Annotated in this window: 44 protein-coding genes; 11 read left to right on the top strand and 33 right to left on the bottom strand. The window is 44.2% G+C overall.

The features are described from left to right. The 7 genes from M3180_RS21990 to M3180_RS21960 form a co-directional block, all read right to left on the bottom strand. Window positions 1-1,095 carry a LacI family DNA-binding transcriptional regulator gene (locus M3180_RS21990; protein WP_251671524.1) on the bottom strand — a complete coding sequence of 365 codons (1,095 nt, stop codon included), beginning with the start codon at window positions 1,093-1,095 and terminating at the stop codon, window positions 1-3. A gap of 15 nt (window positions 1,096-1,110) precedes the next feature. After that, window positions 1,111-2,397 carry an ABC transporter substrate-binding protein gene (locus M3180_RS21985; RefSeq protein WP_251671522.1) on the bottom strand — a complete coding sequence of 429 codons (1,287 nt, stop codon included), beginning with the start codon at window positions 2,395-2,397 and terminating at the stop codon, window positions 1,111-1,113. After that, on the bottom strand, window positions 2,390-4,243 hold the full coding sequence (locus M3180_RS21980; RefSeq protein WP_251671520.1) for a sensor histidine kinase: 1,854 nt from the start codon (window positions 4,241-4,243) through the stop codon (window positions 2,390-2,392). Before M3180_RS21980 ends, M3180_RS21985 begins: the two co-directional genes overlap by 8 nt. Window positions 4,244-4,277: 34 nt before the next feature. After that, entirely contained in the window at window positions 4,278-5,039 is a 762-nt protein-coding gene (locus M3180_RS21975) for an SDR family NAD(P)-dependent oxidoreductase (RefSeq protein WP_251671519.1), read from the bottom strand. 623 nt (window positions 5,040-5,662) lie between these two features. Then, window positions 5,663-6,595, bottom strand: a complete 933-nt coding sequence (locus M3180_RS21970) for an AEC family transporter (RefSeq protein ID WP_251671516.1) — start codon at window positions 6,593-6,595, stop codon at window positions 5,663-5,665. 13 nt (window positions 6,596-6,608) lie between these two features. Continuing rightward, window positions 6,609-7,211, bottom strand: a complete 603-nt coding sequence (locus tag M3180_RS21965) for a nitroreductase family protein (protein ID WP_251671515.1) — start codon at window positions 7,209-7,211, stop codon at window positions 6,609-6,611. Window positions 7,212-7,456: 245 nt separating this feature from the next. Further along, entirely contained in the window at window positions 7,457-8,311 is an 855-nt protein-coding gene (locus tag M3180_RS21960) for an EamA family transporter (protein WP_251671513.1), read from the bottom strand. A gap of 153 nt (window positions 8,312-8,464) precedes the next feature. Here M3180_RS21960 and M3180_RS21955 point away from each other — a divergent pair, with 153 nt between their 5' ends. Genes M3180_RS21955 through M3180_RS21945 form a run of 3 tightly spaced genes read left to right on the top strand, consistent with a single transcriptional unit; the run spans window position 8,465 to window position 11,385 of the window. After that, window positions 8,465-10,519 carry a beta-galactosidase gene (locus M3180_RS21955; RefSeq protein ID WP_251671512.1) on the top strand — a complete coding sequence of 685 codons (2,055 nt, stop codon included), beginning with the start codon at window positions 8,465-8,467 and terminating at the stop codon, window positions 10,517-10,519. Between the two features lie 15 nt (window positions 10,520-10,534). Continuing rightward, window positions 10,535-10,696 (top strand): hypothetical protein, encoded by a 162-nt coding sequence (locus M3180_RS21950; RefSeq protein WP_251671511.1) that lies wholly within the window; start codon window positions 10,535-10,537, stop codon window positions 10,694-10,696. A gap of 26 nt (window positions 10,697-10,722) precedes the next feature. Further along, window positions 10,723-11,385, top strand: a complete 663-nt coding sequence (locus tag M3180_RS21945) for a metal-dependent hydrolase (RefSeq protein ID WP_251671509.1) — start codon at window positions 10,723-10,725, stop codon at window positions 11,383-11,385. Window positions 11,386-11,492: 107 nt separating this feature from the next. On the opposite strand, the gene M3180_RS21940 is transcribed toward M3180_RS21945, so the two are convergent. The 3 genes from M3180_RS21940 to M3180_RS21930 form a co-directional block, all read right to left on the bottom strand. Next, window positions 11,493-12,425, bottom strand: coding sequence for a manganese-dependent inorganic pyrophosphatase (locus M3180_RS21940; protein WP_251671507.1), 933 nt, complete (start codon window positions 12,423-12,425; stop codon window positions 11,493-11,495). A 173-nt stretch (window positions 12,426-12,598) separates the two neighbouring features. Further along, entirely contained in the window at window positions 12,599-13,999 is a 1,401-nt protein-coding gene (thrC, locus tag M3180_RS21935) for a threonine synthase (protein ID WP_251671506.1), read from the bottom strand. Between the two features lie 352 nt (window positions 14,000-14,351). Beyond that, entirely contained in the window at window positions 14,352-14,771 is a 420-nt protein-coding gene (locus tag M3180_RS21930) for a helix-turn-helix domain-containing protein (RefSeq protein WP_349774504.1), read from the bottom strand. 222 nt (window positions 14,772-14,993) lie between these two features. On the opposite strand from M3180_RS21930, the gene M3180_RS21925 reads away from it, so the two are divergent. From M3180_RS21925 to cheB, 5 genes are read left to right on the top strand one after another with little or no spacing between them, the layout of a single operon-like run. Continuing rightward, window positions 14,994-17,108 carry a chemotaxis protein CheA gene (locus M3180_RS21925; protein ID WP_251671503.1) on the top strand — a complete coding sequence of 705 codons (2,115 nt, stop codon included), beginning with the start codon at window positions 14,994-14,996 and terminating at the stop codon, window positions 17,106-17,108. Window positions 17,109-17,129: 21 nt separating this feature from the next. Next, window positions 17,130-17,621, top strand: a complete 492-nt coding sequence (locus M3180_RS21920) for a chemotaxis protein CheW (RefSeq protein WP_251671501.1) — start codon at window positions 17,130-17,132, stop codon at window positions 17,619-17,621. A 17-nt stretch (window positions 17,622-17,638) separates the two neighbouring features. Next, window positions 17,639-19,345: a methyl-accepting chemotaxis protein gene (locus M3180_RS21915; protein WP_251671499.1), complete on the top strand. Its 1,707-nt coding sequence runs from the start codon at window positions 17,639-17,641 to the stop codon at window positions 19,343-19,345. Continuing rightward, window positions 19,342-20,163: a CheR family methyltransferase gene (locus tag M3180_RS21910; protein WP_251671498.1), complete on the top strand. Its 822-nt coding sequence runs from the start codon at window positions 19,342-19,344 to the stop codon at window positions 20,161-20,163. Before M3180_RS21915 ends, M3180_RS21910 begins: the two co-directional genes overlap by 4 nt. Before the next feature lie 2 nt (window positions 20,164-20,165). After that, window positions 20,166-21,179, top strand: coding sequence for a chemotaxis-specific protein-glutamate methyltransferase CheB (cheB, locus tag M3180_RS21905; protein WP_251671495.1), 1,014 nt, complete (start codon window positions 20,166-20,168; stop codon window positions 21,177-21,179). A 134-nt stretch (window positions 21,180-21,313) separates the two neighbouring features. Here cheB and M3180_RS21900 read toward each other — a convergent pair whose 3' ends face one another. The 3 genes from M3180_RS21900 to M3180_RS21890 form a co-directional block, all read right to left on the bottom strand. Then, window positions 21,314-22,192 (bottom strand): DUF72 domain-containing protein, encoded by an 879-nt coding sequence (locus tag M3180_RS21900; protein WP_251671528.1) that lies wholly within the window; start codon window positions 22,190-22,192, stop codon window positions 21,314-21,316. A gap of 15 nt (window positions 22,193-22,207) precedes the next feature. After that, window positions 22,208-22,651, bottom strand: a complete 444-nt coding sequence (locus tag M3180_RS21895; RefSeq protein WP_251671494.1) for an MEKHLA domain-containing protein — start codon at window positions 22,649-22,651, stop codon at window positions 22,208-22,210. Between the two features lie 78 nt (window positions 22,652-22,729). Beyond that, entirely contained in the window at window positions 22,730-23,512 is a 783-nt protein-coding gene (locus tag M3180_RS21890) for a TerC family protein (RefSeq protein WP_251671493.1), read from the bottom strand. Window positions 23,513-23,795: 283 nt separating this feature from the next. Here M3180_RS21890 and M3180_RS21885 point away from each other — a divergent pair, with 283 nt between their 5' ends. Next, window positions 23,796-24,119, top strand: coding sequence for a thioredoxin family protein (locus M3180_RS21885; protein ID WP_251671491.1), 324 nt, complete (start codon window positions 23,796-23,798; stop codon window positions 24,117-24,119). Window positions 24,120-24,269: 150 nt separating this feature from the next. On the opposite strand, the gene M3180_RS21880 is transcribed toward M3180_RS21885, so the two are convergent. Further along, on the bottom strand, window positions 24,270-25,562 hold the full coding sequence (locus M3180_RS21880; protein ID WP_251671490.1) for a TraB/GumN family protein: 1,293 nt from the start codon (window positions 25,560-25,562) through the stop codon (window positions 24,270-24,272). A gap of 87 nt (window positions 25,563-25,649) precedes the next feature. Continuing rightward, entirely contained in the window at window positions 25,650-26,645 is a 996-nt protein-coding gene (locus M3180_RS21875) for an LLM class flavin-dependent oxidoreductase (RefSeq protein WP_251671488.1), read from the bottom strand. Between the two features lie 123 nt (window positions 26,646-26,768). Here M3180_RS21875 and M3180_RS21870 point away from each other — a divergent pair, with 123 nt between their 5' ends. Next, a complete protein-coding gene (locus M3180_RS21870; protein ID WP_251671486.1) occupies window positions 26,769-29,666 on the top strand; it encodes a DEAD/DEAH box helicase in 2,898 nt (965 codons plus the stop codon). A gap of 186 nt (window positions 29,667-29,852) precedes the next feature. On the opposite strand, the gene M3180_RS21865 is transcribed toward M3180_RS21870, so the two are convergent. The 15 genes from M3180_RS21865 to M3180_RS21795 all read right to left on the bottom strand — a co-directional run bounded on the left by M3180_RS21865 (window position 29,853) and on the right by M3180_RS21795 (window position 51,732). After that, the gene (locus tag M3180_RS21865; protein ID WP_251671484.1) at window positions 29,853-30,866 is read right to left on the bottom strand and encodes an HD domain-containing phosphohydrolase; all 1,014 of its coding nucleotides are present in this window, start codon (window positions 30,864-30,866) and stop codon (window positions 29,853-29,855) included. A 54-nt stretch (window positions 30,867-30,920) separates the two neighbouring features. Continuing rightward, on the bottom strand, window positions 30,921-31,628 hold the full coding sequence (locus tag M3180_RS21860) for an HAD family hydrolase (protein ID WP_251671483.1): 708 nt from the start codon (window positions 31,626-31,628) through the stop codon (window positions 30,921-30,923). Window positions 31,629-32,174: 546 nt separating this feature from the next. After that, on the bottom strand, window positions 32,175-34,748 hold the full coding sequence (locus tag M3180_RS21855; protein ID WP_251671481.1) for a beta-mannosidase: 2,574 nt from the start codon (window positions 34,746-34,748) through the stop codon (window positions 32,175-32,177). A gap of 27 nt (window positions 34,749-34,775) precedes the next feature. After that, a complete protein-coding gene (locus tag M3180_RS21850) occupies window positions 34,776-36,407 on the bottom strand; it encodes a glycosyl hydrolase (protein ID WP_251671479.1) in 1,632 nt (543 codons plus the stop codon). Beyond that, the gene (locus M3180_RS21845) at window positions 36,404-37,621 is read right to left on the bottom strand and encodes an SGNH/GDSL hydrolase family protein (RefSeq protein WP_251671477.1); all 1,218 of its coding nucleotides are present in this window, start codon (window positions 37,619-37,621) and stop codon (window positions 36,404-36,406) included. The genes M3180_RS21850 and M3180_RS21845 overlap by 4 nt, the downstream gene beginning before the upstream one ends. Then, window positions 37,572-38,756, bottom strand: a complete 1,185-nt coding sequence (locus M3180_RS21840) for a glycosyl hydrolase (RefSeq protein ID WP_251671475.1) — start codon at window positions 38,754-38,756, stop codon at window positions 37,572-37,574. Before M3180_RS21840 ends, M3180_RS21845 begins: the two co-directional genes overlap by 50 nt. A gap of 36 nt (window positions 38,757-38,792) precedes the next feature. Beyond that, complete coding sequence (locus M3180_RS21835; RefSeq protein WP_251671526.1) at window positions 38,793-39,770, bottom strand: carbohydrate ABC transporter permease; 978 nt, start codon at window positions 39,768-39,770, stop codon at window positions 38,793-38,795. 40 nt (window positions 39,771-39,810) lie between these two features. Then, a complete protein-coding gene (locus M3180_RS21830; protein ID WP_251671474.1) occupies window positions 39,811-40,710 on the bottom strand; it encodes a carbohydrate ABC transporter permease in 900 nt (299 codons plus the stop codon). Further along, window positions 40,710-43,277, bottom strand: a complete 2,568-nt coding sequence (locus tag M3180_RS21825; RefSeq protein ID WP_251671472.1) for a DUF5696 domain-containing protein — start codon at window positions 43,275-43,277, stop codon at window positions 40,710-40,712. Before M3180_RS21825 ends, M3180_RS21830 begins: the two co-directional genes overlap by 1 nt. Before the next feature lie 18 nt (window positions 43,278-43,295). Beyond that, window positions 43,296-43,916, bottom strand: coding sequence for a Yip1 family protein (locus M3180_RS21820; protein WP_251671470.1), 621 nt, complete (start codon window positions 43,914-43,916; stop codon window positions 43,296-43,298). After that, the gene (locus M3180_RS21815) at window positions 43,913-45,385 is read right to left on the bottom strand and encodes an NHL repeat-containing protein (RefSeq protein WP_251671467.1); all 1,473 of its coding nucleotides are present in this window, start codon (window positions 45,383-45,385) and stop codon (window positions 43,913-43,915) included. Before M3180_RS21815 ends, M3180_RS21820 begins: the two co-directional genes overlap by 4 nt. 10 nt (window positions 45,386-45,395) lie before the next feature. Continuing rightward, window positions 45,396-46,268 carry a carbohydrate ABC transporter permease gene (locus tag M3180_RS21810; RefSeq protein ID WP_251671465.1) on the bottom strand — a complete coding sequence of 291 codons (873 nt, stop codon included), beginning with the start codon at window positions 46,266-46,268 and terminating at the stop codon, window positions 45,396-45,398. After that, window positions 46,265-47,170 carry a carbohydrate ABC transporter permease gene (locus tag M3180_RS21805; protein ID WP_251671463.1) on the bottom strand — a complete coding sequence of 302 codons (906 nt, stop codon included), beginning with the start codon at window positions 47,168-47,170 and terminating at the stop codon, window positions 46,265-46,267. The genes M3180_RS21810 and M3180_RS21805 overlap by 4 nt, the downstream gene beginning before the upstream one ends. 15 nt (window positions 47,171-47,185) lie before the next feature. Then, a complete protein-coding gene (locus M3180_RS21800; protein WP_251671461.1) occupies window positions 47,186-50,104 on the bottom strand; it encodes an extracellular solute-binding protein in 2,919 nt (972 codons plus the stop codon). A gap of 263 nt (window positions 50,105-50,367) precedes the next feature. Continuing rightward, the gene (locus tag M3180_RS21795; protein ID WP_251671459.1) at window positions 50,368-51,732 is read right to left on the bottom strand and encodes an ABC transporter substrate-binding protein; all 1,365 of its coding nucleotides are present in this window, start codon (window positions 51,730-51,732) and stop codon (window positions 50,368-50,370) included. 309 nt (window positions 51,733-52,041) lie between these two features. On the opposite strand from M3180_RS21795, the gene M3180_RS21790 reads away from it, so the two are divergent. Then, window positions 52,042-53,067, top strand: coding sequence for a LacI family DNA-binding transcriptional regulator (locus tag M3180_RS21790; protein ID WP_251671457.1), 1,026 nt, complete (start codon window positions 52,042-52,044; stop codon window positions 53,065-53,067). Between the two features lie 71 nt (window positions 53,068-53,138). Here M3180_RS21790 and htpG read toward each other — a convergent pair whose 3' ends face one another. The 3 genes from htpG to M3180_RS21775 all read right to left on the bottom strand — a co-directional run. Continuing rightward, a complete protein-coding gene (gene htpG / locus M3180_RS21785) occupies window positions 53,139-55,019 on the bottom strand; it encodes a molecular chaperone HtpG (RefSeq protein WP_251671456.1) in 1,881 nt (626 codons plus the stop codon). 96 nt (window positions 55,020-55,115) lie between these two features. Further along, the gene (locus M3180_RS21780; RefSeq protein ID WP_251671454.1) at window positions 55,116-56,294 is read right to left on the bottom strand and encodes a sn-glycerol-1-phosphate dehydrogenase; all 1,179 of its coding nucleotides are present in this window, start codon (window positions 56,292-56,294) and stop codon (window positions 55,116-55,118) included. A gap of 115 nt (window positions 56,295-56,409) precedes the next feature. Beyond that, window positions 56,410-57,671 (bottom strand): hypothetical protein (locus tag M3180_RS21775; protein ID WP_251671451.1); only part of this gene is annotated, 1,262 nt, incomplete at its 5' end.

Below are 57,671 nucleotides of genomic sequence, written 5' to 3'. Positions count from 1 at the left end.
TTACTGATGCATTTTAGCTGTATCGAGCTTAAGCGAGGTCGATTCGCGGTAAATGATTTCACTTTTAACAAGCAGCTTCACGATGGGCTCATCCTGATGCTGCAGACGATTAAGTAGACGCTCAACTGCTTTTTTACCGAGCATTTCCTTCGGGACGTGCACGGTCGTTAGCGGCAGCTCATTTGTGTAGGAGTCTTCAATATTATCAAAGCCGGTTATTGAGAGCTGCTCAGGCACGTCAATGCCCCGCTCCTTCAATACGTCCATTAAGCTCAGCGCAATCGTATCGTTAGCACATATGATTGCCGTTGGCAGCTGTTTAAGCTGAATCAGCCATTGCTTAATTTGCTCTGTAAAATGAGCCCGTTCATAGCCCTCCAGCGTCAGTAAACTACGTTCAAGCCAAGGATAGATTTGAGCACGATGCTCGGGCTTCGCGTAATAATGCGCTTCGACTGCTGCCCGATAGCCAAGGTACCGATCATAAAAGCTGCGAGAAAAGTGAATATTGCCGAGAAACGCAATATCCTCCCTTCCCGTTGTAAGCAGCTGCTTTGTTAAACGATGCACTGCCTCGAAATTGTCTACGAAGATGCTGTCGAGCGGAATAAGATCATCCTCATGATCGACAAGCACCATTGATATGCCTAATCTGCGAATATCGAGCAGCATGGCTGATGATATCTCCCCAACGCCAATCATCCCCATAATTCCATCTGGGTTAATTAAGCCGGTGAGACGTTCTGCATTCTGTTCTGACAGTATCGCCATTCCGATATCACGCTTTTGCAGCTCTGCCGAGATGCCATCGAGTATTCTCCCCCAGTAGAGCGATTCCTTCGTTTGGAAGCGAATATTCGGCATAAGCACGAGCACCGATTGCTTCGAGGAGCTTGAATCCGTGCGTCTTGGATCCGACTTTATCTGTTTTGATACAGGACGTTGTGCAAAGTACCCTAGCTGAGCTGCTGCGTCAAGCACTCGCTCCTTCGTCGCTTCACTAACGCCTCCTTTACCGGACAACGCCTTTGATACAACAAATTTTGAAACACCTAAATAATTCGCAATTTGCTGCATCGTAACCTTTTTAGCCATCTGTAACATACCACCTTAATGCTGTTGTAGCTCTCTAGCTTCCTTCCAGCGTGCATTATATTCCTCGAAAATTTCTTCTAAGCTCGGTGCGGCTATCCATTCCTGAATGTAGAGCCCCGACCAAAACGTAATACGAGCTGTAGATGCGATCTCGAGCAGCTCATCACTTGGAACCTGTCGCTCGACAGGGATACTGCCATAGGATAGAAATTCCTTATATTGCTCTAGTGACGGCTGCTTCGTCGTATCAATAGGCAGAAAGCCTGAATCATCAACAAACCCCGACTCGTGAATAAAGTAATCTACCCATTTCACAGCCAAGTCCTTGTGCTCACTGTACCTGCTGACCGCTACGAACCAATCTGGATTCATCGGAGAATAGATCGGCTTTTCATTACGATACGGAAATGGGAAAAATCCAATCGTGTCTGGATCTGCTCCGAGCGAGATGAGCTGAGTAATAACCCAGTTACCGAGCAGATACATGCCTGCTCGACCTTCTACGAATTCAAGCTTCGACGCTTCCCATTGATTGGAAATTAACGAGCGCTCAACAAAGCCCTTATCGATTAGAGTCTTCACAATCGAAATGCTCATTCCCCATTCGTTGTCGATCTGCCACGGCTCATCAGAATTTACAAGCGAATTTAGATAACCTGGGTCACCATTCATAATACTAACGAGCTCTTCTCCCCAATTCATAAGCGGCCACTGGGCTCCATAATTCAAGTAAAGTGGTGTAATTCCTGCGTCCTTCAGCTTCTGACATACTTCATAAAACTCATCAAGCGTCGTCGGCAGTTTATCAATCCCCGCTCGCTCGAACGCTCTCTTGTTATAGACAATTCCTGTCGAGGAAGCCCCTGCAGCAATGCCATAGCGCTTGCCTTTATATGATTTATAATCGGCAAATCGTATGTTTTCAAACAGTGTTTCGGGTAATGGTTCGAAATATTGCGGTAAATCCTCATTTTTCATATGATTAGGAATCAGCAGTACGTCCCCATAATCCTGCGTTGATAGCCGCGCCGATATATCTGACACATAGTTGGTTAACCCCTCGAAGCTTAGCTTCACATTAGGGTGCACCTGCTCAAATTGTTGTGCATATAGCCCAAAGCCCCCATTATCGATAAGATCCACTCGGTTAGTAAGAATGTGAAGCGTTATAGGCTTTGCTGTGGTCTCCTCTTCCTTTATTAGCTCAATTGGAGCCTCTCGAGGCGTCTCCTGCTTTAGGCAGCCGTTCAGCAGAGCTAACAACAGCAATATGAGCAGCATAGAGGAGATTACTTTACGCATAGCTTATCGCTCTCCTTTCTACAGGAAGCAATATCACAACCTCAGTACCACACCCTGCAGTGCTGTTAACATACAAGCCATAACGCTGTCCATACTGAAGCTTTATTCGCTCATTTACGTTTTTCAAGCCGATCCCACCTGCATCTTTTCTGTCCCCATCATCCGAGGAGCTATTAGCACGCAAGCCAACATTGAGCTCAGCTAGCCTTTGCTCGTCAATGCCTATACCATTATCGGAAATGATGAGCGCAAGCTGCTGCTGCCTAAGCTCAGAACGGATCGTTATAACCATTGTTTCATTCAAATCATCTAGACCATGATAGATCGCATTTTCCACAATAGGCTGTAACATGAGCTTCATGACTGTTTTGTTTAACAGCTCCACGTCTACTTTACAGATCAGCTCAAACCGATCGGGGTAACGATAATTAAGCAGCTCAACATAATGCTGTACATGTAGCAGTTCATCCTTCAGCACCGTGTGCCCATCCAAATCGCCTATGCTGTACCGAAGCAGCTTACCTAAGGTTGCGATCATATCTGCGGTTAAACTATCGTCATTCATCTCGGCGCTCATTCGAATGGTTTCTAGTGTGTTATACATAAAATGTGGATTAATCTGATTTTGCAGCGCCTGCAGCTCAGCTTTATTTTTCTTCGTCTCCATGTCATAAATATCTTGAATTAGCTGATCCAGTCGTACCGTCATTCGGTTAAATTGACTTCCTAGCATCCCAACCTCATCACGATATTTAACTGGGAACTTGACTTGGAAATTCCCCTCCTGCACTCGCTTCATTAAACGGGCCATCGTGCGCAGAGGTCGAGTAATCGCAAGCGATAGAAAGATAGCAACGATGATAGAAATGACAACCGCTATCGCTGTTGTAATCCAGATCACCCGCTTCACCGCAGTCGTCTCACTCGTTAACTCTCGTACAGGAATTGAAGTAATGACCTTCCAGCCTGTGCTCTCTGAGGTGGAATAGATGTTCAGCCACTCATCATCGTTCTCAGCACGATAAAAGCTTCCGTGCTCAAGTCTCGCTTCTCTAATCAGTTCCTGATCGCTCCGGTTGCTCGCGATCCATTGCTTTTGACTGTCGTAGATCACATTCCCCTGCTCATCAACAATTAACGAGGTCCCCTTTGTCACCTGATCGAGCTCTATCATCTGATCATCAACGACACTGATCGCTGCATCAATCGCAATTAGACCAATAGGCTGCAGGCTCCGGTCCATAATTTTACGAACGACGGTGAAGGCGTATTTCTCCGATTGCAAATTACTTATGTATTTTTCAGTATGCAGCAGAAGCGCTTCTCCTCTTGAATGCTCCAGCTCAGACATCCAATTAAGATAGCTTTGCTCGAGATTGTTACGAATGCCTCCTGAAACGATAGAATAATAGCTGTTGCCATAGGAATCAAACAAATATACCGAATTAGCGCCTCGTTTAATCGAGTTAATAAAGCTAAGCTCGCCCTCTATCGCACGCTGAATCGAGAGCAGCTGAGAGAAATTGTTTGGCATCACCTGCTTCTCTCCCTCGTGCTGACGTTCAGCGTAATAAGCATTGGAGCGAATGAGATTCTCTTTTATATCATCCATATAGACAGGAATCGAGGAGATGCTAACCATATCCTCAATATAATCATCGATACGAACCATCATACTATCCTGCATCTTCATTGAGTAAGCAATCGTCTTCTGCTCGATCGATTGCGTATACTTTTCAGAGGAATAATAGCCAATAATAAACAACGGAATCGACACAAGCACAATGAACGAAAGCATGAGCTTGCGATCCATTTTCATGTCACCTACACGCTGCTTAACACTCACGATGATATCCCCCTATACGTATACCTTATTACTGCTAGATAGCTGGCATCACATTGCCGCCATTTACAGGAATATATGCCCCTGTTATAAAGCTTGATAAATCTGATGCAAGGAATGCCACTACATTAGCGATTTCTTGATCTGTGCCTCTACGCTTCAACGGTACGGATGAGCTATAGCCTTCATTGACCTCTGTCCCTGTCGCTCGATCACGTTCACTGATCGTCCAGCCAGGTGCAATCTGATTTACTGTAATCGCGTGTGCTCCAACCTCTTTGGCCAACACGCGATATACTCCGTCCATCCCTCGCTTTCCAGCTACATATGCTGATTGCGTAGGTGCGTTCTGCATGGCGCATTCCGTATTTATGCCGATGAACCGTCCTTCACCCTTCACGATCATATCTGGGATAAAGCTTTTAGCCAAATAAACGCTTTGCATAACACAGGAATCAAATTGTCCTTGGTAATCCTCTGGAGCTTGCTCTAGGATCGAAGTCCATTGATACTGAATTACCGCATTAGCAACGACGATATCTACTGTGCCTAGCTGCTGAGTGATCGCAGCATGCATCGCTTGTATAGGCTCTTGCTTCGTAATATCAGCTTGTACCGTTATTGCCTTTACATTCAGTGCTTCCAGCTCTTCCTTCAATTCTTTCGCCTTAGCAGCATTTGAGTTGTAATGGATCACGATATTCGCGCCACACTTTGCGAGGGTACGTGCCATCACGCGGCCCAAATCCCCTGTAGCACCTGTAATTAATGCGGTTTTACCCGATAGGTTTATATTCATCGTCATTCCCCTAACTATTAGTTTTGTTAGCTTTTATGCTACCATAATCACTAACATTTATCATGCATTTTATTTTTATTAAAGCTTTTTGACCTCTACTATATATGTCCTAATCATTGCACAACAAAAAAGCTATCCTCACCTCGTATAAGTGAAGATAGCCTAAAATTATTATATATAATTGCTGGTTACTGTAGAAAATATAGCTAGAGCTTGAGAAGCGCAGCTAAACGTTTTCGAAGAAAACGACTTCGTACGCATATGCTTGTAGTTGGTACGTGAGCATCTACAATGTTTTCGTAGAAAACATGCTTCGGAAGCATAATCCCTCGGCTGAATTCAAGATTCGATGCCGAGTAACACATTGTATACACTTCATTATAAAATTCGAACTTTTTAGCTACCACTTTAAATATTGCTCAAAAGTTCGGGTTTCAGAACCAAAGCTTAAGCTTCCGATGTGCGTTTTTTCAAAACGCTGTAGTTGGATAAAGCTAGAGATTGAGAAGCGCAGCGTACGTAGTTGGTACGTGAGCATCGGAAAGCTCGGCTGAATTCAAGATTCGATGCCGAGTAACATCTTGTATTTACTTCGTTATAAAATTCGAATTTTTTAGCCACCTCTAAACGTGGATATTAAGAGCAAATATAACTATTGCCACAGTAACAATACTAATTAACGTTGAAACAAATACTGCCTGAGACGCAAATTCCTTCTCATTATCAAACTCGACTGCTAGCAGCACACTACTCAAAGAAGTCGGTACAGCAGATGATACGATGAGCGCTGCTGCCGTTATGCCCTCTATGCCAAGCAGCGTCACGACTGCCCATGCAAGCAGCGGACCTCCGATTAACCGAAGCACACCTGAAATACTTACATCAATCGCAAGAGAACGAGAGATCTTCCATTCCATCTGACCAAGCTGTACACCCAGCGTTAGCAGCGCAGTCCCGATAAAAGCATCCGACACATAATTAAGCGGTGTTTGAATCGGATCCGGAATTGGTACCTCAAACCCTCGAAGCAAAAATGCTAACGGAATGACGTAGATGACCGGCATCCCAATAATCGTCTTCCAAACATCCTTCATATTCGATTTATGTGAGTTCACACTATAGATTCCGTAGGTGTTAGGAATAAGCGATTGAAACATCATAATAATGATCTGTATGCCCAGCGTTTCCTTATTCCCAGCAAAAGCGAGCTGGTTAAGCGGTATGCCATAGTTGGCACTATTATAAAATAGAACACTATTGCGCATTGCACTTCGCATCGTTGGTCTATAGCGTCTTAAGCGAACGACGAGCTCCACGAGCAAGTACTGTAGTATCATAAAGCTAAAGAAGAATAACAGCACCTTGCCGATTAAATCCATAGCAATAGGTGTTTCATAGAGCAGGGTAAATATAACAGCAGGCGAAAAAAGATAGAAATTCAGCTTAGATAGTGTTTTGATATCTAGATGGAAAATCCTTTCCAGTAAAATGCCGATGGCAATCATAATTGACATCGGCATAACATTCGTTAATAAGATATGCAGAAATATACTCATTAACTTTTGCTCCCTACTTCACGCGATAAGGCATGATGAGCTCATCAAGCGGCTTGCGAGGAGTTGGTTTATTCGCTTCATGGAAGGATTCGTCTAGCTGCTCTAAACTGCCCGGTTTACCAACTGCAATAACGATTTGTGGATGAAGCGATGCTGGCATTGCAAGCTTCTCTTTCGCTGCTGCTTTATCAAAGCCGCCCATTGCTCTTGTTGACAAGCCTAGCATATTAGCCTGTAAGGCCATCGCCTGCCAAGCTGCTCCCGTATCAAAGGCATGCATGCCATATTCCTTACCCTCAGCGGTAAGGGAGTCTGAAGCAAGCAAAATATAAGCCGAAGCATGCTGGCTCCAAATCAGGTTGCGAGGCATGATGAATGACTGGAATAAAGATTTTTCTTCTTCAGTAGCTGCGATAAAGAAACGCCATGGCTGAAAATTATTCGCTGATGGTGCATATTGCCCTGCTTCAAGGATGGCATACAGCTCCTGCTGAGATAGCGTATAGGGCTGGAATGCACGTGTCGACCAGCGATTCACAAAAAGAGGATTTACTCCATGCTGCGGCTTGCGAGCCTGAAGCACATCCGCATTGTAGTTTCCGTTTTGGTTACTCATATAATTTCCTCCTTGTAAGTACGTGTTGAACAATCGGGCTTTCGGTCTAGTAATCAAAGCCCGCATTATCTTCCTGAATTAGTCGGGCTTTCAGTACCGAGAAGATGGGACGATACTAGAAAACGAGGAGCGCAGCGTACGGTTTTGGTACGTGAGCACCAGAGTTTTCGGTAGCGTTCCATATTCGACGTCGAGTAAACTACGAAGGTTTACCTCGTAATCAAAGCCCGACAAGCTATACTATATCACTTAAACAAATGAATCAACAACACTCCGATAAATGCAAGGCACATTCCGCCCAGCTCTAGCTTCGTAAATGGCACTTTCACGATAAAACGAGAATAAAGTAAAATAACGACCACATTCATCGCAATAATAGCAGATACAAGTCCCGTCATACCGATGCCAAAAGCCTGCATACTTAAGATCATGCCCACTGAATTTGATATACCGACAGCAAGACCGATACTGAAGGTACGCTTGTTGCTATGCTTCGCCGGCTTAGCAGCTGGCTTACGTGCATTCAGGAGGAACATTAGTGCAAAGCAGCTTGCTCCCGTTACAAACATCGTCGTAAGCGTAGGGAACATGCTAGCCCCTTCCATCGTAGCCCACTTCGTCGTCAGGTCATTACCTGCAAAAAATAGCATGGTCAATATGCCCCAATGCGCCCCTTGAAGATTGCGCAGTGACAGATCATTCGAGTAACGGATGACGAGTATCCCGCCAACAAGGATAGCAAAGGCAACCCATTGCATAGCGTGCAGCTTTTCTCCCCATAGCAGATAAGCGACGAGTACAACGACAACTGGTGGCAAAGCCGTTAATATCGCAATCAATGACGCCTTGCCCACAACAAACCCTTGATACATACATGTGCTTGCCAGGAAAGAGAACAGTCCCATCTGCAAGCCAATCCACGTAGCAGCATTCCACTCAGCTCCAGTTACGGCAGCAGCAACACCGTTAATAATTGCCCCTGATGCGAAAACTCCGCATAGCATTAAATTACGGTTTAGCCCAAGATTACTAGTCCAGTGATAGAGGCTTCCCCGTACCCCAAAAGCAATTGCTGAAAATAAAGCAAATAACAACCACATATTGTATTCCTTTCTATGATGGCAATGATGACAGACATATGGCTCTATTCTATCGCTGACTGCGGAATGTTTCAATGAATTGTTGTATTTGCCAACTGTGACACGATACAATCTATCTAAACGGTTGTTAATGCTAGAGAGGAGTTTTAATAGATGAAAGCTTTTAATATTAACGAGCAGCTTATGCTCGGTGTGTGCTATTATCCAGAGCAATGGCCAGAAGAAATGTGGGAAGATGATATGATCCGTATGAAGGAAACGGGCATATCACTTATTCGAGTGGGAGAATTTGCTTGGTCAATATTTGAACCTACGGAAGGCAACTACCAGTTTAAAGATTTTGATTATATGCTTAGACTCGCTCATAAGCACGGGTTAAAGGTTATTATCGGTACGCCAACGGCAACTCCACCTGCATGGCTAACTGAGAAATACCCAGAGGTATTGAATGCAACAGTAGAAGGTCATCTACTGCATCACGGACTGCGTCGTCATACGAACTATACAAGCACGACCTATCATCGCCTCAGCGCTGCGATAACGGAAGCGCTTGTGCTGCATTATAAGGACAACCCTGCAGTTGTTGGCTGGCAGCTTGATAATGAATTTAACTGTGAAATTGGCGAATTTTACAGCGAGACTGATCATGAGGCTTTCCGCGAATGGGTGAAGCAGCGTTATGGCACGCTGGAGAAGCTGAATGATGCCTGGGGTACTGTATTTTGGAGCCAAACGTACTCGAGCTGGAGTCAGGTTCATCTGCCAAGGCTTGTGCCCGGAGGTAAGCAACCGAATCCGCATCTTGCTTTAGATGAGAAGCGCTTCATATCTGACAGTGTGATTGCTTATGCAAAAATCCAAGCTGATATTATTGCTGAGCATGCACCTCATCATTTTATTACAACGAACGGCTTGTTCGGTCACCTTAACAGCCATCAGCTTACAAAGGAGCTGCTTGATTTTTTCAGCTATGACTCCTATCCTCAATTCTCGACTATAAATACCGATCCTAAGGAAAAACGACCATTATATGATCGCTCCTGGAGCTTGACGTTAAGCACGGTTCGCTCGATATCTCCTCAGTTTTGCATTATGGAGCAACAGGCTGGGCCAGGCGGATGGGTGAACAAAATGGATATGCCGTCTCCAAAACCAGGTCAGCTGCGTCTATGGAGCTATCAATCCATTGCGCATGGCGCTAATCTTGTCGTTTATTTCCGTTGGAGAACGGCGACCTTCGGTCAAGAAATATACTGGCATGGCCTAAATGATTATGGGAATACACCCAATCGAAGAGTGGCAGAGGCTGCTAAGGTCGGTAAAGAGCTTCAGCTGCTTAGCGATCAGCTTGCAGCGACGACCTATCAAGCCGACGTTGCGATTGTAAGAGATTATAATAATGAGTGGGATGGCGAATACGATGTATGGCACGGACCTTTTGGCTGGAAAAGCGGTAAAGAATGGTTTAAGGCGCTAACCCGTAAGCATATTCCTAGTGATGTATTGTATATGAATGAAGAAACGACACTCGCAGAGCTGCAGCGCTATAAGCTGCTCGTCTACCCGCATCCTGCGATTATGTCAAAGGCAACTGCTCAGCTGCTTGAAGCTTATGTGGTTGCAGGCGGGCATATTGTATTTGGCTGTCGCTCAGGTTATAAGGATCAACGCGGACATTGTTATATGCTGCCATTCCCTGGTGTTCTCAGTACGCTTACTGGAATAACGCTTGAGGAATATACAGTATTAAAGGGTACTCGACCAGCTACAACGTTGACCTGCAGCGATCAAAGCACACTGGAAGCCGCTCATTTCAATGAGATTATACAGCCGGTTTCAGCGACTGTTGATGTGCTTGCTGTATATGATCAGGATTATTATAAAGGAAAGCCAGCACTTACACAGAATCGCTTCGGTAAAGGTACTGCAACCTATTATGGCTCCGTGTTTTCAGAAGAAGCTGCACATTATATTTTGCAGCAGCTCGACGTAGTGAGTACTCCCGCTCCATGGCTTGAGCTGCCAGAGCAGGTTGAGCTTGCACTGCGAGGCAATGAAGAGGAGCAATACTACTTCTTGCTTAATTATAATGAGCAGCCAGCTGAGATTAGCCTTCATGAACCAGCTGTTGACATGATTACGAATCAAACGCTACAAGGGGATATTATTCTGGAAGGCTATGATGTACTCATCCTGCGCAAGGCGTAATGAGGGGGGAATCATATGTTTACACTACTTGAAAAGGAATATTTACTTAAGCTGCTTAAGCGTAAAAAACGCTGGGGCTGGCTTAGGAATGAAAAAGCGGATCAGATGGACGTCATTCTAATTGAAAAGCTAGAACAAATGATTCGCAATGAACGCATTAATCATAAGCATTTATAGCGTTACGATGGACTTCTGGAGGATCTATGAACGGTAAAACACATTTGACCATTGGCGCTGTTATTGGAGGAATCTACGGCTTGGTACACGCACCAGCTGGGGAGCTCGACACGATCTTATTTTTTGCTGGTATCGGCGGCTTCTCGGGACTCGCGGCTGATCTAGACGGGCCTAGTGTACTTACGCGCAAGCTTACGAAGGTAAGTCGAATTCTTCATACAAGTCTCATTGTTGTCGGTTTATCCTCGCTTTTGTTGCTAGGCTGGCTAACCTATACCCAAGCGTCATTTCGTCCAGATTGGCTGCTTGCAGCCTTTGCAGCATCGATCGTCGCTACGCTTCTTGGCTTGCTTGTTTCACGAGGCTTCTGGAGAAATGCATTAGTTAGCCTCGTTGGAATAATGCTTGCAGTGTACGGCTTCGATCAAGGCTGGTATTGGTTAATAGGCCTAGGCGCATTTGTCATCATCGCTCCGTGGCTAAGCCATAGAGGGCTGACACATACGATCTGGATCGTCCCCATATGGGGCTGGATTGGCTTCGGACTAGAGCAGCAGCTAGGCATTGATGGAATAGGCATTGCTTCGATGCTTACGTATCTGTCACATATCGTAGCGGATATGTTTACACCTGCAGGTGTGAAGGTGCTCTACCCCATCACAAAAAAGAAATTTAAGCTTAAGCTGTAATAGAAAAGGCGTTCTGTCCTCCTACTGGAGAACAGAACGCCTTTTTCGTATTTACGTATAGTCTATATGACTGTAACGCATCTATTCGATTGCTAATGCTTCCTTTATTACATTGCACTCAATGTATCAGTTAGCACTGGAACGATTTGAGATTTACGAGATACGACGCCTTTTAATAGCGCTGTGTTGTTATCAAGCTTCACGTTATAAGCTTTTTCAACAGCTCCAGCTTTGCTGCCTAGAGCAAGCGCGATAGAGTCGTTGTTCAAGATATCAGTCGTAACTAACACGAACAGGTCAAGGCCTTTCGCTTCAATAATGCCGTTAAGAGCTGCTTCAAGCTCACCTTGGCGAGACAATACATCGTTCGTATCCACTGCATTCACTTGTGCGATTTCTACTTTATAGTTGCCCATAGAAAACTCTTTGGAATCTAGTGAAATAAGCTGCTCAATCGTTTTGTCGCTTAGATCTGCGCCTGCTTTTAGCATGTCAAGTCCATACACCTGTGCATCTACACCCGCGATTTCAGCAAGCTCTTTCGCTGCAGCAATATCTTGCTCTGTGCATGTTGGTGATTTGAATAGTAAGGAGTCAGAGATGATTGCTGACAGCATAAGTCCCGCTGCTTGCTTCGTAATCTCAACACCATTTTCCTTATAAAGCTTTTTCAGAATTGTAGCTGTGCAGCCAACAGGCTCAGCACGGAAATATAGAGGTGCGCTTGTCTCAAAATTCGCAATACGGTGGTGATCGATTACTTCAACAACGCGTACTTGATCGATATCATCAGCGCTTTGCTGGCGCTCATTATGGTCTACTAGAATCACTTCACTCGCTTCATTCGCTACAGTAGTAACAAGACGAGGAGCCTCTGCACCAAAATAGTCCAGTGCGAATTTTGTTTCGCCATTCACTTCGCCTAAGCGAACCGCTTCTACATCTGCGCCTAGCTTCGTTTTTAGATCAGCATACACTAATGCTGATGTAATCGTATCCGTGTCTGGATTTTTGTGTCCAAAGATCAACGTTTTTGCCATGTTTGATAACTCCTTATACCATTAGATAGATTTCTACTTGTTATTATACTCGGTTCAACCTACAATTCCCAGTCCTATGAACACTTCTCATACATTATAGCTTTACTGAATTAGCATTATAATAGAAAATGGCCGACACACCCGTCGCGTCGCGGTGTATCGGCCTCATTTTTCTATTTTTTACTGTTATAGAATTCCTCGATTGCAGCTGCAATCGCATCTTTATCTCCGGCAATGCGCGTTTGACGCTGTTCTTTGTCAAACAGCACTTTAATTTGCTCTGGATATTGCTGGTCGATACCACAACGCTCAATCGCTTCATTGAACTTTGCTGGATGAGCCGTAGCAAGTGATACAGTAATCTCTCCTGGAGCTGCACATTGCTTCGCAGCAGCAACGCCACATGCACTATGCGGATCAAGTAAGTAATCTACATCTGTTTTAACGCTTGAGATAGTAGCTAGGCATTCCGCACCTAATACACCATGTGCGCTAAACTCCTCTTGAACCTTCTCTAGCGCTTCACCTGTGATCGAGATTTCGCCCTCAACCTTGAATTGCTCCATGACCTTCGTAATCAGCTCTGCATCCTCACCTAGCACATAATACAAGTAACGCTCAAAGTTGCTTGCCACTTGAATGTCCATCGATGGGGAATAGGTCATGCGGAAATCACCTGGCATATAGACGCCTTCTTTAATAAAGCGCTCAAGTATATTGTTTTCGTTCGTTGCTAGAATTAGCTTGTTAACAGGAAGGCCCATACGCTTAGCCATATAGCCAGCAAAGATATCGCCAAAGTTTCCTGTTGGCACGCTGAAGTTTACTTTATCCACTCCGATATTGGCAGCGACTTTGAAGTAAGCATAGAAGTAGTACACAATTTGCGCAAGAATCCGAACAAAGTTGATTGAGTTAATTGCCGCTAGATCGTTAGCTGACTTAAACTCTAGATCAGCAAACAGCTCTTTAATGATGCGCTGGCAATCATCGAAGTTTCCATCGACAGAAAGATTCAGTACATTATCATCCTGAACCGTAGTCATTTGCAGCTCTTGCACCTTACTAACTTTGCCATGTGGATGGAGGATGCAAATATTGATGCCTTCCTTACCGCGAACACCTTCAATCGCTGATGCACCAGTATCCCCAGACGTCGCACCTAAAATATTGATGCGTACACCTTTTTTCTTCGCAACATAGGAATAGAACTGACCCATAAACTGCAGCGCAACATCCTTAAAGGCGAACGTAGGCCCATGGAATAGCTCTAGCAGATACAACTCGTCAGAGAGCTTCGTAACAGGTGTCACCTCAGTATGACGGAAGCTGCTATAGCTTGCTGTAACAAGCTCCTTAAGATCGTCCTTAGGGATTTCATCGTTTGTAAAATATGAGAAAATTTCAAGCACGAGATCAGTATAGCTTAGCTTGCTCCATGATTTTAATGTCTCAGTTGAAATTACCGGAATTTCCTTAGGGATTAGTAAACCACCGTCGTTAGCTAGACCCATCATAAATGCATCGATAAAGCCGATACTACCGACCTTGCCTCTTGTACTAATGTACTCCATTATTTTTCCTCCTGCTTCTACTGCACTTTCGTACACGTATATTATTAGCATTTTACCATCGTTTACTTGAAAAATGAATGTTGAATTGCAATATTCCTAAACAAGCCAGTTATACGATAGATTAGGGTGCATTAACATATATATCTACAATAAAGGATAATGACATATGAATGCAATTAACCGCCTGTTTTTTCTTTATGATTTTTGCGATTTTCTACAAATTTACTTTCTTGATCCTCATAAAAAAGCTGCACTATTACGGCTAGCTGTTAACCGCTCATAATGCAGCTTATTATGACACTCACTATAATCATGCAGCAAATCGCATATTTCTTTATATTAAAGAATTCATTTAATTAGCCTTATAGGATTGTTCCATAACATCCGATTGCTTCTTTTCTATCAAATGGAGGGCAATCATATTTAGCATCTGCAAATCAGAGCGCGGTAAAGCTACCGCTGCTTCCATCAGCTTGCGTATATCTTCATCTGAGGTAGCGGCAAGATAATGATCTAATGACTTCAATGGTGTTGAATCCGAAACTTCAGACCTAGACAAATCGTTATCATGATTCATTTTACCTAGTAACAACCAATCTAAAGAAACATTAAAAGTATTAGCAATGGCGACAAGCGTGCTTGCTCCAGGCACTGAAGTGCGTTTTTCACTTTCCCAATCCCCTACATTACCCACTGATACCTGAATTTTATCAGCGAACTGCTGCATCGTAAGTCCCTCTTTTTTACGAAGCTCTTTAAGACGCTGTTTTATCGATTTGATCTTCTATCCCCCCCTATTTACGCATATTTCAACAAATTTTCTTTCGTTATTACGAATAAATATGATTGTCATTTTTCGTAAATACGTATATAATGACCTACGTATTCTATTTTCTAATTATAGCCAGCATTCCACGATTTGGCAATTGATTAGGACTTTAGTATTAATGATAGTTAATAAGAACCACATCATGAGAGGATGATCCTTTGCATAATGAACGATTCTGATCCAATACTGGAAATGTACATATTTGAATCCAATCAAATGATCGAACAAACAGAAGCCGTTATTCTAGACTGTGAATTAGCGAATTGCTTCTCCGCTGAATCTATCAACCAAATTTTCCGCAACATGCACACATTAAAGGGCTCGTCCTCAATGATGCAATATATGCAAATTGCTGAAGCAGCACATGCTATTGAAGATTTGTTTCATCATTTGAGAGAAGACAAGCCAATTGCAGTTGATTTTAAGTCGTTATCCGATGTTGTTCTACAAAGCGTAGATTTCTTCAAGGATGAGATTGGGAAAATTTCCAACGGAGAACCTGCTGACGGTTCTGCTACCTCTCTCATACATCAGATTCAGCAATTTCTTGCCACCAGCCTAGATGCGCCAAGTGAGGCTACGACACCAATTATTCATCATGACAATGAACCGCTTTACGTCTATCACGCAATCATATATTTCTATAAGGATTGCGAGATGGAGAACATCCGAGCATTTCAACTAGTACACCAATTAGCAGAAGCATCAACACGCTGTTACCATGAACCAGTTGAATTGATTGAAGATTCTGAAAATAGTATTCAACTAATTAAAGACCGCGGCTTTCATCTTATGATAGAATCCACGCTCCAATATGAACAAATGCATGAGTTATTAATGAAAACCTCTTACTTGGACACTTTAGAGCTGCATGCCGTTGATGCTTGGTTAGGTGAACAGCTTGCCGATGAAGGCTTCATTGAAGAGTTTCCCGATATGTCAGTTGAGCTAAATGATGCACTGCTTGAGCCGGCTGCTACTGAAACGATTAACTCTAATCAGAGCTTAGCTTCCACTCAGCATAATAGTACGCAGACTGATGTCCAGAAGACATTATCAGCTAATAGCAAAAGCTCGTCACATTCCCAGATGATTAGTGTACATGTCGAAAAGCTAGATCGTCTTATGGATTTAGTAGGTGAGCTTGTTATCGCCGAAGCGATGTTCACTAGCTTAGATGATACACAGCATAACGGCGACTCACAGCTCTTCAAAGCATCCGGACAATTACGCAAAATAACGGGTGAGCTGCAAGACACCGTTATGTCTATTCGAATGATACCTTTAACAGCTACCTTCCTTAAAATGCGGCGTGTGTCGCGTGATATGTCTCGCAAGCTAAACAAGGATATAGAGTTTATATTAATAGGTGATGAGACAGAAATAGACAAAACCGTCATCGATCATATATCGGACCCACTCATGCATTTGGTGCGAAATGCTATAGACCATGGCATTGAATCGGCCCAAGAAAGACAAGCTAGCGGTAAATCGGCTAACGGAACCGTCACACTAGAAGCAAAAAATATCGGTAGTGACGTCCTTGTCATGGTGAAGGATGACGGAAAAGGGTTAAATCGTGACAAAATTATTGCAAAAGCTATCAGTAATGGACTGCTTACTGCAGAGGATAGCGAGATATCCGATCGAGATGCATATAATCTCATCTTTCATCCTGGTCTATCAACGAAGGAGCAGATCACTGAATTCAGTGGTAGAGGTGTCGGTATGGATGTTGTAGCAAGCAATATTGGAGAGGTCGGCGGTACCATTTACGTTGATAGCGTGCCTGGTGAGGGTACAACAGTAACGATGAAGATTCCTCTAACACTAGCCATCATTGACGGCATGAATGTACGTGTTGGCTCTGCACACTATACGCTGCCTACTACATCGATCAAGGAGTCCTTCCGTCCTCAGCCTAAGGATCTTATCACTGATCCAAGTGGCAATCGTATGGTGATGGTTCGTGGCGAGATTTACTCTATCGTATCATTACATGAGCGATTCCATCATGTTTCGGATAAGGATACTGACTATACGCAAGGTATTTTAATTATGATTGAGCAAGATGACAAAAGCCTTTGCCTGTTTGTCGATGAACTCATTGGGCAGCAGCAGGTCGTGATTAAGCCTTTACCCCCTTACTTCCGAAAGCTTAACCGCAACATCAACGACTTATCAGGCTGCACTCTGCTTGGTGATGGAAGCATTAGCCTTATTCTTAATATAGCTGAGGTGATGAGCTCAAGCCACGTATCAAGCATCAACAGCAATTGATAATGAATGGAGGATTACAGCATGGATCAAGCTTCATTGAACACGTTCAGCGAGGAAGAGGACGAACAAAAAGATAAATACCTTACTTTCACGCTGGGCAATGAATCGTATGGCATTGAGATTCGTTACGTCACCGAAATTATTGGAATTCAGCCCATAACCGACGTTCCTGAGTTGCCTGAATATATTCGCGGCATTATTAATTTGCGAGGAAAGATCATTCCTGTTATGGACGTCAGGCTGCGGTTCAAAAAACAATTTCGTGAATATAACGATAGAACCTGTATTATTGTAATCGCTGTTGAAGATACTGCGATCGGCCTCATTATCGATAGCGTATCTGAGGTGTTATCTATCCCTGATACAGAAATTGTACAACCGCCAGAATATACAAAAATGACGAATCGATACATACAAGGGATAGGTAAAGCAGGCGAAGAAGTAAAGCTGCTGCTTAATTGCAGAAAGCTAATTAATGAAGACGAGACTGAAAAGCTCGCAAACCTTAACTAACATCGGAGGAAACGAACATGAAATGGTTTTACAATATGAAGTTAAGCAAAAAGCTGATTAGCTCATTCGTCATCATTTCCATGCTGGCGGGAATTGTAGGCGTTATTGGTATAGTTAATTTGAATAATATCGACAAAAACTACACCGAAATGTACAAGAACTACGGATTACCACTTGAGGAAATCGGGATGGTCGGTAACTATTTCCACAAAAACCGTGCGCTATTAAGATCAATGATGCTAACTGATGACCGAGCATTGCAGGAAGAATATAAGCGAGAAATAGCAGCTAACGATGCGCTAATGAATGAAGACTTGGAAGTCTTTCAAAGTACGATTCAGTTCGATCATATGATGAAAAACTATACAGACTTAATTACTTATGTTGAGCAATATATTGCAGCACGTGACCAAGCTATTGAATTAACGATGAGTGGTCAGCTAGACAAAGCCATACAAGTCATGAATGATGCACAGGATATATCAGATAAAACCGATGTTGCAATCGAAACAGTATTCCGCGACAAGGTGACGAACGGTAAAAATATTGATAACGAGATGACTGAATTATCAAAAAATACAATGGTAATTATGGTTGTTATTATTATTGCTGCTATGCTTGCAGCTATCGCTCTAGGTATATTCATCTCACGCTCCATTAGTCGTCCGGTTAACCAACTGGTTGACACCGCAAATCGCATTGCTGACGGTAACCTAGATGTGAACGTAGCAGTTGAATCCCATGATGAAATCGGACAGCTAGCGGAAGCCTTCAGTAAAATGTCAGACAACCTCAACGAGATTATGTCCAATATTACTGCAGCTGCTGATCAAGTGACATCTGGTGCGAAGCAAATGTCTGAGTCTAGTGTATTGCTTTCACAGGGTGCTACCGAACAAGCAAGCTCGGTTGAGCAGCTTACTGTCTCGCTTGAAGAAATATCTACAAAAATTAAGCAGAATGCTGACAATGCAATGCATTCGACCGACACTACATTAAAAGCAAGAGACAATGCGCTTAAGGGCAATGAACGTATGAAGGAAATGCTTGTAGCGATGGATGATATTAATACTTCATCAGCAAGCATCTCTAAAATTATTAAGGTCATCGATGAAATAGCTTTCCAAACAAATATACTAGCGCTTAATGCAGCTGTCGAAGCCGCTAGAGCTGGTCAGCATGGCAAAGGCTTTGCTGTTGTTGCCGAGGAGGTTCGCAATCTGGCAGCCCGTTCTGCTAATGCCGCAAAGGAAACAACTGAGATGATCGAAGGCTCTATCCGTAAGGTCGATGGTGGTATGAAGATCGCTAATGAGACAGCCACCGCTCTCAATGAAATTGTTACAGATATTACAACGATCTCGGAGCTCGCAAGAGAGACAGCAGATTCTTCTTCTGAGCAATCTGTAGCAGTATCACAAATCAACCAAGGCCTGCTTCAGGTTTCTCAAGTTATACAGATGAACTCTGCTACCTCTGAAGAAAGTGCTGCTGCCAGCGAGGAGCTTACTGGACAAGCGCAAATGCTTAAGGATCAAGTGAGTCGCTTCAAGCTAAGACATAAGCTAACGTCATATAACGATAATTATTATAGCTCGAATGCGTATAACAGCCATGCTTCCAAAATTACGAATAAACCAAGCTCTGTCGACGATCAATTTGCAGAAGCTGCAGCTGGCCTAGATACTTCTGCTTTTAGCGATAAGGAGTTCGGAAAATATTGATTCCGTTAACGATTACAGAGCAAGAGTTTCAACAGCTTGCGGCATACATTCATCGAAACTACGGTATTCATCTGAAGGCGGAGAAGAAAGCGCTGCTAGTAGGTAGACTACAGCAGCAGCTACATGCACACCAGCTTCACAACTACTCTGAATATTACGAGTATTTGCTGGCTGATCGATCAGGCCAAGCAGCTACGGAGCTTATCAATAGCATTTCAACAAACCATACCTTTTTCATGCGCGAGGCCAATCACTTTCACTTTTTGCGTGATGTGGTTCTGCCAACATTAGTGAAGCAGCTTAACGATCGTGATTTGCGTATATGGTGTGCAGGCTGCTCGACTGGCGAAGAGCCTTATACCATCGCGATGATTATTGATGAATTTTTCGGAAGTCATAAGTTAGGCTGGGACACAAGCCTGCTAGCAACAGATATATCGACAAAGGCTCTACATAAGGCGATCACTGGGAGCTACCCTGCAGAATGGGTGGCTCCACTCCCTGCTGTGTGGAAGACGAAATACTTTAATGAATCGAGTGATGGGAGCTTTAGCTTGACCGATAAAATAAAAAAAGAAATTATTTTTCGGAAATTCAACCTTATGGAGCCTGTCTATCCGTTCAAACGAAGGTTTCATGCTATTTTTTGCAGAAATGTAATGATCTATTTTGACGGACCGACTAAGGATGCAATCATACGAAAGTTTTATGATGCTACTGAGCCCGGTGGATACCTGTTTATCGGACATTCAGAAGCACTTGATCGGAATCAATACGGCTATAAGTACGTAATGCCTTCCGTTTATCGAAAAGAATAAGTGTGGACGGAGGAGGACTAGACATCGTTTACAATCAAAAAATTAAAGTATTGATCATTGATGATTCTCTCGTCTTTCGCGAAGCGCTTGCAAGAGGGATTTCCTTTGATCCGTTAATTGAAGCGCTCCCGTCTGCACGAGATCCATATGACGCGTGGCAAAAGATGAAATTCGTTAATCCCGATGTGCTAACCTGTGATATGGAAATGCCTGGCATGAACGGTATCGATTTTATTGCTAAAGTCATGAGAGAAGCTCCCAGGCCAATTATTGCAGTATCGTCACGCGAGGATTTAGCCAAGCGTGCGCTGCAGGCAGGAGCTTTTGCCTTTCTAAGCAAGCCGAGGGCACCGACGAAGGGCGATGTGCAGCGATTTATACTTGAATTATCTAAACAAATTAGAAAGGCTGCACATAAAGCTGCCCACTCTCCGCAAATCAGTGGACGCAACCCTATTGACATTATTGCGATTGGAGCATCAACAGGGGGGACGGAAGCATTGCACGCGGTGTTAAGCTCATTGCCGCCAACACTACCAGGTATTGTTATTGTACAGCATATACCTGCGGTATTCTCCACGATGTTTGCTGATCGTCTTAATCAAGTGAGTACAATTAATGTACGCGAGGCCAAAAATGGTGATTTTATTGAGCCTGGTACTGCACTAATTGCGCCTGGCGATCAACAGATGACCGTTCATCGATACGGTCAGCGCTTCAGAGTTGAATGCAGATCAGGCGAGAAGATTAATGGACATTGTCCTTCGGTTGATGTGCTGTTCGATTCCGTTGCACATGCAGCAGGAAAGCATGCAGTAGGTATACTGCTAACTGGGATGGGAAACGATGGTGCGAAGGGATTGCTTAATATGCGGAAGGTCGGGGCGAGAACACTTGGTCAGGATGAAAAAAGCTCCGTCGTATATGGTATGCCGAAAGCTGCCTATGACATCGGTGCCGTCGAGAAGCAAGTCTCTCTCGATGCGATGAAAAGCGCACTATTAAACCTGTGTTAATTCGCTCTTATATACCATTAATAGTATGTTAAATGCCAGCAAAAAGGGCTGAATGCAATTCATGCATTCAGCCCTTTTCTATGTGTGGATTCAAACTTACTTAAGGTACTACAACAGTGACTATCCATGCATTACTAAAACAGCTCTAGCTGCTCTAGCTTATCTGGCATTGCCTCAATTGGATGCCTTCCATCCGGCGTTTGCTGTCTAAGCATGACCATCAGCTGCTTTGCATTTTTAGCAGCATGTCCACCTGAATTATTGTTAAACACGATATAGATCTGTTCGCTTTCCGACTGGAGCTTACTAAGCAGTGGCATCCATTCCTTAAGCTCCTGCTCACTATAATTGTATAAATAACGAACCTCGCGCCAATTCTCGTGGCCAGTATCATTCCAGCCCTCTTCATTGCGTCCATGGAATCTGACCATCGTCAGCTTAGGGTGCGTTGCTTCAGCAACAGTAGGGATGCTTCCTTCTCCTGCTTGTGGTTCATCACACACACTGTGCATCCAGCCCTCATCGCGCATAAACTGCAGTGTTTTTTCACGCATCTCTTCCGTCCACCAGCTCTGATGACGGAATTCCAGTGCGCACGGAATATCACCCATTCGCTGCTTCGTTGCTCGCAGCACCATAACATGCTTCGTCATGCAATCAAACCAAGGTGGATATTGAAACAATACAGTAGCGAGTCGATCCTGCTCGATAAGCGGCCGCAGCATAGCAAGAAATGCCTCATACATTTCCTCACGTTTATTGCCTATGCCTAGGCTGCCTCGCTGATGACCAGTCATGCCTTGATAGGCTTTAACTATAAATTTAAATTCAGGCGGCGTGTCAGCTATCCATTTTTCCATACGCTCCGGTGATTGAATCGCATAAAACGTACTGTCAATCTCAACCATATGAAAATGCTTGCTGTAGTGTGCAAGTCGATCACTGCTTTTCAATCCTGTAGGATAGATCGCATCATGATCTCCCCATCCGCCAAGACCAATAGCAATACTCATCATGCATCCCTCACTTTAAGACTCAATTCGCTCAATCGTACGAAAGGCGGCTGCTTGTCCACAGTATTGCCCTTGCTCGTCGAGCACATTCCATACAGTAGCTTCCTTAATGTAAAACCTGCGCCCTGTAGCGGAGATACGAATACCTGTGTAATTGTCCACATAGCCGTTACTGGTCACGTTGCGAAAAAATTCAGCTCGCTGCTCACGCTCCATCGGCTCAGCTGTCAGTCTGGATGGAGTCTTTGTAAATTGCTCCTTGCTCATTTCCCATAGAGACAGAGCTTTGGCATTACCGTAATTCAAGATCGGATCAGGCTCTGTGCCATGAGATAGTATGACAACTGCCGACTCCTCTAGCTGCTCTAATAGCGGAAGCTTGGAATCAATAGGAATCAGCTCTTTCCCCGTCCAATGCTTGTAGCTATTAAGCAGCCTTCTCGCATGAGTCTCGTTCATGCCGCCTCCTCCTTGTTATTCATTTACATTTACTTTAACAAGTACGGAGCTACTTTACAATTGCTAACAACTCAACAACTAAGCAGACATCTTTTTCGTTTCGCTCACAGCTTCCTTCTTGCTTGATAAAAACCAACCGCATACTGCAATACCAATCAATACGATATAGAACGTAAGCTTCCAGCCTGTTGATTCAGCAAAATCATGGGAGATTACTCCAAGTGCCTCATGACTTAATGTATGAACTGCAAGCTTCACTCCTACCCATCCAACAATCATAAAGGCAGCAATTTCTAGTCCAGGACGGCTCTCCAGCAGCTTAACGAACATATTTGCTGCAAAGCGCATAATAACAACCCCGATTAATCCTCCAATGAATATGACGATAAAATGTCCGCCATCCATTCCGCCAATAGCCGGTAGATTCGTTTTTGGCAGCGATACCGCTAAAGCAATTGCGGCTAGGATAGAATCTATCGCAAAAGCAATATCAGCTAGCTCGACCTTCAATACGGTCATCCAGAAGCCGCTGCCTTTCTTTTCCTTCTTCGACGTCTCATCCTGCTTGCTATGGAACCACAGCTTTCTGACGATATGATTTATAGCGATAAACAGCAGGTAAAGGGCGCCAATCGCTTGCACTTGCCATATGTTGACAAGAAAAGAAATGGCGAACAACGAAGCAAATCTAAACACCAATGCACCGAATAACCCGTAGAATAGTGCCTTTTTACGCTCTGCTTCCGGCAGATGCTTTACCATAATGGCTAGCACTAGGGCATTGTCTGCTGCAAGCAAGCCTTCTAAAGCGACAAGAATGAGCAGCACTGAACCAAATTCAAAAAACATTGACCAATCCATGAAGATCCTCCTTTTTATGTACATCCTCTTTACTACGTCCACACAAAAAAGACCTTTACCTATAACAAAATAGGCAAAGGTCTTGCTAACAACGATTGTATCGCTGCCAATAAAGCCGGAGCTTTCACTCGTAATGACGACTTTATTGCTAGAGCTACTCCCCTTTGGAGGTATTTTCATATAAACGTTTTGCTTTGTGACTATCTATACGCATTCGCCTAACAATGGTTTCATTTTCTCAAAAAAAAGTTTATGCTTAATTTTATGAAGGAGAGATTCAATTATGAGTAAAAATATATCTAGCATAGATGAACTGAATGAACAGCAGCTGCTATCCATTGCAGAGATGGAGGTTGGTAAAGCAGCCATATTATTTACAACACCCTTATGCGGAACGTGCAAGGTCGCTTCAACAATGCTTGAGATTGTTGCCGAAACAGGTGTTCCTTACCGTCTATATCGTGCAAACATTAACTTCACACCGCACTTTCGTCAGCTTTGGCAAATTAAAAGCATACCCGCTCTTGCCATTATTGAACACGGACAGCTTGTTGACATGGTATATGCACTCCACTCTGTTTCTGCAATCTACGAGAAGCTTACATGAGCAATAAAAAAAGGGAGCGTGAAGAAGTCATTAATGAACTTCAATTGCTCCCTTGACAATTACTAAGCTATAATACCGACAGCTTAGAAGCAGTTGCATTCTTTCATAAGCCTGCTCACTCAAGCATCGCTTCAGCTAATGAGCTTCGTCTTATAGTCTTTCAACGGTATAGCCACGCTCTTCTAGCATTTTAATAATGCTATCCTCACCTGCAAAGTGCAGCGCTCCTGCAATGACGAAGTATGTGTTATAGCTGCCTTCATTCAAATATTGCTCGATTTTATCTGTCATACCAACATTACGTATTGTAAGCAAGCCATCGTAGTATTCAAGATTGGAGGACTTCATCTCGTTAGCAATTTCATCCAACGCTTCTAAGTTACCGTCAGCCCAAATCTCAAGCAGATAGTCTGTGCTCGTTGCTGGCAATTCCATGCCACTACTTAAATACTCATAATAGGTTATTGTCTCTTGCAATAGCTGCTCCTGCAGCTCTGAAGAAAAGCCAGAAAGCATATTATATTGAAGCATAAACGATTCTAGCTCGCCAGTTGGCAGCTCATCCTCGTCAGCTAGCAATAGGAAATGTAGATCAACGCCAAGTCCAGCACTAGCTTCACTTGCATCTGCTAAAGATGCAAACAGCATATTGACAAACCAAACCTGATACGTCTCAAACTCTTTCAAATCTTCGCCGTCCATACCAATCTCTTTAGCAATAGAAATAACAGAGTTATAGAGCTCCGGAGTCAGGTGATCCTTCAGCGTTGTGCCATCCTGATAATATAGTAGTTTTTCAATTTCAACCATCTCATCTTCAGATGGTTCACGTGAGATGTCCACCTCGGTTACAACGATATCTGATTCATCGTATGCCTCATAGATAGCATCACGCAGCGGATACATGGATACATCGCCTACATGAATTGAACCAAGCATATAAGCCGTTTTGTCGCCCTTTGCTACTTTCCATAGAAAGCCCTCAGGTGCAACATGGTCTTCCTCAACAACTGACGTATAGTCATCAATAATATATACGGTTTTCGCTGCTGAATCCCATTTCGTCGTTGTAATCGTTACAGGCTCCAGCTCACGAATAGGTGCGTAATATGTATGATTGCGATATACAAGATCAAGGTTTTCAATGATAACCTCATCGTATTCAGTAACCTTCATGGTATCTAAATGAATAATAGATTCATAGTTAGCCCAATCAAGAATAATTTCCTTTTGAGCGCCCTTATAGCTAACCTCATATTCTAATTCTTCAAAAAAGCTTCTAATCGGTACATACGTTTTACCTTTTTCAACAAATGCAGGCTCAGAAAATGCCAGCTTTTCACCGTTGTACACAACGGAAACACCGCTTGATTGCGCTTGTGTTGGTAGAGCGAATGCAAATACGAGTAAAAGCGCCATAAAGCTAGTTAACCACTTCTTCAAGTCTTTCATCCTCCTAAAAAGTCATAGTTAAACTAGTATAGCACTTTCACCTAAATGTTACCAATAGTATTTAACGTACTTAATTTATTATTTTTGTAAAATGGACGCCAGCATTTTGAAAGAATTTAATCTAGCTTCGTGATCAAATATGTAAGCCGTTGCCATAATCTCATCCACATCAGTCGCTTCAATAAGCTTTTGTAATTGCTCTTGTACCGTTTGCTTGCTGCCGATGATCGATGAGCCTACCTGCTGCTCCACCATAAACTTTTCCTGCTCACTCCATAGCTCGTCCATATTCTCAACAGGAGGCTGAAGTGGGGTTCGTTTGTTGCGGATAAAGCCTAGAAACATCTGATGCATCGATGTTGCCAAATATTGAGCCTCTTCATCCGTATCAGCGATGATGACGTTGACTGCAACCATGCTGTAGGGCTTTTCATAATCGCTAGATGGCTTAAAGGACTGTTTATACAGCTTTAACGCAGGCACGATATAGGTCGGAGAGAAATGACCGGCAAATGCAAACGGCAGCCCTTTTTCTGCAGCAAGTGCAGCACTGAAATCACTTGAGCCAAGAAGCCAAATGGGAACATCTGCACCCTCTCCTGGAATCGCGCGAATCGCATGCTGAACATGCCTTGCTGGATGCATAAAGCTTTGAAGCTCCTCCAGCTGCTCCGGGAAGTTCGCGCCATTCGTATGCCGCTCGCCACGCAATGCTCTAGCCGTAATTGGATCTGTTCCTGGAGCTCGACCTAGGCCAAGATCAATTCTTCCTGGGTGCAAAGCCTCTAATGTTCCGAACTGCTCTGCGATGGCTAGAGGGGCATGATTAGGCAGCATAACACCACCTGAGCCTACCCGAATTGTTTTGGTCTGGGATGCAACATGTGCTATAACAACAGCTGTCGCTGAGCTTGCAATATTCGGTGCATTATGGTGCTCAGCGAGCCAAAATCTTGTATAGCCTTGCTGCTCTGCCATCTGAGCAAGCTCAACCGAACGCTGCAATGCGTCGGCCACTCCGCCGCCTTCAATAATGGGTGCTACATCTAATATAGAAAAAGGAATTTTTTTCATTATTCTCTTACCCTCCTTGCGATGTCTAATTCTATAGTACCAATTGAACCTTCTAGAAGCAAAGTTGCGCTCGAACAGGTATACTTATGATACAGGCTATAAGCGAACGGGAGGTTATTATTTTTGAAGGATCAAAGCAAATCGATGCAGCTGCTGCAAATTTTTGAGCAGTCTGCTAAGCCGGGTCAGAACCGCATACCCTTGCATTTTTCATACTTATGCTTACTTCAGCAGGAGCAGGACGGCTCGTATTCGATTGCACTCGAGCTAGCTGCTGGAACGAAAAAGCACCACATTATTACACAGCCTTATCGGTTTTTAGATGCTGTGCTCCATCATAAAACATACGCCATGTCGCGTGGCTTTCGATATGAACCGGAGCTATATTCGATCGATAGCAATGCTCTTACCATTTGTCAGCTGCTTTGGAAGCAGCTTCAGCTCTTTTCTGAGTATGAAGCAGTGAAGATGAAGTTAATTCCTGTGCAAGGAAGCCTATGGCATCGACTTGAACCTCTTCTCGAGCAGGAGCCACGCGTTCAGCTTCAATATTATCTGGATAGCTTGCCACTAGATGAACAGCTGCAGGTCTTCGATCAGCTGCAATTCTCTTCGGATAAATTGCCCATTACGCTGTCCATCATGCATACTGACAGCTATTATCATATCAATGGTGAGCAGCTGCAGTCGTTAGTTCTGCTGCCAAACTATGAGCTTGCTTGCTGGAAGGGCATGCTGTATCGCATATCATGGGAGCAAGGCAAGCAGCTGCTGCAGCTTGCTAATCTGCTGCAAGAGGAGGCGGGGCAGCTGCTGCTAGAGCAGGATGCACTTAGCCAGTTTATCGACCAAGCTGTGCCGCAGCTCCAACGAATCATAACGATTCACATTGCCGATGATATCGCTGGAAAGCTGACTTCAACGCCTCTGCAGGCTGCGATATACTTAGACAGAATCCGTGAACGGCTGCTCATCGGGGTAGAATTTCATTATGGCAGCTTATCGATTCAGCCCTTTCAGCCCGCTGGCACTGCAACCCATCACGACTTTATCGTGCTGCGGGAAAGAGATAAAGAGGATGCAATATTAAATTTACTGTTAGAGCTGCCCGGCCTCCAGACAGAAGGTGGCATGATCATTGAAGGTGATGATGATGAATACACATTTTTCCGAACGATTCTGCCTCAATTAAAGCAGCTCGCCCAGATCCATGCAACGACAGCTGTTAAGCTTCGATATGTGACCGAAGAGGTTTATCCGCAGCTCAAGCTTTCTTGGGAGGAAAAAAGCAACTGGCTTCAATATTCATTCTCGATGAAAGGCATTAGCGATCAGGAGTTGAAGCAGCTGCTGGCTGCTCTCGTACAGAAGCGAAAATATTATCGCTTATCTCAAGGTACGCTGCTATCTCTAGAGAACCCGCAGTACGATGCACTGCTGCGAATGATGAAGGAGCTCGGCTTGACCCATCCAAGCAAGTATGATGAACGTATTCCGCTTCAGCGTGCGATTCCAGCAATGCTAGCTATGGATCAAGCCGAAGGAATTATGCTGTCTCGGAGCTTGCGACAGTTTCTTAACAGTATTAGAAATCCCGAGCAACTTAATGCGCCACTACCACAAATGATTACGGCTCAGCCGCGTGACTATCAGCTTGATGGCTATCAGTGGATGACGAATTTGGCACAGCATCAGCTAGGGGGAATTTTGGCAGATGAAATGGGACTAGGTAAAACTTTGCAGGCCATTATGTTTCTCGTAAGTCAGTATGAAATGGGCAGTGCAGCAATGGACAGGCAGCTCGTCGTTACGCCTGCATCACTACTGTACAATTGGGAGCATGAGCTGCAGCGTTTTGCGCCCGGAGTTGAGGTTGCCGTACTCGAAGCAGAGCATTTTAGTCACGTGAAGCATAAAGAAGCGTGGCAGCAGGCGCATATATGGATCGTCTCCTATCAAACGCTGCGTTCACAGCTTAACTTTTTTGAAGGCCACCACTTTCATACGATCATTTGCGATGAAGCACAAGCATTTAAAAATGACTATACGAAAACGTCCTTAGCGTTAAGAAAGCTTAGCGCTGCCCATCGCTTTGCGTTGACAGGAACACCGATTGAGAATCGTCTAGAGGAGCTCCTATCCATACTAAGCTTTGTTAACCCTGAGCTGTTTACAGAGAAGCAAAAATGGCTGGACCTTCACAGAGCTAAGCTAAAGCAAGCCATAGCCCCCTTCCTATTGCGCAGAACAAAAAGAGATGTACTGCAGGAGCTGCCGCCGAAGGTCGAATCTACCTACAGCTCACCGCTAACGATGGAGCAAAAAAAGCTATACTTAGCACATCTGGCAAAGCTGCAGGAGGATTCCTTAAAGCATCTTGACCCTAAGAGGAAGGGCGAACGACGAATTAGAATACTAGCCGGTATTACGAGACTTCGTCAAATATGCTGCCATCCCGCCTTGTTCATTGAAGGCTATACGGGTGACTCAGCGAAGCTGCAGCAGCTGCTTCAGATCGTAGAAGAGGGCAGCAGTATGGGCAAGCGGATACTAATTTTCTCTCAATTTACTTCCATGCTTCGTATCATCTCAACAGAGCTGGAGCTTAGAGGATTTCGACACTTCTATCTGGATGGCAGTACGCCAGCAAAGGAGCGAATTGAATTTGTCGATAGGTTTAATCAAGGAGAACGCGAGCTGTTCTTGCTTTCTTTAAAAGCAGGTGGAACAGGACTCAATCTTGTAGGTGCAGATACCGTTATTTTATACGACTTATGGTGGAATCCCGCTGTAGAGCAGCAGGCAGGCGACCGTGTGCATCGTATCGGTCAGCAGCAGCCTGTGCATATTATTCGATTAGTTGCAGAGGGAACACTTGAAGATAAGATGATTCAGCTGCAGGAGCGTAAGCAGCAGCTTGTTAACGATATGCTCGAGCAGGATACATTAAGCTCCAGCTCATTGTCTGAGGATGATTTGCTTTTGCTGCTACAGCATCAGTCGCTAGAGGATGACTCATAAGCTATTTTAAGAGTATTAGTTAGGCTTCAGCTAACGAAAATGCAAAGAGGCTGGGGGACCACAGGTTTTTTGCCAATGAAAAAAAGCGAACTATATGCTGAAGCTTCAAGTCGAAGATTCAGTATAGTTCGCTTTTTAACGCCTCATAACCTAGAAGCTTTAAGTCTTCATTATTAGATTAGCAAATTAGTCCAGCAGACCATCCTCATACAGTGTAACAAAGACGTCTACAATTTCAGCGTCAAACTGCTTGTTCTTCTGTTCGATAAGCAGCTCAATCGCCGCCTTAGCCGTCCATTTTTCCTTATAGGGACGTTTTGAGGTTAATGCATCAAACACATCGACTACACTTACGATACGTGCTTCAAGCGGAATATCTGTCTGCTTAAGCTTCATCGGATATCCATTGCCATCCCAGCGCTCATGATGATGAAGGATGATATTTTTAGCAACGGCAAATTCATCCTCAAACAGCTCATCATGAAGCTCACCATTAATTTTATCGAGGATGTCTACACCAATGTAGGGATGCATCTCAATAATCGTCCGTTCATACGGCGCAAGTGTGCCCGGCTTGTACAATATTCCTTCTGGTATCGCTGATTTGCCTATATCATGAAGGATGCTCCCATTAATTATTTGCTGGATATAGCTCTGAAGCAGCTTTTGACCTTGCGTTTCGTTATAACGATTGACTAGCAGCTCCGTCAGCTGCTGAACTCGTATGAGATGGTTCTCTATCCCGGGGTCACGAATCTCGCAGGATATAGCAAGCACCTTCAGCAACGAGCTCTGAAGATTACCTGCCCGCTGCTCATCCAAGTAATGCCCTCGCTGCAGCTGCTCTAGCTCGCGGAAAACCCCAACATAATACGTCTGCTCCTCCACAACATAAGGTGTAATCGTAATGGAGGAATGCCACAATTGACCGCTTCGTTTACGGTTCGTGAATACACCAGACCATGGCTCGTTGCGGCTTAATGCATGGTGCATATGCTGGTATGTTTCAGCAGGGGTATGCTTCGTACGCAATAAGCCTGCTTTTCTCCCCGTTACCTCGTGAGCAGCAAAGCCCGTTATTCGTTCATACGTCTCATTTACGAAACAAATATGATGTCGCGAATCCGTAATAATGACCGCATCGGACAAACGCAAAAGCTGTTCAAAATAAGGAAGTAATCGTTTATTCGCATTGTCCATCTCGTTTTCACTCTCTTTAGTAGATTGTTTGCTATCATTCCATCGCAAGCTAAGCTATAGCAGTATCGCTCTAAGCTCAGCATAATCCTTCACATCACCGAGCAGCGTTATACCCGCCTCTTGCTCTAGCTCACGATGATTGAACCAAATGACATTCCAGTCAGCATGGCAAGCGCCAATTACATCGTTGCGCCAAGAATCTCCAATGTATGTACATTGCGCTGCCGGTATATCAATTCTCTCATTAATAAGACGGAAAATATCCGGATCTGGCTTGTCGATCCCATATGTACCTGATACAAAAATTCGGCTCAGTGGAATGAGCTCATCAAGCTTTAGCGCGCGAATTTTTTTCCATTGGTGAGCTTCTGCGCCATTAGTAAGCAAGCCTACCACATAGCCTTTCTGCTGCAGCTCCAGTATTAGCTCCCTTGCCCCATCAAAGCACTCAATATCAAACTGGCACGCTAGATACAGCTGCTGTATCTGCTCGGCTTCCTGCTCTGTTAACAGAACATCAAATTCCTCCAGTGCTAGCTGGAATCTTTTTCTTCGCATAAGATCAGTTGAGTCACCTTCCTCCATCTGACCAGCGCCGCCAAACTCTAGTGATAGCATATCGCTATAGTAACGCATACGGTGATAAGCTTTCTCGTATGGAAAATGAGCAATATGCTCAGTCCATGGATAAACAGCCTTCCGAAAAGGAATCAAATGATCATACAGCGTATCATCAACATCAAAAAATACAGCTTTATTCATTGTACTCTCCTACATTTAAAAGTAATTCTATTGTATCAGAAAACTAATTTTAAGATTTGTATTTTGTGTTAATAATGACTCGGTTTATTGATTTCTGCTCTGCAATGACCGATACTTATGTAGTGCTTCGCTTAAAACATTACATCTAATGATTAGAAAGTTGGTTTTGTATGAATGCTAAGCTAATGTGGATTTTATTCCTTCCTGTATTTTTGTTTTGCCTCGTCATGTTTGGATTGGAAGTGTCACTATATTCTATTCCGTCTGTAAGTGAAGGTGGAATGAGCTTTTGGACGGAATTTAAATATACTTGGTATCGTTCCGTTTGGTTTTACTCTTGTCTTGTCGTAGGTGGTTTTTTGCTTTTTGTCAGCTACCGTCAAGCAAGGAAAAGTAGTAAAGAAAAAGAGCAGCAATGATATTCAATTGAAAGTCCTTATATTCCTGAAAATAAAACAGGTGGAGAAAATCTTCTCCACCTGTTTTTACATTAAAGCTATATTGAGCCTATATAACTTATGTGATGAAGCAGTGAGCTCTTACCACTTATGCATCTGCAATTGCAGCAGAGGAATGCACAACATGCTCAAACATCGATTGCACCGTAATACTTCCTGCTTGTGCATGGCGATATTGTGCGCTGCCGTCATAGCGCATAAAGGTAACGGTATGCGGCTTGCCAGGAATTAGATCAAAGTAGTTATCTGACCACATGCCCTCGTGCTCTGCAATAAGCACAACCTGTTTAGCGACAACATCACTTGATAGCGTGATGACTGTCCCTTCCTCAGCGTGCTCTTCCTTCACAACAATCGTTGGCTTCTTAAGCTCAAGCTGCTGATTTTTTACAAAGTAATGCTCATAGCTAACCCGCTCCCCGTCCTCACCGATCCAAGTGACTACGAGTACAACCTCTTCCTTACGCTGTCCATCAAGCAATGTAGCAATCGATATGCTCTCGCTTAGCTGAGAGGAATTTGCTGGACTTATCGCTTCCTTGCTTGTTGTACGTATCAGCTTTCCACTCGTATTGAAGAGCTCTAACCATAGCACGCCCTTACTAGGAGCAAGTCGGTCCGATACGATGTAAACATGCAGCTGATCGTGCTCCTCCTGCGCGGAAATTAATAACGGTGCAAAGCTGCGTTTCGCATAGTAATGCAGCGCCTTCCAGCGGCCATAATAGTCGATGCCAGACCAGGAAGCGACAGGCCAGCAATCGTTCATTTGCCAGTATAACGATCCCATGCAATATGGCATTTTTCTCCGATGTGCTTCGATCGCCATCTTCATTGCATCCGCCTGCAGCACTTGGCTTAAGTATAGAAAGCTCTTAAAGCTCGCAGGCTGATTCATATAGATATCCATGTATTGTTTAATTAACCGGTTCCCGTCGCCATTCTTTTGATGAGCCTTCATCACCGTTGAGCTAATATCTAGCTCATCCTCTTCTGCAAAGCTGCGAATCGTACGATATTCTGGAAACGACTGGAAGCCATATTCACTCATAAATCGACCTAGCTTAATTTGATAATTTTCAAACGGCTCGACGTTGTGCCATACGCCCCAATAATGCATATCGCCTTCGTTCGTGTCTGGGTTCCCGTGCTGCTCCTTGTTGCCTGTCAGCGATACGATTGGGGAGGAAGGCCAGTACTCTACACTAGCATGCAGCTCACTAATAACGCTCGGTAATAGTTCATGGAAAATTTTCTCGTAGTCGCTCCATAGCTTTTCGCGCAATTCAGCACTAAATGCTTTTTTCCAGCCCCAGCCAGCGTCCTCATCGTAGTGAGCCCATGCCGAATCAATCTCATTGTTTCCACACCACAGTACGATGGATGGATGATTACGAAGCCGTTTCACATTATCGATTGCTTCCTGCTTTACATTTTGCAGAAAATGCTCATCTCCTGGATACATGCTGCATGCAAACATGAAGTCCTGCCATACCATAATGCCGTACTCATCGCATAGATCATAGAATACATTCGGTTCATAGATACCACCGCCCCATACGCGAAGCATGTTCATATTCGCTTCCGCTGCTGCAAGCACCTCTGCGCGATAACGCTCCTCCGTTACCTCTGTAATAAAGCTATCATTCGGAATATGATTGGCTCCTTTGGCGAATACAGGGACACCATTCAGCTCGAAATAAAACGATGCACCTGTACCTACTGCATCACGCTCACGAATAAGCTTCACACTGCGCAGACCGGTTTTAACCTGCATTAACGATGTATAGCTTCCCCCTTCCTGTTCAGCTACAGCTTCAACTGTAAAGGTATAGCGATGAGCATCACCTAATCCTCTGCTCCACCATAGCTTAGGGTTGTCGATAACGATCGGCATCGATAGCTCGTGAGTTCCTGGCTGTAGCTCGGCTTGAAGATTCCATCTCATATCCTCTGTCGTTAGCTGAAGGGCATGCTTGCCCGTAACTGTTGAATCCAGCTGAACCCGTGCAATTAGCTTCGCTTCCTCGTTTGTTACATGGAGCTGATCGATATATACATCTCTTATTAGGACACCGGACCAAGCGACAAGCTCCACTGGACGCCATATCCCGCTTGTTACAAAGCGCGGTCCCCAGTCCCAGCCATAGTGGTATGGCGCTTTACGAGCAAATATACTTACTTGATCCTCACCTAGCCCGCCAAGCACAGACTGATCATTAGAGGCTGGCAACCGGTAGCCTAACGCTCTCAGCTTCGGTAAGTCCTCTTGAATCGGAGAACGAAAAACGATTTTAAGCTCATTCTTACCATCCTTCAGCTTATCCGACACATCCACACGCCAGATGCGGAACATATTATCGGCTTCAACAATGAGCTGATCGTTTAAGTACACATTGGCGTAGGTATCAAGCCCATGAAAGTGGAGTTCCTTTATTTCCTCCTTCATGAATGCTTCAGACGCTTCAAAGCTGCTTTTATACTCCCAATCTATCTTATCAATCCATTGCAGATCATGCTCATTTGTCCCGTAAAAAGGATCTGGAATACGTCCTTGCTTTAATAGATCCGTATGTACACAGCCCGGCACTTGGGCTGGCATCCACGTCTCATCCTTCGTTGCTTTAAAGCTCCAGGAATCTATAAACATCGTATGGCTCATTGAATTCTCCTCCAGTTACAGTAAAAGTTAGTTGTTTTCATTCTTCTCTTTAAAATTCGGAAGATCCTCTAACGTTATGACTCGTGGATGATTATAGACATGGTGCAAAAACTCTTTGCTGTTGTGCTCTCCATCTAACGTAAAATGACCGTTCCACGTAATAAACAAGCCCCAATTCGCACCATATGCCTCCATTGCATCTGGATCAGGAATCGAACCGTTTTCCATCATAGCGATATATTTGCTCCCTCCAGTCAGCTCGACTAATGCATCATACACATTAGCTACCGGATTATGATCTCCTGCCACCGGGTAGCTGTCATAGCTTACAATATCTACGACGTCGTCTCCTGGATACCAAGCAGGATCAACCGAATTCCACACCCATATCAAATTATTCAGCTTATGCTCGTTAACGAATCGATCGTACATCAGTCTGTACAATTCCTTGGCTGCTTCTGGTCCACTTGCTCCCCACCAAAACCATCCACCTTCTGCTTCATGCAGCGGGCGAAACAAAATTGGCACATCATTAAGCTGCAAAATTTTAATTTGCTGTGCAATAGCATCCATATCGGATAGCAGAAGCTGATATTGTTCACTCGTTGTATCCTTAAGCGCATCTGCCAAACTAAAGGTTACGGCATCAGTGTAAAAGCCTCTCCACCATTCCTTTCCTGGCTCATCAATTAGTCCAGTCGGTGCATTCCAATGCCATAGAAAGCTCACAATACCACCCTGCTTATGCCAGGATAAAGCCGATTCTACCTCACTTGAGCGAGAGCCGTAAGCTGCTCTTGTCGGTGAATATTCAATAAAATCAAAACCAACGATAGCAGGACGCTTTCCAGTTATTTGCTCGATATCGATAATATGCGTGTAGAGCTGCTGACCGCTAATGACCGACTTCCCAGCATGCTCATTTAGATAGTTCATGAGAGCGACAGCCTCAGGTGTTGCATGAGAATTACTTAGCTTCTCTGTAATCGGCGCAGCAGCGAGCTGACTAGTGTCAAAGCGCTCTAGCTCCACATAGTCCAGATCAAAATATCCCCAGCCTCTAGTAAACGTAAGTATGCTTTTTCCCTGCTCTAGTAGAATACGTGTTACCTTCGTATTCGTAAAGCTAGAGCTTTCCTTCAATACAACCTTACCGAAGGGAGCATCGTTGACGTATAGCTCCGACTCCTTATAGCCGTTGGCTGCACGGTAGCCAACATATAGCGTATACAAGCCAGCCTCCTCAACCTCAATCGCTATATGCACAGAATCAGCTTCATCGAAAAATTCCGTTACATAGCCTTCTCCAGAGTATCCGGCAGCAGTAGTTGCAACTGACGTACCTTCTAGCTTTCCTTGCTCCGCCTCGAATCTTAGCTTTTCAGCATCTGAAGCTGGCCGAGCAACATCAGCGTGCTCCATAACATTGCTTCCATTATTATTATTACTGTGTATAACAGCCTGTTCTGACAACTCGTCGTCAGTGTCACCATCACTGTTGGATATACCTATATCCACCATAATCTGCTCCGTTCCCTTAGTTGTAGCCATGTGCTTCTCCTGCAGTGCATGAGTTGTAACGACAAGACCGATGGTAGCAGCAACAATACACATAACAGCAATCATGGTGATCCGATCATTTCTAGGCGCCTCTCTCATAAAATGATCGCCACCTTCCCTAATCGGAAAATATACTCACCGAGCTCCTGTCGTTCATGCCTCGGCTTTACCACTCTCAGCTCTATTCGGTGCTCTTCATTAGTATGTTCATCCCCGCAGTCGAACAGCCTAAGCCAGCCGTCATCACCAACCCACTCGGGACAATCACGATTCGAGTATATCCATTCGCCATCATCAATCCGATACTCGAATTCAGCTGAGCAGCTGCCGTAATCAAACACGAGCATTAAGCCTCTTCCACGGAAGGAATAGTATAAGCTAGCACCCAGCTCATTCGTTTCCAGCATCGTATCTATCCATTCATATTGATGCCAGCGCTGCTCTACCCACTGCCCTTTCAATTCCAGCTCCGAAAGTGGAATCTCAACAATATACTCCCAACATAACGGGTCAAGTGTTCTTGGAAGCTTAGAGGCATCAGGCTGCTGTAATATTTGCAATAAAGAGCCTTTCGAACGTTCTACCTCTGAAGTATCTGTGACTGGTTCGTAAAGCAGCTGTTCAGGCTGTATCGCTCCAGCATCATGCTTTATGTGCTTACGGTCCAAAGTTTCTTGACCTTGCAGCTCACTTTGCAAATACTCGATAACACATTCCGCATATATTCGGCTGCCTCGCTCCTCAGGATGGAGCCCGTCTGGAAGCCATTCATCCATTGAAAGTTTTCCTGCTACTACTTGATCTAGTCCGTGTTTCCCTACCCAGATCGAAGGAATGTGATAGTGAATTGCAAGCTCCTCCAGCTCCGCGATCGAAGCTGGGTATCTGCCCTTGTCTATCTCCTCCTTCATTTCACCGGAGTAGGTATAGACGAATATCAGCTCAGTAACACCAGCTTTATATAGCTGACGAATTAAGCCCTCCCGAGTACGTCTTCGACGATACGATGGGACATCATGATCGTTAACCGCATACTCGATAAACACAACATCACAATTGCGATCAATGATGTCCCTCTTTACACGGAGTGCTGCTAGATCACTGCCTGTTGCACCAATCGCGGCATTTTCAATCCGAAGCCGTACATTGGAATAGGTAGCAAGCAGCCATTCGCGCACATATTCTGGCCAATTGTGACGAGGTCTTGCGTCTGTAATCGATCCACCTAGAAAGCCAATCGTAATCGCACCCTGTTCAAGACAGCTATTCCAATGCTTCAGCGGCTTTCTTGCTCGTATGATTGGAAATGTCATGACTGTTCTCCTTTTCACCACACTTTAAGTTAGGGAGCTGGTCTCGCGTCAATGATCTTGGATCATTATAGAAGTCGATGATCGCTTGCTTCTCTGTATAATCCCCACAATACGTATAATAGTGGTCACCGTGCTTAATATAAGGTGACGGTTGCATGATCTCTCGCTCAGCAGCCTCTGAGTCATCTTGAGTTGCTGCTTCGTGCCCATCTGGCACATTATTCGAGACTATGTCATGAGCAGTAACTCGCTTGCACACAAACTCACCGTACCATGTGCACTGCCATAGCCACATTGCGTTATCACGCTGCATCTCATCGATGGCTGGAATCACACCATTTTCAGAAAGAGCGATAAGCTTTGGTGTCATCGTATACTGCACCGCTTGCTCAAACCGTTCTCGTTGTGAGCTATAGTCATGTCGAGGTGCATAAATATCCTCGCCGATAATATCGACATATTCATCGCCAGGATACCAATCCTTATGCTGACCGTTCCATACCCAGATCAAGTGATTGAGCTGATGTACGTTAGTCAAGCGATGGTACATTAACCGCCACAGCTTAAGAAAAGGCTCTGCACCCTGTGCCCCCCACCAAAACCAGCCGCCGCTTGCTTCATGTAATGGTCGCCACAGAACAGGAACACGTTCAAGCTGCAGCCGCTTCAATTGCTCGGCTATTGCATCAATATCACGGATCATAAGCTGGTATAGCTCGCTTTCTTCATCCTTCAACGCCTCTGCAATATTAAAGGTTGTCGCTTCCGTATAAAAACCTCGATCCCAGCTTCGCTCTGGTGGGATATCAACTAATCCGATTGGGGCATTCCAATGCCAGCAAAAGGTTACAATTCCACCGTTGTTCCACCACGCTATCGCTTCCTCTACATCGTTACAGCTTGAACCACGCTCAACTCGTGAAGGAGAGTAGTTCATCATATCAAAGCCATATACCGCAGGATACTTGCCAGTCAGTGCAGCGATAACTTCAACCTCAGGCTGAGTAACAACCCCGATTTGCTGACCAGTCAGTACTTTTTCACCATAAATGCTGCACAAATACTCCATTAAAGCTAATGCTTCAGGCGTTGCATCATTATTGATTAGCTTGGGCTCAACATTATAGTTCACCATATCCTCTTCTCTCCCTTATGTGCACGCAGCGAATGTTTAGCCGACAATTCCGGTACGTTCGATGCTTTCTACAAAGTAACGCTGAACAGCAATGTACATTAGAATTAACGGAGCAATGGCTAGTAATATCCCCGTATCAACAACCATAGCAACATGGTTCGGGTCTGCCTTAAAGCCAGAGCCGTGTGAATACCCCATTAGTACAGGGATAAACTGATTGGCCTGAGAGGAAAGCGTTGCGACCTTCAACGACATAAGCTCCATTCCACTCATAAACAACGTTGTATAAAAGGTGTCATTATACTGCCAGACAAAGCAAAACAATACGACGGTAATGATCGGCGGAACAGAGTTCGGCAGCATAATTCTAAAAAACGTTTGAATGCCTCCAGCACCGTCAATTAATGAAGCTTCCTCAATCTCCTTCGGTAAGCCCTTGAAGAACTGTCTAAAAATATAAATGAATAGCCCGGCCTTAAGCCCAATCGCTGTTGCTGATGTAATAATCGACGGCCAATACGTATTCATAAGATTGACCCCTGACTTGCCTGTAAAAAGCGATACCACTCCGAGAATATCAAAGTTTTTGAAATGCAGGTAATACGGCAGCATTAAGGTTGTACTCGGCACCAATATCGTCATTACGACAAAAGCAAACAATATTTGATTTCCCGGGAAATTAAATCTAGCAAAGCCATAGCCAGCTAAAGCACAGCTAGCTGTCGTAAGCAGCGTCGTAACGATGACGAACAGAAGCGTTTTACCGAGCATCGGAAAATAGTCGAGAATGCCCATTGCAAGATCAATATTTTCCCATGTGAAGTGGGTAGGAATCATATAGATCGTTGGATTGTAGATGTCAACCTTATCCTTAAAAGCAACCGATATTTTTTGTAATATCGGATAAATAATAATAAATGAAATACCGATGACGAGCAGCGCTCGAAATATCGAATACGTCACATCAAAAAAGCGTTGAATCGACTTTTGCTTTCTATAGTAGCTATTGTCCATTTCGTTCATTGCAGTCCCACCTTCTTTCTTTCGCTGACGCTCAATTGTAATGAATTCGCTTCGACAATACGAATCCAACGATAACGAGGATTAGCGCGACGATGATCGTATAGATCCAGCTCATCGCTGCACTCAAACCAAAGTTTTGAGTTTCGAATGCAACCGAGTAGATGAGTGTCGTCACTGGGCTGCCCGTAAAGGAGTCGATAATCGTATAGATGATATTCGTTAAAATTAACGGACTAACCATTGGAAAGGTAATTTTCCAAAAGCACTCATAGGCCGTCGCACCTTCCATTTTCGCAACCTCATACATTGAGCTAGGCACAGCCTGCAATGCAGCAAGAAAGATGAGGATCTGTACGCCTGAGCTTGTAATAATGTCATAGATTCCAAGAATGGCAGACACGATATAATCGACAAAGGAGCGAGGGATTCCTACATCCATCAGCATATACACAATCGATGTAATATTGTAGGAGGATAGATCTGCCTGCATTTCATCCAGATATGCCCCGCTGCCAATTAAGTTAATAAGTCCGGCCTGCTCGGCAGAAGCAATCGCATTGGATGCAAGAATAACTGGCAGGAAGAAGATTGCTCGTGCTAATGTACGACCGCGAAATTTTTGATTAAGCAGCGTCGCTGAAAATAAGCTAAAGAACAATATCATCGGTACACTAATAAGCATTTGCGATACCGAGCTCGTAATGACGCGGTTGAAGTTAGCATCTACCAGCAGTGCATTACGGAAATTCTCGAAGCCAATCGGCTCCAAGGAATAACCAACAGGCTGTATCACAAGCTTCGTGAAGCTAAACATTAACGATTGAACAAGCGGTGTTAAGTATAAGAATAAAAATCCAATAAGCCACGGGGCGATAAAGACAAAACCGAGCATGGATCGCTTCCGATGTAGAGACATTGAATTCCATTTCATCACTGATCACCGCCTATTCCATAATGTCTTGGTGCGACCTTAACGCCGTTTACGATAGCTTCCTGCTCTGTATAATTTACTAGGATAGAGGTTCCATTGTCGTATTTAACCTCGATAACTCCTGGCTTATGAACGATCCTCTCCTGCATATGAGATGCACTTACCGGTGCCAACACCGCACTTGCTTCCTTATACATCGCAGCTGCTTTTTCAAGCCATATCTCATAGTGAGTAGAAAAATACTCATCGTAGGCAGTGAACTTCAGCTCTGAAGAGTGATCATAGCTCCATACAAAGTGTGGATACGAACCCTGCTCAATTGAACGAAGCAGCTGCTCCTCTACATTCTGCTCATCTGAAATATTAATCGCATCTCCCGCATACGGAAGGTAACCGTGAAGCACCATTTGATAGAATGGAACACTCTCATCCGTAATGCTAAAGCTGCTTGATGAAGCAGGGACATCGATGAGATGATCCGCATAAGCCCATGCGTAGGCATGACCGCCAACGATGATGGTGTCATTGGCTTCAGCAAGCTTTGCTAACGATTGCTGTACAATTTGCTTTGCTGTATCTCGATGAATGACACGCGATACGCGATAATCCGCGCCAACAACATCACCAAGATCACGCAGTGATACGCCAGACAGATCCAATTTGCTCGTATAGGACTGCATAAACTTATCGACATAATGAGGAAGCTTTGCAGCTGACAGTAGGTAGTAAGAGCCCTTCAATGGATCCATTCGATTTAATGCTCGATTGTACGGATGCAGCTCAGCCACATCTCTCGTAACAAAGCGTGCTGCATCAGAGGCAGGAGTAAAGTTCAGATCATCGTTGTAAATGTACTGGAATGCAACGTCTGGATATAGCTTTCCGCCTGCTTCCTCCAGCTTGCTTGCTAGCCGCTGTAAGTCTTGCTTATCCCCTAGTACAGAATCTAAGCGAAGCTTTTCTGGCGTTTTATGCTTAATGCCTCGGTTAAACCATCCGATGTACCTCATATTAATATCTTGAACTCCCTGTGCTGACAGCTGATCGACAATTGTGCCTGCCTGCTCGAAGGTTGTTAAGGAATGCACCTTCTTGTATGGCACACCTAAAAACGAGGTTCGCTTATCGTAAGAGCCGAGCACATCGAGATAGAATGGAATGGAATCCATCTGCTCTAACGGCTTCAGCACACCCGCTTCGATAAGATGCTCGCGATAATTAGCTGCCATTCCACTATAGCTTGCTTCCTCACCTGCTAAGAAGCTGTAGCGAACCTGCACATCCTCATTAAAGCGCTGAGCATTCAAAATTTGAATTTCTTGGTACTTCGTTCCCGTATACATCTCTAGCCAATCCTCACCACGCAGGCTGAACGATGCATAAACGTTGTTGTAGCTGTTGCGTATGCCGCCAACAGAGGCTGTTACACTACCATTTGCCTCGCCAAGCGTCACTTCAGCAAACCAAGCTGCATCACCATTTTTCAGACCAAAAACCGGCATCCGAGCGCTTTCGCTTACCATTCCTCTTGCCCAGCGTGTATTGTTCGGATCGTCTCCATAGATGCGCTGTACATATTGCTCATCCTTTACCTTTCCATTATTCAAGTAAATGAGGCTGCCAGAGCCATCAGGTACGAGCATGTAGCCCTCTCCTTGAGAGCCAGCTGCTCCGAAGAATGGCAACACATCAATGCTTCGTATGAGATAGCTGGAAGTCTCTTGAATATAGGATGCTGGAACGGTAACGACTAGATCATTGTCGATTAGCCGATATTCTATGGCGATCGTAAAGGCAGGCTTCTCTGCCACTGCACCAGCGCCGCCTCCCTGCTCTGCCTCATCAAAGGCAAGATCCTCCTCGGTATAGCCTGCCTCCTCGAAGGCGGCAATCATTTTGTTTAGAACGAGCTTCTTCTCTACCTGTGCATCAAGTCGCTCCATAACTCCTGGTCGATCCTTGGACTCTATATATCTCGCACTGACATAATTCGCCGTTCCTTCTGGCAGCTTGGCTAATATAAGCGTCTCGAAGCGTTCCTTGCTAATATATTTGGGCAATGCATCGACACCCTTCGATACATCTCCCATCGTATAGATCACTCTAAGACCATCTGCGATCGATTCCGCCTGAAACTGCTCGTTAGCTATACTTTTCTCGTGATTCGTATACGTATATAAATTCCCTTCCAGGTCACGGTACTGCAAAACTAGCTGAGAGGACAGCATGCTCTGCTCGTACTGCGATGCCATCGAATCCTCTAGGCGATCGATAGGATTGCTGTACCACGTCTGTCTGCTTGCTCGATCGGTGACTGCAATCTCTGACGTTTCTTTATTATAGTGAAGCGCAAGCTGATCGTTTTGCGCGACCACCTTCATCCCTGCTATTTGTACTTGATCTCCTGCTGGAACACTTTGCAGCTCGCTGCCCGCTTCTGGCTCAGCAGAATAAGAATAAGCCGCAGTACTAATTGCAGGCACTCCTCGATTCATCATCCACACGATACCGATGATCACTCCTATAGAAAGGAGAGCACCGAATATCATATACCATCTCTTTTTCATCGTTTGGCTGCCCCCTTTCTACGTTCTGAACAGCAACTCTCGGTATATGTTATAAATAAAATCATAGATTTGCTGAAGCATGCTCAACACCAATGCCCCTAGAAAAACGATAATCCCCATCACAATAATGGTAAGCACCATCGTCACAATCGTTTTCATCACGGTATATTGATGAATCGTCATAATGCCGACAAACAGCAGCCACATAAACCATAAGGAAGCAATGGACAGCATCAAGTAGTAAAAGGCTGTCTCCTCCTGTGCCATATAGCGACTAATGAAGGTCATCGGAATATACACAATAACAATTGGTGTCAAAGAATAAGCAGTTACCTTAACAATTTCGGTAAATTTTCCTTCGCCATCCATCAGTGTCGTAATCGACCAATTCGCAACAACCCATAGCACAAAAGGAATGACAACGGTAATGATGTCCATAATGCTATTAATGGCACGAGGATCGGTATAGTTGACGAGAAAGCCCGCATACTGCTTTTGCAAAATAAACGCAATAATCGTAAATGCGATAAGCAGATATGAAGCCTTCATGCTGCCCTTATTATCGTACTTCAAGTCCCAAAAGCTACTGAATGGCTTAAAGATGACTTGAAATGGAAATCTGATTAGCTCCTGCTTCATAACGCCTGATCCCTCCCAGCAGAATACGTTGCAGTACGACCTTGTCGCTTGCTACGAACCTTACGCCATATCATTAAGCCGATGATCATTACCGCTGCAATGACGATGGTTGTCATAATCGTACCGAACTGCTCCTTCATTTCCTCGCGACGGTAACGTTTATAGGCTACCGAGTATTGATCCCGCTCCATTCCCTGCTTGAAATAAAATATTGCTTCTTCATTACGCTTGGACATGACAAGAGAGCGTCCAATTCCAATATAGGCAATATCATAATTGCTATTAAGGTCTAGCACTTGCTGCCATACGGGCACTGCTTCCTCACTATAGCCGTTATAATGAAGCCTTGAAGCCTCTAGTACCAGCTCGCCAAACATGGTTGGCTTAAACACGTGAATATTAGCTTTCGCTCGATCAAGCACAAGCTGATTCACTCCGTCGTATTCGACCGCTACAGGAGTTTTGAAGGTTCCGTTCTGGTTAGCGTGCATGCCATAGATGAAGAGTAGATTCCCTTCAGCGTCGTACGTGAAGATTCTCCCCTGATTGCTGTCTAGCGCGCTGTAGATACCATCACCTAAGTATTTAATATCGATAAAAATCGAAGGTCCAACAGAGGAGCGGAATCGAATATCACCCTTCACATGAAAGTAACCAAATCGCTTTAGGACATCCTCGCCTGAAGGATTAAGACGTTTAATCGGTGTTGGTGAGTTCAAGTCGATATTTGTCGCGTAGACGAAACCCTTATGATCAATATCTAAATTCGAAAATTCAGTTGGAATGAACAACACCATCTGACTGCGCTGCTCCTTGGTTGAAAAAAGTCTCCATATAATTTCGTAATAATCACGCTTCACTTCATTCGTTCCGATATAGCCTAGAAACTCACCATCGGTATCAAACTGCATAATGCCTTCAAACACTCCGCTTGCGACAACATACATCCGCTTCGCATCATCTACTGCTACCTTCGTCGGAGTGAATTTAAAGCCTGCAGCGATAATGTCCGATTGTGGATTGTCGATAATAAGCTTTACAGATCCATCTTTATTGAGCACGATCAGCTTTCCAAGCCCGCTATCAGCGATATACAACGTCTCATCCTCGTCTACATACAAGCCGCTAACCGTGCCAAATGCGCCGATGCCCTCCACGGAATCAATGATTCGATCAAGTGACCAATCTGGGCGTATAACGACGATTCGCTTATTCCCCGTATCTGCCACATAGATATTCCCGCTTGGGGCGATGACCATATCATTAGGCTCCAGAAATGGCTCGATGCCTAGGTCGCTCCCTCCTACTGTTCGACTTGGTACGAACGCTGCAGGAGATGCAACTGCTTCCTCCCAGTAGTTATAGTTGTAGGCTTCATAGGGTGTACTCGCGTGAACGACATCTATCCATGCAGTAGTAAAGAGCACGGAGGCCATGACGATAGCTGAAACCATTGCTTTGATCCTCATCATATCCCTCCTAGTCCTTCATCCCGGAGGATGCCATCGTCTCAATGATTTTACTTTGTGAAAATACGAATAACGTAATCGGTACGCTCATTAATATTAATGCGACCGCTGCAGCCGCGCCTGCTCTCGCTATGCCCCCGTAAATAATTTGATTAGCGGCAAAGTGAAGACTTTTCAGCTGCTCGCTATAGATAAAGCCATTCCCGTCACTTCCCCACAGGATTTGAAATTGAAGAATAACGAGTGTCAGCCAAGCTGGCTTTACATTCGGCATTACAATCGTCCAAAAGATTCGATACTCGCTTGCTCCATCAATTTTTGCTGCTTCTAGCAGTGCATCCGGCATTTGCTCCATAAACTGCTTCATTAGATACAGACCTAGTGAATAGGAAAACGCAGGCACGATGACAGCCCAATACGTGTCAATTAAGCCTAGCCAGCTCATTACCATATAGTTCGGAATCGCTGTAACTGCCGGTGTAAACATTAGAGAAAGCACAACGACTTGGAACAAAGACTTTTTACCTGGGAAGCGATGCTTCGCAAGCGGAAAGGCAGCTGCTGAAGCGAAGATCACATGCCCAATGACACCGGTTAACGTAATAAAAACGGTATTGAATATATAACGGCTAAACGGTACCCATGACTCACCGAGCAAATTCAACAAATCACTAAAGTTATTCAATGTCGGGTTTCGAACAAATAAGGTCGGTGGGAATAGAAAGATCTCGTCTAACGGCTTAAATGCATTATTAATGGCATACACCAAAGGCAAAACCATGAAAGCTCCAAAGAAAGCTAATACTGTAAATAAGCTAAAGCTTCCCCAGAACGAGCGATTTACCCTTTTAGTGCGCAATTTGAAAGAAAAGGGCATGCTCATTCACCTACCTTACGTAATAGTTTTTGCACAATAAGGTTCGTGCTCAGCATGATGATAAATAGTACGGTAGCAATCGAAGAGGCAAAGCCCATCTCAAAGCGTGTCGTACCGTAGTCGATCAGATGTGTAACGATCGTTTCGGCGGCATAGTTGACGCTTGGAAACCCTGCTAAGGCAATCGATACATCCGATACTGCAAGTGATGTCGTGATCTGAATAACAGCGCCGAACATAAGCTGCGGACGCATTGAAGGCAGCGTAATGTACCATAGCTCCTGCCAGCGATTACGAATGCCGTCCACTGCTCCAGCCTCATACAATGTGCGGTCAACCGTCTGAAGTCCTGCGATAAAGGCAAGGAAGCCTGTACCGAGGGACAGCCACAGCTGCACAATTATGATGATGGCTAATATATACTGCTCTTCCTTCAACCACTGAATCGGCTCCATCAGAATACCGAGCTTCAATAGCAGGCCGTTCATTATGCCGTAGCGATCACCGGAAAAGATCATCAGCCATATGAAAAACACATTGCCCGAGATCGAAGGTGCGTAAAACACAAGCGTCATAAAGGCACGCAGCTTCGGGGACAGCTCATTAATGATCCATGCAAACACAAAGCAGGCAATATAGCTGACCGGGCCTGTAATGACAGCAAACAGTATTGTATTTTTTATAGCGATTAGAAAGATATCATCCTCTAGGAACAATCTAGAATAGTTGTGCCAGCCAATAAACTTAGGAAATTCAAGCATATTAAAGTACGTAAAGCTTAAAACCATTGACATAATGACCGGCAACACCGTAAATACGGCAAAAAGTATCATATAAGGCGCGAGAAGCACATAGGAGTGCTTGCTCTTTTTTATTTCGCTAACCTTTAAGCTCCACCAGTTAGACATGCCGCAAGCCCCTCCTTATTGTGGCAAGCCAAATTCTTCGCGCTTGTTCTCGATTTCGTCTTGAATGTACTCCACATAGTCCATTAGCGCCTCCCGTGCTTCGACCTCACCAATCACGGTTTTGTAGAAGGCGTTGAATAGATGACGACCAGTAAAGTAGCCTCCTGGCACCTCTGGAATGCCGACCACATGGTCGAACTGCTCCTTCAGCTGTTCATAGTCAGCAACTGGCCATGGAAGACTATCCAGTGCATTAATGTTCGCTGTAGGATAACGCGCGGCTGCTCCCATTAGCCCTTCCATCTCGCGGCCAAACTTCGCCTGCGTATCATCACTCGTCCACCACTTCATAAACTCCCAAGCAGCTTCCTTATCCTCTGCGCTTTCTAGCATCATGACTGCCGAGCCACCGCTAGGCACCTGGTTATTAATCGTTCCATCAGGCTGTACTGTACCTGGAATAGGTGCAAATCCCCATAGTCCACGGATTTCAGGCGCGAAAACCGTCAGCTGATTATAAATGGTATAGTCTGCAATACCGATTGGCATTTCTCCTGTACGGAAGCGATTGGCGAAGTCATACTCACGCTCCAGCTTGTAGTCGGTGTAATATTCCGTCCACTGCTTGAAGGTTTCAATCGCGACGCGCGAATCTAGATCCGACTCTTTGCCATCGTTACGGTAGAATTGTCCTCCGTTTTGGAACAATAGTGCAGCGTATAATGAGTTTGGCGGAATATTTTGGCCTTGAATCGCGGCCTGCTGAACCTGTGGCAATCCAAACGCCATATGATTTTTGCTCAACACAGCGAGCATCGCAGATACTTCATCCCATGTCTTTGGAACCTCTAGCTCCAGCTCCTCCAGTACATCCTTTCGATAAAACAGCATATTGAATGTTTGCTGCTCTGGCAGCGCATAGACGCCGTTTGTATACTGATATGGAACGACTGCGCTGCTGCGGAAGCGTTTAGCTACTTCAGCATAATCGGCAAATTGGGTTAGATCCGCTGCTGCATTTCTCATCGCAAAGTTAACCGGTATGTCATTGTCGATCTGCATCGCGACATCAGGTCCTTGACCGGCAAGCGTTGCTGGGAGCAGTGTGTGCATCTGGACTAGCTTCAGATTGACATTAATTCCCGTCTGTGAGGTAAAGGTTTCGTCAATCATCGCCTTCATCGTATTGGCTTGATCTCGACCGCTTCCGATCCATACAGTAATCGTGCGCTGATCCTTTTGATCGGATACGTTTCCAATACTGTTGTAGTCAATAAAGAAAGAGTTGAAGAACGTTTGCATTTCATGCTTCAGCTTGGAAGCAACACTTAAGCCCTGTACCTTCACCTTTGTATCTGGTGAGCTTAAAATAATTGCATCAATCTCAAGCGGGTGCTCTCTTGCCTGCTGCACCCAAGTTCCTAGACCACCAGTATTGGTTTTGTAATCGGTTAGCTTGCGATGAATATTGTCTGGCTTTTCAATCATCTCGCCAAGCTGAATGGCCATTGATTTCAATAGTGCTTCTTGATCACTTGTTCCTCCTGCAAGCTGCTTTAGATGAGCAGCTACATCGGATAAGCGATCTCGTTCAAAGGTTAATGTTTCTATTAAATTAGGGATCTTACTAGTTAGCTGATAGTCTCGATATTCATCAGGCTTCGTACCCGTAATCATCAGAATGCTACGATATAGCGAGTTCAGCTCATATAGGGAGTCCTCCACCTCTGAGATCAGCTCTGCAAAAGGTCCCAATGTATTTTCCAAGCGGAGCGTATGCTTGCCAGCTGTGAAGTAGTAAAGATAAGGCTCATCATCCTCACCTAGCGTGTCAAGACGATATCCGCTTTTATACTTAAACCCGACTTGATTCATTTCCTCAAAAGGTACGACTCCGTCAATGTAAAGCTTTCGAGTGGAGTAGATTCCTCTCACCCAGTTTTGCTGCGCAATAAAGGACAGCTCATATAGACCATCCTCGGGCACATCGATCTCCCACTCGATCCATTGACCAGGCAAGCGCCAATTGTAGCCACCTATCGTATTTATTTTGATTAGAGAAGCGCTATACGGAGATACCGCTGCACTAGTACGTTCGCTCACAGGATATAACGTCGGAGATGATTTTTTAATTGCTGCCTCGCCTTCAATTCGAAGCTCTATCCCTGAGGTCATTTGAATGCCTTGCTGCTCATATTGCTGCTTAAGCTCGTCATAGCTAGGCAGTGCTGGCTGCTGCTTCAAACGAATCTCTTTCATAACGACAGGCTCACGCGAGGCTTGAAATGACAACGTATGTGTTCCTTTTGTAATATAAAATTGGAACGGCTCTGTTATGTAGCCATTGGAATCCTGAACTACCTTCGTTGTCCACTCTGGATACTCCACTTGTCGTGGTCTCAGCTCATTGCCTTGATTATCAACCTTGATCGTGTCCAGCTCATTGTTCCAAATCCGGTCAAACTGAATAAACTGCGCCTCTTCAAACGGCACTTTCCCATCTAGCTTCACAATGCGCTCGATTGCTGAGCTTTTGCCCGCAACCGGATAATAAAGCAGCTCCATCGTATATAGACCACTTGCTGGTGCTGTAAAGCTCCACTCGACCTCACCCGTCTCACCTGTCCATAATGAAGATCCTTGCATTCCTTCAAAGCTATCAAGCACTTCAAAGTCGTCACCGAGCAATCTCGAATATTGTGCTGCATCAATAATAATGTCTTGCTCAGCCTTTGGTTCATGTTCATACTGCGCGATATAGGCGGCGTAGCTATTCTCACTATGACGCAGCTTCCCTTCATACGGAGTTTTAGCAGCCGCATCCAACGGTTTGTTATCAGAAAGCAAATTTAAGATAATAAGTACAGCGCATAGCAAAACACATACACCAATCACTATTGCAACCGACTTAGGGTTTCGATGCTGACGGTTCACCACATTACCTCCTCAATCCCGCCTCTAAGCAGAGTTGTCTGGAAAGTACTTGATAGTTAGTTAATCCAAACGGAGCCGCTACGGAGCAAAGCGTTCTTCCACTCGCGTTTAATGCCTGAAGCCTGATTCCTCTAATAAATAAGGTAGAATCAGGCTTCAAAGGCGAGCACTGTCGTTTTTCAGAATCTCATTGCTTCTTCGCTCACTATGAGCTTGAGCTAACTATTAAAGATGTCTACTTTTCAGAGAACTCTAATACTACATTACTGACCTAGCTTCGTTAAAGACTCTGCTGCAGGACCTTTATAGGTTTCAGCTGCCGCAGCTGGTGAAATTTGATTCACGACAACATCATTGACAAATGCCCACGTAGGGAAGTCAGGGAATGCCTCATCTACAGTAATTAAGCCTGTGCCTGCAATATGATCACGAAGCATCATAACGTCATCCTCATAGCTATAAATGCTTTCAAGATAGTCTTGTCCTGGGTACTCCTCAAGCATTGGAATATCGAAGGTTTCTTCGAAAATTTGGTAGACCAGATCAGGGTCCTTTACACCTTTACCAATAAATTTGGCTGCAGCGGCTGAATTCGCATAGGTGTAAGACGTTGTTTGGTCTGGACCTTTTGGAATTGGAACTATACCGAATTCAAAGTTCAAGCCTCCAAGATTCCATTCCGCAACCGTGAACATGGCAACATCGCCTTCTTTGAAGGTATTGGATTCCTCCCAGTTCATCGGATCGCCAGTGCTTACTTTTACAACCTTATCTACGTTATACAGCTGGTTCAAAAACTCTGCAGTTTTAATAGAACCAGGACTTGTTAATCCCTCTACTAAATTCTCTTCATCTACGATGTGAACGCCGTTTGATACTGCAAAATGCTTATATGCATCAACCGACCATGCTGCGAAGCCCCACACATCATTTTTCCCATCATTGTTTGTATCCTTCGTTGCTGTCTTAGCCAGCTCTAAAAACTTATCCCATGTCCATTCCCCACGCTCATATAGCTCCTTAGGATCTTCTAGATTGAGCTCCTTGAATAGATCGCGATTGTAGTGAAGACCTGCACCGATTGCGACCGGATTATCAAAGCCATAGTAGTCGCCCGCTAGCGGGGAGTACTTCGTTAGCAGATTCGCTTCATTGTTAATGTTGTGGTTTTCATTCGTAAACTCACTAATCGGTAGAATAAGTCCTTTATTAATAAGTGGAAGTGCTGCCTTATACTCGAGCTGTACAATATCAGCGAACGGCTCACCCGCTAATACGCTGTTCGTAAAGTTTGGAACCATTTCTTCAAATGGCACAGTTACAAATTCAATCTTTACGTTGTATTTCTTTTCAACCTCTTCGATTTTCGCTAAGCGGTTAATATCAGATTGTGTTGTGCCAGCTGGTGTTAGATCCCACCAAGCAGCAATTTTAATGACGCGACCACCGAGATCATATGTCTCTTCTTCTACTGTCTCTGATGGTTCTGGTGTTGCTGTTTCCTCGCTTACTGGCGATGGTGATGGTGTTGGTGTTGCATTTCCTGAATTGCTATTCCCTCCGCTGCAAGCAGATAGAACAACCATGAAGCAGATCAACAAAAATGAAAACCCTTTCAATTTACGCATTTTTTAACCTCCCATTTTTATTGTTGTTCCAGGTATGCAATAACAAAATAGGACAAATGAAGTTATACTATGAAGAAACTAACCATCATAACAAAACAATAATTGTTATGTTTGTTATTTTGTTAGCGCTTCCTTACATAACAAATATTAACATGCGCATAACATTTAGGTCAATAAGCAAAATAAAAAATAATAATTTATCGCATTTCACAGCAAATAGTGCGTTCTCTAAGAATATTATTGCAATAACGAGAATAACATGTTATGTTGAAGATAACAAAAATAACAAAAACGGAGAGTTGTGGTATTGTGCGGAAAAAGGTTACCATTCAAGAAATCGCAGATGCAACTGGCCTGTCTAAATATGCTGTCTCTAGAGCATTAGCAGGTAAATCAGGAGTAAGTTCAGAAACCAGGCAATATATCATTCAGACTGCAGAGCATCTAGGTTATTTCTCCACGAGGACGATCACTCGTCAGCAGTCGGCACCTCCGCCTTCCAGTGATGGTAGCTGGAGCGGCACTGTGCTTATTCTATTCCCTGACGTTCGATATCAAAATACAGATTCATTATATTGGGGACCGATTTTCAATGGTATATCCTCAGCATTGAATAAAAAAGGCTTCAATATTTTAACGTTAACGGAGCCTAGTAATGATTCGATCTTTACCTTGCTCAATCCAGGAGCTATACAGGGCATTATATCCGTGGGTTCCATATCTACATCTCTTCTGCTTGAATTAAAACGAAGCAGCATTCCGGTCGTTATGGTTGATCACAGCGATCATGAATTTGTATGCGATTCTATATTCAGTGACAACATGGGAGCAATCTCGCAAATTATGAATGAACTGTGCCAGGCAGGATATCGTCGCTTTCAATTTATCGGCAATATTCAAGAAGCGCCTAGCTTTAAGGAACGCTGGATTGCATTCCGAAGTTCACTTGAGGAACGGAATATTCCACTGAAGCAAAATTTTCGATTAATTTCCGAGGAAGTGGAGGATATCCACACGGTCATTCCTAAGGTGCTTGAGGAGGATGGGCTGCCAGAGGTTTTTGTATGTGCTAATGACATCTATGCTGATTTTACGATAGAGGCATTAGGACATGCTGGCTATGAAGTACCGCGTGACTGCATTTTTACAGGCTTCGACTATACTCATCCAGGGCTTCCGCTATATGCAACGATGAATGTTAAGAAGGAGCTTTTAGGAAAGCGCTCCGTTGAGCAGCTGCTATGGCGCATTATGAATCCTGATCAGCCGTATGAGCGAAAGCTGTTGCATGCTGATCTAATTGTTAATAAGCATTTTTCTAGCATTCGGTCCTAGACTTAACAAAAAGCCGCTCTACACTTTTACAAGCGTAGAGCGGCTTAAATTTATTTCTTAATGTCTGTAGCTTAAACCATTACTTTGCAGATATTATTGCTTAGCTCCACTGGATCATCAATGGACAGACCCTCGATGAGCAGCGCCTGGCTGTAAAGAAGCTGTGTATAGAGACCGAACTTTTCTTGATCCTGCTCAAATGCATTTTTCAATGCACTATATACATCATGATTAATGTTAATCTCAAGCACCTTATCTGCTTTAACGCCGCCTGCATCAGGCATCGCTTGAAGAATCTTCTCCATCTCGATGGAAAGCTCACCTTCAGAGGACAAGCAAACAGGGTGGCTTTTTAGACGCTTAGAAGCTTTTACTGCTTTTACTTTACCATCAAGCAGCGAGCTCATACGCTCAAACAGCTCCTTCGCTTCCTCATTCTCCGCCTCAGACTGGTCGTCGTTCTCGTTTGCCTCAAAGCCAAGATCTCCACTTGCTACGTTGCGGAATTCCTTCTCCTTGTAATTCGCAATGATTTTTATCGCGAACTCATCGATATCATCGGTTAAATATAGCACCTCATAGCCTTTATCTAACACGACCTCCAGCTGTGGGGATTTTTCAATACGTGCAACAGATTCACCCGTAGCATAATAAATATATTTTTGCTCCTCAGGCATACGTTCAACATACTCAGCAAGGCTGACCTGCTTTTTGTCCTTGGAGGAGGTGAAGATCAACAGATCCTGTAGATCTCCTTTATTCATGCCATAATCATTATAAACACCAAATTTTAGCTGACGGCCAAATGCTTCGAAGAACTTTTCATAGCTCTCACGCTCGTCTTTAAGCATGGACTGCAGCATTGATTTGATTTTGTTTTTAATATTTTTAGCGATCAGCTTAAGCTGACGGTCATGCTGCAGAAGCTCACGCGAAATATTAAGCGACAGATCCTCAGAGTCAACCATACCCTTCACGAAGCTGAAATAATCAGGCAGCAAATCTCCGCATTTTTCCATAATTAATACGCCATTGGAGTACAGCTCAAGCCCTTTTTCGAATTCCTTCGTATAGTAATCGTAAGGAGCGCTTTCTGGAACAAATAAAATCGCATTGTACACAACCGCACCATCAGCACTAATATGTACATGCTTTAGTGGCTTGTCGAAGCCATAGCGCTTATCCATATAAAATTGGTTGTAATCTTCATCGGTTAGCTCGCTTTTGTTACGGCGCCAGATCGGAACCATACTGTTGAGTACTTGTTCCTCTGTCACCTCCTCAAACTCACCCTCTGCATCTGCTTTCGGCTTCTGTGTCGTCATATCCATTTTGATCGGATAACGGATAAAATCAGAGTACTTTTTAACGATAGCCTTTAGGCGATAAGGCTCCAAATACTCGTCATATTGCTCTTCCTCTGAATTTTCCTTAATATGCATTACAATTTCAGTACCTACTGTGTCCTTCTCAGCTGACTCAATCGTATAGCCGTCAGCACCAGCAGAGATCCAGCGGTATGCCTCTTCACTTCCTAGTGCTCGTGAAGTAACAACGAGCTTGTCTGCAACCATAAATGCAGAATAGAAGCCAACACCAAATTGCCCAATAATGTTATGCCCATCTTGAGCTTCATTTTCCTTTTTAAATGCTAGTGATCCACTTTTCGCAATTACGCCAAGGTTGTTGTCTAGCTCCTCCTTAGTCATACCGATTCCTGTATCGGTAATCGTAATCGTGCGAGCGTTAGCGTCTACAGCAATTTTAATGAAATAGTCTTCTTTGTTGAATACGAGTGTGTCGTCTGTTAATGCTTTATAGTAAATTTTATCAATCGCATCACTAGCATTGGACAGAAGCTCTCTTAAAAAGATTTCCTTCTGTGTATAAATGGAGTTAATCATCATCTCCAGCAATCGTTTAGATTCTGCTTTGAACTGCTTTTTAGCCATCGTCGATTATTTCTCCCTTCAACCCATAAGTTGTTAGCACTCAGTATGCTAGAGTGCTAATCTTATAAAATATATACCATACTATGAATTTAGTTGTCAACGAGCTGTGTTATACGCATGAAGCAATGTATACCGCTCCGGTCGTACACGGTGAGCCTCGCGCAGCGCCTGCTCAGCCAGCTCCTTAGCAATGCCAAGCTGTTCAATGGTTGCCGGACCTCCCACTTTAGCCAGTAACGCTCTAAGCTCATTAGCGGTTGGAATATCGTTGATCCCGCGTTTAATAACTTGCCAATGATTACGTACCGATTCACGAACGTCAGGCTGAAGTCCAAAGTCCTCTGCCGACAATTGATGGTATAGCTCAGCAATCATCGTACAGCTTACCCCAACCTTCGCGCCGTGCAGCAGCTGTCGTTTTCCCTTCTTAATGAAGTCCATTTCCCAGTAATGAGAAACATGGTGCTCAGCCCCAGATGCAGGGTGAGATTTTCCGAATATAAGCATGGCAATGCCTGACTCGATTAAACCGCTCATCAAGCTGGCAATTCCTTGTTCCTCTCCTTGCTCAATCAGCTCTACTGCACCTACACATCTATTAAGGGCTTGCTTTGTAATGATATAAGCCTGCTCCATATAGGGCTCTTCATTCGTTATTCGCCCGAATGTCCAATCGAACAATGAAGTATACTTTCCTAGTATATCGCCAAAGCCAGCGGCTATAAGCTCTCGAGGAGCTGACTTCAATATATGTAGATCGGCAAATACTGCATTCGGCCCGATCGATACAATCGTTTTCTTCTCACCCCGCAGAATAATAGGCGCTCCTTTAGAGTTGAAGCCATCAACAGAAGGAGCTGTAGGAATCGATATGAAAGGAAGCTCGAGCGTATAGCCTACCATTCTCGTAATATCATGAATTGTTCCACTGCCTACTGCCACGAGCACATCCGGCTGACGTTGCTTGGCTGCTAACATTAATTCGACTAATGATTGCTCATCTGCGACGACGTCACCTACATGATTCGGTGTTATGAACACTGTATTCACCCGGTCTACCTGCTGCTCTGCTAGAAGTTGCTCAAGCTGCTTACCTGCGACGCGATAGGTGTTGTCGTCTACAACAATCATGACCGAAGAGAAGTGCTTCGCGATATATGAAGCCGCCTTGCTTAACGCTCCCGCTTCAATTACAATCGTATCCATTCCGATACTCTCTCTCGTCTCCTGATCTAACCCATTCAATATGGAGATAATGCTCTGTTCATATCGCACTGCTTCCCCTCCTCAGTGACTCTAATAAATAATAGGAGGTCTACAGCTACATTGATCGCTGTGACCTCCTACCATTATAACGTTATTTATCTTATAATTTCCATTCTATTAAGTGCTAAAGCCCCGTATGGAAGTAGCCATCAATTTTATAAACCTTCTGCTCCAACGTATCCTTATCCTGTACGGTTAGCAAATAATTCGTGTATTCATTGACTACAACAATCTCCTGTAGCAGAAGGCCATTTTCAGCATTCCCAGGTGCGATCTCAATCGGCACCCCGTCAACTTCATAGATGAGTGATACAATTGAATATTTGTTTGGCATAATGCGCAAGTATGGCTGCGGGTATGGACTGTCTACGCCGAAGCTTATAACACCCTCGTATTCCTCGCCATAACCCTCAATATAATAATAAATCGGTTGATATTCCTCCATTGCCATCCCAGGACCACCAAAGGATAGGGCTACTGGCATATCGGTCTGATCGGGAACAGTCTCAATGACCATTGAGAATACCTTTTCGCCAAATTGACTATGATTCATCGTTACAGAAACGATAAGATAATCTGAACTATCAGGATATAATGGATATCTGATCATATTACCCTCAACCTCATGTATCTGCTCAGGCCCTATTACCGCAGATGAGATGATGAAATCTTCACTTGGGGAATAGATTCTTAATTGTGACTCCTCTAGTACAGTAATTGGTCCACTAATATTTAGATGTGTCGAATCACTAGCATCGCGTGAGTATGGGACAGAGACGTATTCCCCTTCCTCTATTCCAAAGTCAATGATCAACGGATATGCAACATCATCCCAGACTTGCGGCATTACTACATTTCCGTGCAGCGTGAATGTTTCATTACCATAGATAGGATGGGACATGTTAATCTCTATGACTAGCTCTGATACTTCCTCAGGCAATGTCCACATGTAGCGATCAACACCACCTTGCAAGCTCTGCCCGTTTATCGTAACTGCTAGTATAGTAGCATCAGTAACATTAGGAGTTATCACGAGCTGATCTGAACCTTGAGCGACCAAGGCTTCACCAAGCATAAAGCTTAATGATTCCTGCTGACTCACGCTATAGCCTAACGTCTTGTTATACCCATGTAACATGTGCTCTATCGTAAATGGTGCTGCTTCATCCTCCCAGCTCGGCGGTGGTTCATACGATACGATGCCGCGAAGCGTCAGCTCTGCGGACCCATAGCTTGGATGATACACGTCAATCAACGCATAAAGATCTGATGACGATTCAGGTAAATCCCATACATAGCTGCCATTAACCTTTTGTACGTCCACACCATTTATCGTTACCGCTGTAAGATCAGCACCTGCTACATTCGGAGTAAGAATTAATTGAG

This window comes from Paenibacillus camelliae (genome assembly GCF_023715345.1).
Classification (GTDB): domain Bacteria; phylum Bacillota; class Bacilli; order Paenibacillales; family Paenibacillaceae; genus Pristimantibacillus; species Pristimantibacillus camelliae.
Note: the sequence above shows the minus strand (reverse complement) of the source record. Positions and strands in the feature narration are given on the sequence as shown.

Bases quoted from the DNA above. Each gene is read 5' to 3' on its own strand.
- M3180_RS21850 (WP_251671479.1), bottom strand. From the start codon at position 36,407: ATGAGAGAGGCGCCTAGAAATGATCGGATCACCATGATTGCTGTTATG.
- M3180_RS21815 (WP_251671467.1), bottom strand. From the start codon at position 45,385: ATGAGGATCAAAGCAATGGTTTCAGCTATCGTCATGGCCTCCGTGCTC.
- M3180_RS21855 (WP_251671481.1), bottom strand. From the start codon at position 34,748: ATGAGCCATACGATGTTTATAGATTCCTGGAGCTTTAAAGCAACGAAG.
- M3180_RS21810 (WP_251671465.1), bottom strand. From the start codon at position 46,268: ATGAGCATGCCCTTTTCTTTCAAATTGCGCACTAAAAGGGTAAATCGC.
- M3180_RS21915 (WP_251671499.1), top strand. From the start codon at position 17,639: ATGAAATGGTTTTACAATATGAAGTTAAGCAAAAAGCTGATTAGCTCA.
- M3180_RS21965 (WP_251671515.1), bottom strand. From the start codon at position 7,211: ATGAGTAACCAAAACGGAAACTACAATGCGGATGTGCTTCAGGCTCGC.
- M3180_RS21830 (WP_251671474.1), bottom strand. From the start codon at position 40,710: ATGAAATGGAATTCAATGTCTCTACATCGGAAGCGATCCATGCTCGGT.
- M3180_RS21840 (WP_251671475.1), bottom strand. From the start codon at position 38,756: ATGGTGAACTATAATGTTGAGCCCAAGCTAATCAATAATGATGCAACG.
- M3180_RS21885 (WP_251671491.1), top strand. From the start codon at position 23,796: ATGAGTAAAAATATATCTAGCATAGATGAACTGAATGAACAGCAGCTG.
- M3180_RS21890 (WP_251671493.1), bottom strand. From the start codon at position 23,512: ATGGATTGGTCAATGTTTTTTGAATTTGGTTCAGTGCTGCTCATTCTT.
- M3180_RS21940 (WP_251671507.1), bottom strand. From the start codon at position 12,425: ATGGCAAAAACGTTGATCTTTGGACACAAAAATCCAGACACGGATACG.
- M3180_RS21845 (WP_251671477.1), bottom strand. From the start codon at position 37,621: ATGACATTTCCAATCATACGAGCAAGAAAGCCGCTGAAGCATTGGAAT.
- M3180_RS21865 (WP_251671484.1), bottom strand. From the start codon at position 30,866: ATGGACAATGCGAATAAACGATTACTTCCTTATTTTGAACAGCTTTTG.
- thrC (WP_251671506.1), bottom strand. From the start codon at position 13,999: ATGGAGTACATTAGTACAAGAGGCAAGGTCGGTAGTATCGGCTTTATC.
- M3180_RS21975 (WP_251671519.1), bottom strand. From the start codon at position 5,039: ATGAATATAAACCTATCGGGTAAAACCGCATTAATTACAGGTGCTACA.
- htpG (WP_251671456.1), bottom strand. From the start codon at position 55,019: ATGGCTAAAAAGCAGTTCAAAGCAGAATCTAAACGATTGCTGGAGATG.
- M3180_RS21825 (WP_251671472.1), bottom strand. From the start codon at position 43,277: ATGAAAAAGAGATGGTATATGATATTCGGTGCTCTCCTTTCTATAGGA.
- M3180_RS21900 (WP_251671528.1), bottom strand. From the start codon at position 22,192: ATGAGTATTGCTATTGGTCTTGGCGGATGGGGAGATCATGATGCGATC.
- M3180_RS21920 (WP_251671501.1), top strand. From the start codon at position 17,130: ATGGATCAAGCTTCATTGAACACGTTCAGCGAGGAAGAGGACGAACAA.
- M3180_RS21875 (WP_251671488.1), bottom strand. From the start codon at position 26,645: ATGAAAAAAATTCCTTTTTCTATATTAGATGTAGCACCCATTATTGAA.
- M3180_RS21820 (WP_251671470.1), bottom strand. From the start codon at position 43,916: ATGAAGCAGGAGCTAATCAGATTTCCATTTCAAGTCATCTTTAAGCCA.
- M3180_RS21955 (WP_251671512.1), top strand. From the start codon at position 8,465: ATGAAAGCTTTTAATATTAACGAGCAGCTTATGCTCGGTGTGTGCTAT.
- M3180_RS21945 (WP_251671509.1), top strand. From the start codon at position 10,723: ATGAACGGTAAAACACATTTGACCATTGGCGCTGTTATTGGAGGAATC.
- M3180_RS21860 (WP_251671483.1), bottom strand. From the start codon at position 31,628: ATGAATAAAGCTGTATTTTTTGATGTTGATGATACGCTGTATGATCAT.
- M3180_RS21835 (WP_251671526.1), bottom strand. From the start codon at position 39,770: ATGGACAATAGCTACTATAGAAAGCAAAAGTCGATTCAACGCTTTTTT.
- M3180_RS21990 (WP_251671524.1), bottom strand. From the start codon at position 1,095: ATGGCTAAAAAGGTTACGATGCAGCAAATTGCGAATTATTTAGGTGTT.
- M3180_RS21985 (WP_251671522.1), bottom strand. From the start codon at position 2,397: ATGCGTAAAGTAATCTCCTCTATGCTGCTCATATTGCTGTTGTTAGCT.
- M3180_RS21895 (WP_251671494.1), bottom strand. From the start codon at position 22,651: ATGAACGAGACTCATGCGAGAAGGCTGCTTAATAGCTACAAGCATTGG.
- M3180_RS21970 (WP_251671516.1), bottom strand. From the start codon at position 6,595: ATGAGTATATTTCTGCATATCTTATTAACGAATGTTATGCCGATGTCA.
- M3180_RS21805 (WP_251671463.1), bottom strand. From the start codon at position 47,170: ATGTCTAACTGGTGGAGCTTAAAGGTTAGCGAAATAAAAAAGAGCAAG.
- M3180_RS21950 (WP_251671511.1), top strand. From the start codon at position 10,535: ATGTTTACACTACTTGAAAAGGAATATTTACTTAAGCTGCTTAAGCGT.
- M3180_RS21925 (WP_251671503.1), top strand. From the start codon at position 14,994: ATGAACGATTCTGATCCAATACTGGAAATGTACATATTTGAATCCAAT.
- M3180_RS21795 (WP_251671459.1), bottom strand. From the start codon at position 51,732: ATGCGTAAATTGAAAGGGTTTTCATTTTTGTTGATCTGCTTCATGGTT.
- M3180_RS21960 (WP_251671513.1), bottom strand. From the start codon at position 8,311: ATGTGGTTGTTATTTGCTTTATTTTCAGCAATTGCTTTTGGGGTACGG.